Genomic DNA, 57,671 nt, shown 5'->3' on the forward strand with positions numbered 1-57,671 from the left:
TACTTCGATAGCAACTGTATATAATGGTGCAATCACGGCCAAAAAAGAAGGTAAAGCGACGATTACGGCAACTTACCAGGGTCAGAGTCAGACTGTTCAAGTGAAAGTAACGAAGAAGGTCAAAGCTCTTTCGAAAAACGTGCAAAGTCTGGATTTGCGCACGGGAGATACAAAAGAAGTTATTTTGACAGCAACGTATAGTGACAATGAAACAAATAATGAAGCAGCAAGTACTGCAGAATGGTCTACCAGTGATGAGAAGGTTGCTACCGTGGTGAATGGTAAAGTAACTGGACAAAGCGCGGGTACAGCTGTGATCACAGCCAAAGTTGGCAGCCAAAGCGTGACGGTGGATGTTAACGTTGAAGTGGTTAAACGTGTAGATGTAGATAAACAGCAAGTTAACTTGCTGTTGAACAAAAGTGAAAGTGTGAAAGTGACGGCTACGTATCCAGATGGTACAACCAAAGATGTAACCGATCTGGCGGAGTGGACATCCAGCAATGAGAAGGTCGCAGATGTTCTCAAAGGCGAAATTACAGGATACTCGGCAGGTTCTGCCAAGATCACAGCCAAATACGGTACGAAATCTGTATCCGTTGACGTGGATGTGGATCTGACCAGCAAGCTGAGTGTGGAGAAACAAAGTATTTTCTTCCGTTTGGATGGGGACAAGAATACAGCCAATATCGTATTAACGGCTTCTTATCCAACCAGCAGCGATGTGAATGTAACGGATCAGGCGACATGGACATCCAGCAACGAGAAAGTTGCAACGGTATTCAAGGGGCAGATTACAGCCATTAGCGCAGGTTCAACAACGATCAAAGCAACCTATAGTGGAAAAACTGTAGAAATTGCTGTAGATGTAGATACGGCAAGATATCTGGATATCAAAGATGTAAATGACAAGCTCGCCATGAGTGTTACCGGTGATAACAAGTCTAAGACATTGGTAGCCAATGCCGAATATATTGATGCCAGTACAGAAAATGTAACTTCCAAAGCAACATGGACTTCAAGCAATCCAGATGTCGTATATGTATCAAACGGCGATCTGATTGCATACAAATCCGGTACGGCTACGATCACTGTAGCTTATGGCGGTAAAACGGTTAAATTCACAGTGAATGTAGACGTAGCAGACAAGTATGAGATGGACAAGAAGAAAGCATCGGTAGCCGTTGGTGGAACGACTTCTGCCAAAGTACTGGCGTTGTATGGTGAAACATCCAAAGATGTATCTGAAGATGCAACTTGGAGCAGCAGCAGCGACAAAATCGCTGAGGTAGATAGCAAAGGGGTTATCACAGGTGTTGCTACAGGTAAAGTAACCATTACCGCGAAGATTGAAGGAAAAACACTGACTCTGCCTGTTGAAGTAGGTATGGCTAGTGGACTGGAAGCAGATGTGAACTTCGTTGTTCTGTCTGCCAAAGAAACTCAGACGATCCTTCTAACAGGTACGGATGAGGACGGCAACACGTTGGATGTAACATCCGAAGCAACCTGGAAATCCAGCAATGCACGTGTAGCGGATGTGAAAAAAGGCGTGATCACAGGTAACAGCAGTGGTAAAGCCAACATCACAGCAGAATACGGCTCCAAAAAAGTGACGATCCAAGTTGAAGTGGATGTCATCACACGTATTGAAGCTTCCGAGCCGGTTCTTTCCCTGAAATCAGGCGATACAGCTGATCTGACGGTAACTGCCTTCTTGAGCGACGGTAGCGAGCGTGATGTTACGGACAAAGCTGAATGGAAAACGAACAGCTACAAAGTAGCTCAAGTGACCAAAGGTAAAGTCAAAGCTACAGGTTCAGGTAAAGCCAAAATTACTGCAAAATACGGTAGCAAGTCTGTAACGATTGCTCTAGATGTGGATACACTGAAATATTTGCAGACGGATAAAGTAACGTTGACCATGAAACCTGGTGAAAAGGTAACTGTGGCGGCTACTGCAACGTATGCTGATGGCAGTGAAGCTAATGTATCCAAACCGGCTCTCTGGAAATCTTCCCGTATTGCAACAGCATCGGTGAAAGATGGAATCATTCAGGCGAACGGCAAAGGTAAAGCAACAATTACGGTGACATTTGCAGGTGTGAAAACCAAAGTAACGGTAGTGGTTGAAGCGAAGTAATTGCTTTTCCAAATGTGAGTGTGAAACGCGCAAATAAAACGGTGATGCCAGCTAATAGCTGGTATCACCGTTTTTTGTTTATAAACTAGGCATGTCTTCAAGCGCTAACGAATCTGATGGAGCTAGAATAAAAAGTGGACACCCGTTAACGGACGGAAGGATAATAAGACTAACGGAGGTGTCCACATGGGAGAACAGCGGCAACGATATAACGAAGAATTCAAGAAACAAACGGTCAAATTTATTCAAGAGCAGACGAAGACACTTGGAGATTTGGCAGAAGAACTCAACATTCCAAAAAGTACGTTGCACCAATGGATGAGTAAGTACCGCGAACTAAAACATGAGCCTGTTGCAAGCGTAGATCGAGTGAAGGAACTGGAAGCAGAGCTCCAAGAGATGCGCCGGTTGCTTCAAGAGAAAGAGCACACGCTTGCGGATACACAAGAAGAACTGGCGATTGTAAAAAAAGCAGTGCACATCTTCAGCAAACCAAAGAGCTAAGATTTCAGTTTGTGGAAGACCATCGCTCCGAGTTTTCTTTGGAGAAGATGTGCAGAACCTTTCAAGTATCACGGAGCGGATATTACAAATGGCGAATGGACCGAACCAGCAAGCGGCAGGACCGCAAAGGCGAGGTCATGAAGCGTATTCGGTATCATTTTTACGACCACCAGATGCGGTGTGGAAGTCCTAAAATTACGTATCTGCTCCATTTAGAAGGGTTGCGAGTCTCTTCACGTACCGTCAGTATATACATGCGTCAAATGAATCTACGTTCTGTGGTCATGCCCAAATATCGCGTTCAGACGACGGATTCCAAACACAACCATCCCCTTGCACCAAATACGCTGAATCAGCAATTTAAAACGTCCAAACCGAATACGGTATGGGTTACCGACATCACCTACATTCCTTGCCGAGGAGGTCGTCTATACCTCGCCAGCGTTCTGGATTTGTGCACACGTGAAATTGTAGGCTGGCGTCTATATAACCATATGGAAACCAGTTTGGTGATGGGGGCACTGGAGGAAGCTTACAAGGCCAAACGCCCCGCTCCGGGATTACTCCATCACTCGGATCGCGGCTCTCAATACACGTCAAAAGAATACGTGGAGCAACTAAAATCATACGGAATGGAATCAAGCATGAGCCGCCGAGGAAACTGTTATGATAACGCCTGTATTGAGTCATGGCACAGTATTTTAAAGAAGGAACTCATTTACTGCAACCCTCGTTTTAAGACACCGGAAGAGGCTTATACCGCCATCTACCAGTACATTGAGTTCTATTACAACCGCAAGCGAATGCATGGCGCGCTAGGGTATCTTTCCCCTGCTCGTTTTGCAATGAAATTTACGGACAAATCCGCAGCGTAGTGTCTACTTTTTTGACATAGGTCCACTGGAGCGTTTGCAGAAATCTAAGGAATCTGAGACACGTTATATCGGAAAGTACAGTCTTTTATAGCGCTTTTGTCAGGTATTTTTGGTGAATAACGTGTCTGAGATTCCTTACAATTTATAAAGAGGACCTAAAGACCAAATAAGACGTCCTGAGTTCCTTAGAAAATGAAAATAATCTAGCCATTCGCCAACGTCCAGAACCCTCGCATACACCATCCTATTACAGATGTATAACCAAGTGATTCTGTGACGTTCCCTATATGTTCTACTACTACATCGTGTGAGACAGTACCAGCGCACCATAGGCAAAAGCGATCACGATCAGAATGGCCGGATGCAGCTTGGTTTTGGTCATGACCCAGAGCGAGATGCCTGCAATGATCAACGTCTGCCAGATGCCGATGGAATCAGTGGACAGCTGCCCGAATTCCCATGTGAGCAGAATCATGAGTACAGCGATAACAGGCTGTACGAGTAGAGTCATACCTTTGACTTTTGGTGACGTGCGATGTTTGTTCAACAGACGAAGTAATATAATTAGTGCGGTTGCGGAAGGCACGATTGTGGCAAAACTTGCGATAAATGCCCCAAACCAGCCTGCCACGTGATACCCGACAAATGCAGCAATTTTGGTTGCAATCGGGCCGGGAAGGGCGTTACCAATCGCCAGTACATCACCGAATTGCTCGGTGGTCATCCATTGGTAGTGGTTCACAATCTCTTCCTGCATAAGCGGGATGGAAGCTGGACCGCCCCCATATCCCAAGATGTTTGCTACGAAAAATCCCCAAAATAATTCCCACCAGGTCTGGAGCATCCTTAGGACACCCCCTTATCGGACTCGCCTTTGGACTTGAAGCGCTGAACCAGATCCAGATGGAAGACACCATATCCCAGGAAAACTGCGATCACAATCCCTGGATGGATATCCAGTAGCTGCAATAGTACAAAGGCAATTACGCCGAATAGGGCGGCAAAAACTTTACCAAGTCCCTTCCAGGCTTTCATGGCAAATTCATAAGCCATCATGCCCAGCATGACAAAAATGACTGGCCTTACGGCGGCTACCATGCCTGCTACTACTTTCGACTCGCGTAGCGCGTACATGGAACCGAGCAGAGCAATAATGGCAATACTTGTCGGCAAAATATGAGCGAGTACAGACACGATCGCGCCCAGCACACCTTTGGTTTTATAACCGAGATATGCGGCCATTTTGGTCGCGATGGGACCCGGCAAGGCGTTGGCGATAGCCAAAATCTCGCCGAACTCCTCATCACTGACCCATTTGTAACGCGTAACGGCTTCGTATCGGATCAACGGAATAACCGAAGGGCCACCGCCATATCCGAGAATTCCGGTTCGTACCATTCCGATGACGAGACCGTTGTAATCTTTCCAACCCATGCTGATTTCCTCCTAGAGTCTCATGCCCATCCGGCTTTTATAACGTTTCAATAATAGTTGTGATTCCACTTTGACGATACCCGGCATCTTATAGAGCTTCTCCAGCAAGAACTGCTCCATCTCTTCCATATCCGCAAAAATACCGTGCATGTGCAGTGTACTCGGGCCTGTCATATGATAAAGGCTGGTGACGGCTGGCTCTTCATCCAGTTTCTCAGCGACTTCATCCAGGAAGGGCGGTTCAACATCGACATTGAAAAAGGCCGAGACCTGAAGCCCAACTTTGCCAGGGTTGATCACAACGGTGAAGCGTTCGATGATTCCTTTTTCGGATAACGCATTGATGCGCGCCTGAACGGCTACACGTGACAACCCGATCTGTGTACCCAGATCCGTATAGGATATTCGGCTGTTGTGGTGAAGCGCGGCGATGATTTTGCGATCCATCTCGTCCAGATTGTACATTTGTGGAATTTCTCCTCCTTTGGAGGAGCGTTTCTCTGACATGTTGACCATCCTTTTCTCTCGCTATATGAAATAAACAATAAAATTTTACTAAACATACAATGTGTATGTGGCATTCATAGTTTAATGACGAATCGTAACTGGAGTCAATCTATTTATCATGATTATTGAATTTAACCGATTTTGAGCCTTCATTTTGTCATTTCGACCAATCGGAAATAAAAAGACCACTCGCATAGTCCAATAGCGAGCAGCCGTTAAATAATAGATAAGCTGGAGTAAAGCGCAAAGTGTGATACGAAGCATGTACGGTTATCCCTGTGCTGTCTTGGGCAATAAAAGGGTAACGGTAGTCCCTTCGCCAGGCTCGGAAGAAACTCTCAACGTTCCTCCTGCACCACGGGCACGCTCTTCCATACTGAACAATCCAACGCCATTGCCAGCGGTTGCTTCGCTGAATCCAGCACCCTGGTCTTCAATAATAACCATCGTCATGTTCTCAGCGTCTTCTATAGTAACACGTGCCTCGGCAACATCGGCATACTTCGCGACATTGGTTAAGGCTTCCTGAATAATCCGGTAGATTGCTATCTCCCGGTTCATCTCCAGTCGTTTGCGCAAATTACATTCCAGATCAACTTCGATCCCGTAGTGACGGGTGTAATTCTCGATATACGTACGAATCGCCGGAACAACACCCAGGTCATCCAGAACGGATGGTCTCAGTTCCCATGCCATACCGCGTACATCTTCCATGATACCCGTGACCTGCTTACGAAGTGCTTCAACCCCGGGGTGAGGCTGGTCTGCCAGCAGGCGATCCATCTGAATCACCAGAGAGAAGAGACTCTGTCCAATCCCGTCATGCAGTTCACGCGAGATCCGGCGTCGTTCCTCTTCCTGAATGTTCATCACTTGGGACATCATCTTTTGCAATTCGGCTTCGACGGATTTCAGCTTGGTGACCTCGCTGCGTACAGCCAGGTATTGATAGGGCTCCCCGTCGTTATCAAGGAAAGGCACGATGGTGGTGTTGACCCAATAATGACTGCCATCTCTGGCACGATTGAGAATTTCCCCGTTCCATACCTTACCTGAGGATATCGTGTCCCACAGGTTTTTCATAAAGCTTTTGCCATGGTATCCAGAATTAATGATTCGATGATCCTTACCGATCAGTTCCTCGCGCTCATACTGCGAGATTTCACAGAATTTATCATTCACATACTGGATTTTACCCTTGCGGTCTGTCAGGGCTACAATGGAGGATTCATCCAAGGCAAATTTCAGATCACTCAGTTGATGCAGAGAACCCTTCAGCCTGCTGCGAAATTCGTTATCCGTAATGTGATTATCGATTTCGTTCAGCAGGAGGCGTACGGGCTGATCTGCGAGTCCACTTAATCTGTTCTTGCGTGCACTACTCAAAGTTCAGCAACCCCTTTTTCATAGCGAACTTCACCAGTTCCGGTCGTGTACGCAGGCCAAGTTTCTCCATCAGATTGCTTTTGTGGGATTCGACCGTTTTGACACTGATGATCAGATGTTCGGCGATTTCCTTGTTGGCGTAACCCTTGGCAATCCAGGACAAAATCTCTTTCTCCCGCTCGGATAACGTGTCATACGGTCCGGCGTTTTCCTGTTTGGCTTTGTCCAGGTATTCACTCATCAGCCGCTTGGTTGCACTGGGGTACAGATAGGCGCTACCCTCTGCTACGGAACGAATCGCAGCAAGCAATTCTTCATGCGGCGCACTTTTGAGTATATATCCGGATGCTCCCGCGTGGATGGCGCGGAACAGATATTCTTCATCGTCATGCATGGTTAGTATCAAAATGGAGACATCTGGCATCAATTTCTTCAATTCAGCCGTAGCGGTCAGACCGTCTTTTCCTGGTGGCATGCTGAAATCCATCAAGACTACATCTGGCTTCAACTCTTGAGCCTTGGCAATGGCTTCATCGCCATCTGCGGCATCTCCAACGATATGTATATCATTCTTTCCTTCAAGTAAGGCGATCAGCCCGGAACGCACGACAACATGGTCGTCGACAACTAATAGTTGAATCACATGATTTCCCCCTGTCCGCTTCCTTAGTTCTATCTATATCATAACAAAAAAAGAAGCCATTCAGAGCTTTAATCTCCGAATAGCTTCTCTCACTCAACGTGTGGGATAGAAACATTGAACCTTAATGTTCTGTTTGGCCGAAACGTTCCTGAATCATATTGGCAATTTCCTGGACTTGTGCCTCCACGGCAAGAGGATCATATGGCCAGAACCGTTCCCCATCCAGCTTGAACACTCGATTGTTCTTCACGGCGTCCAGGGATGACCAGACGGGTGATGTTTCATCCAGCGAACCACCATTGGATAAATCCAGGAAAATATAATCACCGGCATAATCCGCCAGTTTCTCCTCGGATACAGTTACAGTATCTTTATCCTGATCAATCAGTTCCTTTTGTACAATGTCTGGTGCTTTCAGTCCGAGCTGTTGGTAGATGGCTTGCCCACCGCGGTTGACACCATCTCCGTTGATATACCAATCCTTACCAAAAAGACTGAAGTTGGAGAAAGTCGTACCTTCCTGAACCAACCCTTGAATGGAGTCCTTGGCTGACTTCACTTTTACTTCGAATTGGGACAACCAGTCTGCGGCTTCCTTTTGTTTGTTTAAGATTTCTCCAAAAGCAGTGATTTCCTCATGCACATTGTCGTATGTACCATAAGGGATGATGAGGGTTGGTGCGATTTTGCGATATTGCTCATTCAGCTTCTCATCTCCACCTACAGTGACGATCAGGTCGGGCTCAAGCGAAAGAATTTTTTCGACTGAACCGCCGTCGATACGACCAATGTCTGCTACGCCTTCAACCAGATCAAGCACATAAGGGCTTTCCAGCTCATAATCCGGTGCGCCTACTGGTTTGATACCAAGTGCGAGAAAATCAGCGAGGTAGCCCTGTGTCACAATCCGCTGTGGGTTCGCGGGTATTTCAACGTCTCCATTAACGGTGGATATGACCTGCGTTTTTGCGGCGCTGTCTGCCGGTTGTTCTTCTGTAGCAACAGGTGAGGAAGGTTTATTTTTTTTGGTTTCTTCCACTTGGCTTGAGCAGCCAATAATTCCAATCACCAGTACCAGGAACATAAGCCCAGTCCACCATTTTGATTTAACCCCTGTCATTCTGCTTCTCCCCAATCAATAATGATTATCTTTCTCAATAAAACCTCCTTAGTATCGTAGCTTTTGGATACAAGTGTCGTCCATCTCAAAATGTGACCTCTTGAGCATGGACAATGGTTACCTGTTCTTTTCGCCATTCTCCCGAATCAGGATATCTACCATAAGCTGAAGTTGCTTTTCCAGAGCCAGCGCATCATTACACCAGAATTGTTCCAGCTTGAGAGGATATATCCGGCTCTTTCCGTTATTCATAACCTTGTTCCAGTGTGGTCGTTCCATGAGTTTGACTTGTGCATCATGATAGAGACCGCCTTCATGTGAGGAAAGCACGAGAAACATATGGTTTGCTGCATATTCCGTCAATTGATCTTCCTGGATGAACTGATGATTATTAGGTTCCAGAACGTCACGTAGAATACTGGGAGGAGGTGTAAGATTGAGTCCATAATAGACGTTGTATGCCGCTCTGGCGGTTACATTCCAGATACAGATCGTGCCATCTTCCCAGAGTTCATATAACCCAACGGTTTCATCAGGCTGGATTGCTGCCCCAAGCCGTTCAGCTTCACTGCTGACCAGTGCGGTGTAATGCCTTATCCAGTCTTCGGCAGCCAGCTCTCGACCTATGATTCGTCCGATAAGTTGAACGGTCTCCAATCGATTTAACTTGTCCCATGGCAGGACCATAACCGGAGCAATCTGTTCCAGTTGTTCGAGCTTATGGGGCAAATAGTATAGATAATCTGGCGCGATGATCAGATCAGGTGGTTCAGTTCGGAGGATTTCTTCCACACCATATTGATCCAAATCCAGTACATCATGCAACTCGTCTTGGATCAGCGGTGACATAGCCCAGGGTAGGAATGAGGCGGCAATGGGTTGAACGCCTAAGGCTAACAGATCTCCTGTGTACTGTACGGTAGCAATTCGTCTTGCGCGGGGCTGTAGTCGGTATTCACTTGGACTAATCCCAGTAAACTGCTTAAATTTTCGACTTAAGTATAAACCGTCGGAGTATCCCACAAGCAACGCAATTTCATTTAAGGTGGCATGCGTGGACAACAGGTATTGCTTTGTCTTGTCCATACGAACTCGGGTCAAGTGAGCTTGAAAGCTTCGTCCAACCTGTTTTTGAAAGAACCTGGAGAAGTAGCTCGCATTAAACCCGGTTAATCTGGCGAGTTCTTCACGGGTGAGATGACTGTCATAGTGATGATTCATGTAGCGAAGTGCTTCACGAATTATACTGTCTACCATTTCTGTAGAAGGTTTAATCGCCAGCTTGAATAATTCAAGCAATTCACTCAGCAGATAATGGGACCTGGCTTCTTCGGTCTGGACACTTCCTGTCCTTTTTTCGGAAAGATCCTGGATGATTGCCAGCATTCGCAGAACCTGTGGACTTGCTCCGGTCTTCGAACCATGTGAGGGCAAGTTCACTGTTGTTAGCTCATAAACACGTTTGTCAGGACTCTCTTCCGTTAATGCATAATCCTGAAAACCGATATGATACAGGGTGAAGGCAGAAGGTGGGATATGTATCAGCTCCAGGGAGCATTGGGGATGTAGAAAAAGTAACTGTCCTTTATGTAAAACACCGTGCTCATTACCATATCTATAGTCCACCGTCGCTGTGCAGGTAACCAATGAAGGCGTTTTTATGGAAATGGTACTGTTGTGCTGTGCGGATTCCCATGGAATAACACTGGCAGTTGTCAGTACAAACATATCTGTAGCCTCCTTAGCTGTATATACTATCTATGAATATACGAATGTATGGACTCGATTATATCAATCTGTGTGAGTGACGTCGATGTATACAGATGAGCGAAGACAGGTGAACAGACTAAGGCTTGCTCCGCTGTAAATAACTATAATAAAAAAAGCCTTGATACTCCCCTAAGGAAATAACAAGACTTCTTCCATATTAAAGACAGATGTTGTTATCCAAACACCTTCGGCTGAAGATGTAGAGCGATTTGCTCCGTGTGCCGGATCATGTCCGGTGAGAAGGTGCAAGGCAATCTGCTGCCAACGAGTAGCACGGCGCCAGGCACGCTTCCTTCCTGGAACACAGGTACCGCTATGGCACATACCAGCCGCTCAGCAAGCATTAACGGGCAACGACCGGGTGTATGCTCCCCGGTGGATTGTGCATCAGATCGAGCTGTGCGTCCAGTCCGAAGGGCTGTGCCCACCAGATCTTGTCCGGCGCGCATTTCCATGCGTTTCACCCGTTCATTACTAGCCCCAGAGGTATACTTCCAGCGTAGCATCGTCCCGTTCAGACAGGCAAGTCCACAGAAGTCGCTGGATGTGTTCAGGCGCAGGCCGTCGATCATCTCCTGAATGCCAGATGGCAGTTCATCATGCATGAGAGGACACTTCCTTTTTCGAAATTATAACGTACGTGACGTGTAATTATTATCATTAACCTTTTAGGATCATCTTAAAGTAAGGGTATTACAATGTTAATTCTATTGTAGACCCTTTCTCGTACGTTGTAATTCAGGGAAAACCCCTATTTCCGTTCTGTAATCTACTGAACTTGGGCAGTGGAGGGCTCCTGAGTCAGGTGCACCAAGGGATTGAAGAAATGCGAAGGATGAGGCATATCGGTGAAATGTGACTTTTCTCACAGCAAATTCAGGGAGTTTCTCGTCAAGGATCAGGTAATCCCCCGATAACCCTCGCGCTACTTTCGCGGTATGATGGATACATAAGGAATCACCGAGGGGGACGAAGGTTATGGGTACAGTATTTGTAGAAAGAACAACCCAAAGAGCAGAGCAGAAACAAGCGGAGGCGGGCAAAATGACACGGGAAACAGGCGGAATCCTTTCGTTCGTTACATCTGAGCAATGGGACCTGATTGAAGCAAAAATGCAACCCAAACGGGTGAAGTCGGGATATAGTCTCTTTCTCGAAGGCGATGAAGCCGGATATCTGTACTACATTCGTTCGGGACGAGTGAAAATGACCAAGTCGACGGAGGATGGCAAGGAAATTATTTTATCCATTCAGCAAAGCGGCGATCTCATCGGTGAATTCGGTGGCATCGGCGGATTGAATCATAGCTACAGTGCAGAGATGGCGGAAAAAGGGGAACTGGCCATTATCTCGCTTAGCGATCTGGAAAGTATACTCAGCAAACATGGCGACCTTGCCTTGAAATTCTTGCAATGGATGGCACTGTCGCAGCGGATCACCCAGTCGAGATTCCGTGATTTGCTGCTCTATGGCAAGGCGGGTGCGCTCGCTTCGACACTGATCCGTGCCAGCAATTCGTATGGTAGGGTTACACCGGATGGTATTGTGCTGGACATGAAGCTGAACCATACCGATCTTGCCGAGATGATTGGAGCTACCCGGGAGAGCGTAACGCGGATGCTGGGGGCATGGAAGGAACAAGGTACGCTGGATATGATGGACGGCAAACTGATGATTCGTGACCTGGCAGCCCTGCGTTGTATGTGTGGATGTCCTACATTCCCGAGCTGTCCGGTAGAGCTGTGCCGACTGTAAATTAGTTTGTTCAGAGGCTTCACCTCCATTGGCGATTGGGGTCGTTACGGAGTAAAAGAAAAAAAGCTGGCGTCCCATATATGGGAGTCAGCTTTTTGTGTTTCTTTGAAATTGTTCATGTGCATATTCACTGGAGAGAATCGAATAGATCACAGAGTCATGAAAGGAACCTTTGTAGAACCAGTGCTCGCGTAATAGCCCTTCTCGCTGCATGCCAATCTTCTTCATGACATTCTCCGAAGCTGTGTTGTGCGGACGACATTTGGCGTAAATCCGGTGAATGCCGAGTTCGTTGAAACCGAAACCCAGTAAAGCGTGGGCTGCTTCGGCGGCATAACCTTTCCCTTGATAGGTGGGATTAAGGACGTAACCGATCTCTGCATTGGTTTTCTCCATAACGTGAATACCGACTCCGCCAAGGAGAGTTCCATCACTTTTCAAACATATTGCAAGTTCAAAGCCCTCTCTTGGATGTGCCTGCTGTGTGTCCAACACAAACTGCACGTATGCTCGTGTATCTTCTTCCGTATTCGGTCCCCATGCCGTATGCTGAGTAACTTCTGTCATGGATGTGTAGCTATGTATACTTTTCCAATCGGTCTCCAGAATCTCCCGGATGATCAGTCTGTCAGTCTCCAATTGCATCGTTGTTCACTCCTTCATGTTTGAATAACTTTACTGTCCATTGTACAACAAAAATAGCCCATAACAGATTCAAAGAATGAATCGGTCATGAGCCATAATGTAGATCTATGATGTATGTGGAATGCTATTGTGGTTGTTTACATTGAACTGCGGGATAAGTATAAGCCAACTTGCGGATAATTTCCTTTTGCCATCTCGTATCACCCAGATTGGTTGCCAGGTTAAGAAGATCCAAATAATCGTCAAGCTGCAGATCAGCCTTTTGCAGAGTTGTATTCATTCGATGTTCGTTCCCCTTTATCTATAAAATCGTAAAATCATATGCAGTAGAAAGTTACAAAGAGACTAGTTCAAGAATGATAATCATTATCATGTTTATATATTCATTATGCAATGAACGCTGGCAAAATGCAATCCCAAGTCCGCAACGAATTTAACTTTTTTCTGAAAATAGGCTCATCCACAGCACATAGGGAATGTATACACCGAGATATGCAGACGGATACAGGAACCAGCCATTCAACAGGAAATGGTGAATCTCGGTGGTGAATGTGGTCATATGAGCATTCGTCGCATATACATCACCAGCTATGACGGTTGCCGCACTGTAGAAACAGAGTAGCGCAAGAATATGGAATACTCTGGTAACCATGCGGGAACGAAGAGCAACATAAGCCATAATCAGCGGAACAATCAACAAGAGCAACAAAAATATTAACTTCATCATCGTTTTACTCCTTCGGTAAATGGAATTCTAATGATAATCAGTATGGGCCAATAGACTCAACTTCTAAACTTTTTCATAAACTTTACAAAAAGAAAGAGGAATTCAGCATATGAACAATTAAATTAAAGGAGGATAACCCATTATCAGGTAATTTGGAGGAGGAGAAAGGGAATATGAAGAAGGCGTTATGGCAGCACTGGATCGGGGCATTCCTGGTCTTTATCATGATGGCAACCGCACTGCTGGGGCCGGGTTCGCAAAGTCCGGTACAAGCTGCAGCACCACTTACGGTATCTCAGGCCATCGCTGCCCAGAGCGGTGGAGGCACAGCAACGGTTGAAGGAATCATTGTTGGACATGCTACCGGGTCACTTACAGCCAAGTTTACATCTCCTTATGCCAATGATTTTAATGTTCTGATTGCCGATTCAGCGTCAGAGCGAACTAACGCCAGATTATTGGATGTGCAAATTCCCTCATCTTTCCGATCGCAATATGGATTGGCGTCCAACCCCAGTCTTGTAGGCAAAAAGATCATCGTAACCGGAACCTTAGGTGCCTACAACAGCTATGCAGGAGTCAAAAACCCAACGTCCATCACACTTTCCTCCGGAACAACCAATCCTGATCCAGAACCAAACCCGGGCACAACACTGCCGGACGGTACCGGCAAGAAAGTATTGTTTGATAATACCCACGCCCAGACAGCAGGTGCTGCCGACTGGATTATTGACGGGGCATTTTCGGATTTTGCCAATGGTTTGCGAAACGCAGGCTTTGCCGTGGATCAGCTGGAACGCAGCATCCCGTATACATTCGGTGAGCAAGCTATCACCTATAATAAATTGAAAGATTACGACGTCTTTGTCATTGGCGAAGCCAACGTACCGTTCAAAGCGACAGAACAGGCTGCGCTTGTGCAGTACGTACAGAACGGAGGAAGTGTTTTCTTCATCTCCGACCACTACAATGCAGACCGCAACAAAAACCGCTGGGATTCTTCCGAAGTATTTAACGGCTATCGCCGCGGTGCCTTCCTGAATCCGGCCAAAGGCATGTCTTCGGCTGAAGCCGAATCACCAGCGATGCAGAGTGTGACGAGTTCAGACTGGCTCGCGACGAACTTTGGTGTTCGTTTCCGCTACAATGCCCTTGGAGATGTAAATGCATCGGATATCGTTGCACCTGCACAATCCTTCGGCATTACAGCTGGTGTTAATTCTGTAGCCATGCATGCGGGATCGACCATTGCGATTATAGACCCGAACAAAGCCAAAGGCTTGGTCTATGTACCAAGTGGTGTGTCCAAGTGGGGCAATGCCGTGGATCAGGGCGTATATAATGGTGGTGGACGAGCTGAAGGAGCCTATGCTGCCATTGCAAAGGTTGGTGCAGGCAAAGCCGCATTTATCGGTGACTCTTCACCTGTAGAAGACGTGACTCCGAAATATTTGCGTGAAGAGACCGGTGCTACCAAGAAGACCTATGATGGATTCAAAGAAGTGGATGATGCAACGTTCCTTGTGAATACTGTGAAATGGCTCGCGGTCAAAGAGAGCTACACCAGTCTGGCACAAGTGCCAGGACTGACATTGGATACGGCAACAAGCCTGCTTCCTATCGAAGCTCCGGCCGCATCAACCGAGCCACAACTTGAGCCATGGGCTGCACCTGCGGCGGGATACAAATGGTATGATCCGACTACGTTTAAGGCAGGTTCATACGGAAAAGCACAATAAGTAAAGTAGACAAACACCAAATCATTATGCAAATAGAGTCTGACCGTGGAGTTTTGCGGAGAGGCTCTTTTTTTGCTTGTTATATCAGTTACAATGAAGCTCGTGATTAGCTCCTACAGCCCCGCCATTGCATAAATATGTGCTCCAGAGGGGAAGGTATGGGTACTAATGATGCGGCGTGAAGCCCAACCCAACCAAGGAGGCGGCGAATGATGACCCAGCAAGCAGACTGTGACAGTTCCTCGATGAGGCAGAAGCTTAAGGCAGACCTCCATCGTGTAGCAGAGCGTATGAATCTGACGTTATCCCGATTTGACAATGACAGTGCCTGCCTGCTGGGGCAATTTGCAGAGATTCGAGCGGAAATCAAGCAGATCGAGGTGCTCGCCTCTTCGTTTTATCTGGATTGTTATCTGTCACCCTTTACCGAGAAGTTTGCCGAATTAACATCGAGCGTACAGCATCTATCTGACCGGAGATATGGGGCGTTGATTGTGATTGAACGGGAGATTCCGTTGGAGTCGATCATTCACTCAGGCGTGACTGTGGATGCACGAGTGACGCATGCGTTGCTGGAATCGCTGTTTATTCCCGGTGCACCTCTGCATGATGGGGCTGTGTTGATTCGTGGCAATCAGATTGTATCCGCTGGTAATGTGCTGCCGTTGTCGCAAGCGGAAGTGCATGAACGAAAAATAGGCACTCGTCATCGGGCAGCACTGGGACTCAGTGAATTGACGGATGCGGTTGTATTAGTTGTCTCCGAGGAGACAGGACAGGCTTCATTTGCTGTAGATGGCGATTTGCATCCAATCAATGTGGTTGAGACGCTCCCTTAAATGTGAACGATTAATTGGCCTACTCGGGGCGAATAGGTTGATGTAGTTGAGAGAATTGTACCTTTCTCCTGTAAGGGAGAGAGGTTTTTCTATGGATAGACGATAAAATTATAATCTGAAATTCGACAGCTTTGCTCCCGCCATATGAGAAACATCGATCGATGCTTCTCTGACATTGCGATGTGATTTTGCACAAACTGGGTATTCATGGGTACAATAGAGGATGGTCAATGAATAGAGAACAATGCGATTGGATCGCAAAAATGGTTGGAGGAGACGGTTAGCACATGAGTTGGTTTGAAGCAATGGAGCATCACGATTATGAGGAACTGGTTCTGTGCCAGGATCGAAATTCAGGGTTAAAAGCAATTATCGCCATACACGACACAACACTCGGCCCTGCGCTGGGAGGCACGCGGATGTGGACTTACGCTTCAGAAGAAGCAGCCATTGAAGATGCCCTGCGCCTTGCCCGTGGTATGACATATAAGAATGCGGTATCCGGCCTGAATCTGGGCGGTGGCAAAACCGTTATTATCGGAGATCCGCGGCGCGACAAAAACGAAGCGATGTTTCGGGCGTTTGGACGATATATTCAAGGGTTGAACGGACGTTATATCACGGCCGAAGATGTGGGAACAACGGAAGAGGACATGAACTTGATCTATCAGGAAACCGATTATGTGACAGGCATCTCGGCGAGTTATGGTTCATCCGGTAACCCATCGCCTGCAACGGCTTGGGGTGTATATCGTGGGATCAAGGCAGCGGCCAAAGAAGCATTTGGTACAGATCTGCTGGAGGGTAAAACGATAGCGGTCCAAGGTGTCGGCAATGTGGCGATGCATCTGTGCAAATATCTGTATGAGGAAGGTGCACATCTGATCGTTACGGATATCCATAAGGACTCGGTGAAACAGGCTGTGGACCGCTTTGGCGCAACAGCAGTTGATCCCGCAGACATCACTAGTGTGGAATGTGATATCTATGCACCATGTGCACTGGGCGGCACGATTAATGACGATACGCTCAAAACACTCAAGGCAAAGGTTGTAGCGGGCTGTGCCAATAATCAGCTGCTGGAGACCCGTCATGGGGATCAGCTGTATGATATGGGCATCGTATATGCGCCTGACTATGTTATCAATGCAGGTGGCGTAATTAACATTGCGGATGAGTTGAACGGTTATAATGCGGATCGGGCGTGGAGCAAGATCGGAGAGATCTATTCCACTCTGGAGAAAATATTTGAAAGCTCACGTACCGAGGGCATCGCAACCTATGTTGCCGCAGATCGACTGGCTGAGCGACGGATCGAACAGATGAAGAATACGCGCAGTACATTCCTGCAGAATGGCCACCACGCGCTAAGTTCTCGAAGATTGCGTAAGTAAACGTAATTGAATCATTACCAAATTTAAAACGGTCTGTTAGATAACGGCAACATCCATTTCCAAGATGGATAGTCGATCTGACAGGCCATTTTTTTATGTTGCTATCAGAATTTCAAAAAAAGAAAAACAGTGGCAATATCTCCCTAATTGATCAATTTTATTATGGATTTTTCCGATAATGTATGTACATCGTTCAGATGCAGATGGTTCAGGGAAGTGGGGAGAAGGAAATGGGGAAAAGAAAAGGTGTAGGACATAAGATCAAAAATATGTCGCTTAAAATCAAGCTACCTTTCATGATCAGTGTATTGGTTGTTTTGGTTCTGCTTGGTGCAACGACCACAAGTTATATGATTTCATCTGATGTTGTGGTCAAGAAAAGCAAGGATGAAATGAATGTGATGGCTGACCGCCTTGGGGAAGGGCTTTGGACAGCGATGCAACTTCAACAACAATTGAGTCATTCGATATCCGTACATAGTACTTTTAAAGAACTCTTAAAGTTGCGTGATACAACTGACATGACGGATGAAGAATTTTTATCGGATGAGAACCCGTATTTCAATAAGGCCAATACGATCTTGACCGACAGTATATCGGAAACGGAAGGAAGTAAGCCAGATCTGTTCGTTTTTGATAAGGAAGGAATCATGGTGGCAGGAACCATGCCAGAAGTCATTGGTCAGTCACGGGGAGATCGGGAATATTTTAAGGAATCTATACAGGGGAAATCCTTCATCAGTGACGCGGTCGTCTCTAAGACTGGCAAGAAGCTCATTATTGTATTCTCGGAGCCTATCACCGATGAAGAGGGGAATAACCTGGGTGTGCTTGCTATGTCGGTGGACAGCAACTTCTTCCTGGGGCAACTCGGAGACATTAAAATCAATGGTCAAGGAAGAGTTGAAGTACTGAGTCGGAGCGGCATCATTATGTATGATTCACTGGACCCTTCCGTTGTGGGACAAACGCTGGAAGAAGATAAGGACGCGATGGGAATTATCGAGGCTAGAGCCACCGACAAAGTGAAAATCACTTCGATGGATCGAGAAGATACCTACTATCGTATTAATCAGATTCCGGGTGCAGATCTCTCTGTGCTCATTATTGACGATTATGACGATATCAAGCGTCCGATAGAGGATATGCAGCGCCAGATGGTTATCGTGATATTGATCGGGATTGCTCTGGCTATTGGTGTGGGATTGCTGATTTCTCGCAGTATTACAAGACCTATCATACGTCTGAGCGGTCTGTTCCAACAGCTTGCTCAAGGCAATCTGACCGTTAAGGCCAATGGCAAGTATAACAGCGAATTCAAGGATCTGGCGGAGAGCTTCAATGGTATGGTGGAGCAGAACAGGAACCTTATTACCGATATGAACAGTTCGATTCATGTCCTTCAGGCCAGCACTCAGGAGTTGGAGGAGACATCCAGACAGACGGCAAGATCCATTGATGAGACATCGGCAACGTCCATGGGGATTGCCAAAGCCATGGAGGCTCAATCGGAAGATACCGAGCAGATTGCAGGCAAATTCAACAGCTTTGGCGATAAAGTGGCTGCCATGAACAGCAGTGCACAGGATGTGAAGGCAAGAGCAGATGAGATCGAAACGGTATTCCACAACGGGAATGAAGTCGTGAATGAACTGATGCGTATCAATGAGGTGAACGAACGGGAAGTGGAGAAAATCTCGGAGATTACCGTCAAACTTCAAACCAGTTCGGGCAGTATTAGTCAGATCACGGAAGCCATCAGCCAGATTGCGAAGCAGACCAATCTGCTTGCATTGAATGCTTCCATTGAAGCATCAAGGGCAGGTGAGCATGGCAGAGGATTTGCGGTTGTGGCCGAAGAGATCCGCAACCTGGCAGAGCAGAGCTCCCGCCAATCCAAGGAAATCTCCAGCATTATCGAGCAGAATCTGGCCGATGTAGCCGAGAACAACCAAAGTGTTGCAGAGATTCATACCATCTCCTCCAGACAGGATGAGCTTGTCTTGCAGACTCGTCAAGCGTTCGATGTGATTCTGGAGAAGGTAACGGTTATCAATCGACAAATTGCCACGATGGCAGGACAGATGCAGGAGATGTTACAGAACAAGGATGACGTACTGGAGTCTGCCCATAGTTTGTCGGCTTCAGGAGAGCAGGTATCCGCTTCGGTTGAAGAGGTAACAGCAACCATGATGGAGCAATCTTCAACAGTACAGCAGTTGGCCAACATGGTTGATACGATCGATCAATTGACGCAAAAGCTGGCCGAATCGGCTGCGCGATTCAAGGTGGAGTAAGGGTCTCAGCTTCATTAAAACAAAATAACACGAACAAAGGGATGTCCCCTGTCATATTCATGACTTATAGGACATCCCTTTCTTTTTTAGGGTCTCGATCAATGTGCTTTAGTCCATTTAGTGATCAATAAGATGCAACAGTTGAGGGAGAGGTGTGCGAGGCTTGGGCATAGGCTGATCTTTAGCGTTAAAATACCCCATGTGTAGTGTACCTACTATTTTTTCCTCAGATGTCACACCAATGGCTTCACAGAATAGTGGATTTTCGTTGAAAGGACTTGTCTTCCATACGACGCCAATGTGTTGTTCCCAGGCGAGCAACTGTATGTTCTGGATCAGTGCCGAGGTTGCAGCAAAAGCCTCTTCCCACGCCTTGGAGGGCAGGTTGGCTGTCATAACCACAACCAGATGCACAGGTGTCTGTGCACAATAGGCCGCTCTGATTTGTTGTCCGTACTTTGTTACAAATTCAGGATTGCGTGTACTCAATACAGCGCTTGCGAATGTTTCTCTGCCCTCATTCATAAACAGAATGAAGCGCCAAGGTTCCTTTTTGGAGTGAAAAGGAGCCCATATCGCGTCCTCCAGAATCTCATGAATCGTTTCCAAGGGAATGGGTAGGCCATTAAATTCCTGAATCGTACGTCGTTCGATCACGGTCTGCCTAAGACTTGTTTTGGGTTTCATCATGTCCCTCTATAACTCGAAGGAAGCAGCGATCTCATCAATAATTTTGCTAAGACCGATGGGACCGTATCCTGCAAACCACAGGTTGGCATCACCGATATATACATGATCGTTCTTAACTGCATTCAGATTGGCCCAGATGGATGTATTCATGATGTTATTAAGCACTACCTTGTTTTCTTCCCCAGGACGCAGAATGATAAACAGTCGATCCGGGTTCAGCTCAGGCAGAATTTCCTCGGAAATTGCCACATTCCATGATCCCTCGAAATCTACACTGTCTACTGAAGCAGGGGTTAATCCCAGAGCACCAAACAGAGTGAAGTTATCATCAGGTTTAATCAACTGGAGCTGTTTATCCTGCACGCGCATGTAGGCCACCGTTTCGTCTTTGGCTTTTACGGCAAGCTCATCATGGGTTTGGGTCACTTTGGCATCATAGGCATCTTTGACCGCTTGCGCTTCTTTTTCTTTGCCAAGAACGGTTGCCGTTTCCATGAATCGCTCCCAGTCTCCTTTTTCTTCATTATCAAAAAGGATCGTTGGAGCAATCTTGGAGAGTTGCTCATAGTTTGCTTCATTTAACGTTTTGGAGGCCAGAATGAGATCCGGCTCAACCTGGAGCAATGCTTCAAAATTGGGAGACTCGCCGGAACCTACGGCAGTGGTATCTTTCATCTGATCTGCCAGATATTCAGGGAATCCGAGATCGTTATACGTTACCATGGCTGTTGGTTCAATGCCGAGAGCGAGTAACTGGTCAGCAAAGACGTAGAGCATACCCGCAATTTTTTGGGGTTCGGCAGGAATTTCGATATCCCCTTTAATCGTAGAAATGGTGCGTGTATTCTCACTTCCCTGTTCAGCGGTTGATGGTTCTGCCCCACTGGATTCGGGTGAAGGGGAGTTCCCACTGTTCTGGGAAGTCCCACAGCCCGCAAGCATGCTGCATAGAACAAGAACGGTTATAAGGAATCGTCCTGATTTGAAAAAGGTAGAGAAGCGTTGGTTATTAGGTAAAGACACGTTGTACACACCCTTTAATTGATTTTGATTATCATTATCAAAATAATTATAGGTCCATTCCAAATTGTAATCCATGGATATTCCTGTTTAATGCATGGACGTTTGGCTCAGGAACAATTGACTAACCCGATTCAGAAACAGATCATGGGCCAAGGAAGTATAACAGGAGTAGGGGGAGGAATCGCCCAATTCATAGACTTGATTCATACGAACCGCCTCCCATTGCTGCCAAATTGAATTTTGCATAAGCGATGCTACAGTGTGCGCACGCTCGTCTGCTTGGCCACTTGTAAACAGAATGAAGTGTTCAATATCCGACTGAACCAGCTGTTCCAGTGACATTATACGGGAATGGGATACGTGGTGTAGGGCTTGGGGTACGGATAACTGCAAATCATCATAGAGTACCGTACCCAGATTACGGTTGCCGTAGACCCGGAACTGTCCATCTTCGTATTGCGCCACAGCGACAGGGCGGTCATCGATGGCATGCTGTATACTGGAGATTTTTTGTTTGACCGATAGATCATAACGTTCCAGCCATTCTTCACCAGCTGTTATTTTGCCAACGGATTGTGCAATGGAGTACAACTGTTTACGCCAATCTCCAGCAAAAGATATGGTGCAAGTGGAGGCAATATGCCGAAATAATTCGGCTTTTTTGGGCTCTTCATAATCGGTTCCTTCATACCCAATGATCAGTTCCGGGTGTGCGTTCATTAATAGTTCCAGATCAGGCTGATCTCTGCCCACTTGAATCACATTTTTGAATTCATATGATGTCCTATGGACCGGATTAATCAGTGCCGCATAAGGCTCAATACCAAGGGCAAGCAGATGCCCCGTATAGGGATGGGCAAGTGAAGCGATACGTGTTACGGAGCGATGCTTTTTAATATAAACCATGGGAGACAATCCGGTGGTTGCTTTGAATTTTCGGCTAAAATAGAATTCATCTTCATACCCGACCTGGCGGGCTGTTTGTTTGATCGTGTTGTCCGAGGCCAGTAGCAGATCACCGGCTTCCCGGATGCGTACGGCGTTCAAATATTCGATGGGGCCTTGTCCAATCATTTTTTTGAACAATCTGGAATAACGGTTGACACTCAGTCCAGCCATTTCAGCCAGTTTTTCGCGTGTGAAGTTATCCTGATAATGTGTATTGATATATTTTTGGCTCTGCCTTACCGCTTCCATGGCGGTACCTTCCTGGGATTTTTGCTTCTTTTGCTTCAATAGGACAAGACAAAGTTCCTGAAAGAGGATCTGACGTGCCATTCCAGCCCATGGATCTTCCTTCTGCCCACCTTCATGGATTTGAATGGCGAGAACGGGAGCTGAGGGAACAACAGCGGCAATGAATTCAAGATGTGGATCAATAACTCGTTGCATGTTGCCATCTAGTTCTTCGTTGTAGACATTGTAGGTTAAGGTGACACATTCAAAATCATGCTGTACCTCGGTGGTTGCGATACAGGTGTGAGAAGGCGGGACGGAAAGGACTTGAGGAGCGCATAGGGAGATGACTTTGTCTTCGACTTTGACGGTTAAGATCCCTTTGATCACAATAAGCAGCGTATGATGTGGACGGGATGGAAAGGACACTTGTTCAGCATTGTTGTCGACACGCCGGGCATCAATGAGCCTATATAAAAGATTCATGAGTTTCATCTGATCTTCTCCTGACTGCTGTGAATGTACATACTATACTGCTGCTTATAAAAGTTATCTATATCAAAATGTAATGCACTTCTGGTTCAGCAGCTTCATGAATTGATCCAGCGCACTGCTGACATACCGATCCTCACCGCGGACAAAGGTTGTCGTGGTATGGGTAAAACGATCTGCCAGATCAAATACGGAGAATTCATCCGGTTTCTTGTGAATAACATTGCACGGCATAATGGTAAAAGCAATTCCAGACTCCACACAGCTGAGCAGGTTTTCCATCGTACTCACTTCGATGATATTACGTGCGGACAACCCTTCTTCCTGCAAAAATTCTTCGGTCATTTCACGATACGGACAGCCCTCGGGGAAAACAACCCACGATACTTGGCACAGACTTTCGGGTGGTGTATCCATCTGCTTGGAGATGATATGAACCGTGTCCTGCATCTCGTATTCCACCTTCAAACCTTCTTTCACACAAGCCCCGCTAATAAAAGCACCATCAATCTCATCGTCCTGTATTTTCTTGCGCAGTACTTTGGGTGAAGTGGCGTTGACGAGTGAGATGGACACCTTCGGGTAGGTTATCTGATATTCATTCAGGATCTCCATAAAACGGCTGGATGCCGCCGTTTCTACAATGCCGATTTTTAGCGTGCCGGAAGGCTCCCCGGGATCGGTCATATCCTGCTTCAGATCGTGCAAAAGATTGTGAATTCGTGTGGCGTACTCAATAAACTGTTCTCCTTTGGAGGTCAGTACAACACCTTTGGGAAATCGGTTGAACAACTGGATTTGATATTCCTGCTCCAGTTTTTTGATGCGCGTAGTGACATTGGATTGCGCGTAATTCAGTTCTTTGGCGGCCTGTGAGATTTTGCCTGAACGCGCCACCGCGAGAACAATATCGATATCGGAAAGTTCCATGCTGTATCCTCCTGAACGTGGATTACCTTCAATTACTTCTGCAGATGCTGATGTTAGGTATCTCTCTGAGAGATACCACTATATATTTCAATCATTTTACGATATATCGGAGCCGCCGTACAATATCCTTAATGACAAAGAGAGTAGGGATATGACATGGATAACATGAATACACGTTCAACATTATTAAGCCCGGTAACGATTCATCAGTGGCAATTAAGGAACCGAATTGTGATGGCGCCGTTGACCCGGGGATTTGCTGATGATCGGAAGGGGACCGTAACGGATAAGATAGTCGCATATTATGAGCAGCGTGCGCGAGATGGCGTGGGACTGATCATTACCGAGGGCATTAACCCGAATCTGGCAGGCAAAGGCACTTACGGCATCCCCGGTTTATATACAGATGAACAGACGACTTCTTGGAAAAGGGTAACGGATGCTGTCCACAGACATGGCGGCACCATTATTGCTCAACTATGGCATGTCGGCAGGTTGTCCCACTCCGATCTGATCGGAACCTCTCCAGTGGCACCTTCCAGCCTTGCGGCAGAGGGAAGAGTGCATAAGCTACATAAGCCGTATCAGGTTCCCCAAGCGATGAGTACACAGGATATAGCGGATACGATTCAGCATTTTCAGACGGCTACCCGCAATGCGGTTCTGGCAGGGTTCGACGGGATCGAGCTGCATGCTGCGCATGGGTATCTGATCGACCAGTTTATTAATGAGAAGACTAACCAAAGAACAGATGAATATGGAGGCGACACTGCGGGCAGATTGCGGTTCCTGCGGGATATTATTGTGGCTTTGAAAAAAGAGATCCCTGTGGATCGCATATCGGTACGATTTTCAGAGAAAAAGGATGATGATGCATCCTATGCTTGGGTAGACAAAGCTGGAATGATCGATGCATATCTGAACTTGTTCCGTGAGACGGGAATTACGATCTTGCATCCCTCAACAGATCAATATACAAAAGCGTGGGAAGGGGAGCAGTCTTTTCACGAACGGATTCGAAGTCAGTGGGATGGAATCATCATTGGTGTGGGGGATTTGGATGTTCAGACCGCAGAGCACGCGATTGGTAAGGGAAGCATAGATCTGGCTGCGTTCGGCAGACCGTTTATCGCCAATCCAGATCTGGTACAGAGATTGCATACGGGTCAGCAATTGGTCGAGTATAATGCGAATGCACATTTGCCTGTTTTGGTGTGAAAATAAAGTGGAAAAAAGGGCAGAACAGGCTGCCCTGAGGTTCAGATACTTTTTGAGTGATCCAGCGGTTTCATTTCGTTTCTTCTTGTTGAGCTTTTTTCGATATGCCAGAGAATAATCATAGACAACGCATAGAACAGACTGACAGCCAGAATAATGATCCATACACTTTCCATGTCCATGCTTTTGATGAAAATGCCTGTCAAATATGGACTAAGTGTATAACCCAGGCAACCTACGAATAACAGCAAGCCATTAAACCGCCCCTGATGTGTATCGGGTACACGCGAAGCAATATACAGGTTGATATTGGTCTGCACGAGAATCTCTCCAATGGTCCACAGCACCGTGGATAAGGCGACGATGGAAAAATGGGGGAAGTAACCCAGCAGGTTCAAGGCTCCAAATCCGATTCCATAGAAGAGTGCGCCTGTAGCTATCGAGTTTAGGGCAGTTAATTTGCGTGTAGCAGACAGGATCACGGTGGTAAGAATAATGACGCTAATGGCATTGATGGTCATGACAGAGCCGTAATATGCTGCTCCGTTCTCGCCAAATGAATGATTCATCTGGAGTGGGAGGCTGAATGAGTATTGCATATAGATAAAATAGTTAAGAAATGACACAACGATGAAGAAGGCAACAAGTGGATTTTTCAGCAGTAGTCTGAATAACGGCGAAGGCGGTTGGCTCAATCGTTGTTGTTCTTGTTGTCCAGCATGTTCGCTGTTTGTTGATGCCAATTCCTTGCGTGTGCCGATCTTAACCTGGTTGATGATGATAAAGGTAGATATCAGAAACACGGTACCGATACTTATAAAGACAATGTTGACATGATCCTTGATGAAAAAACCAGCGATCAGTGGTCCGATGGCTATACCCAGATTGGCCCCCAGATACATGAGGGAAAAGGCGGACTTTCGCTCTTTCTCCTCCGTACACAGTTGAATAATCAGTGCATTATAAGCAGGTCGGGTGATACTGATGAAAAACATGACTGCAATCAGAAGATAACCAACGGTAATGGTGCCTGACCAAAAAGAGCAGCTTATAATCATGATGGCAGACAACAGTTGCCCGATGACAATAATTGTTTTTTTGCCCATAAGATCGCTTAAATAGCCGCCGAGAAGTACACCGGGTCCGCTAATCAGGGCTGCCATGGACACAAAGATCCCTGCACTGACCACATTCATACCCATCTGCAACGTAAGCACCAAGGTAATCAGGGAGAATACAAAATCTCCCGTACTGTTAATCGTTCTTGCTAAACAGAGATAATAGATATCGCGGCTCAGACCCGCGTAGGTTTTGAATAAAGACAATAATTCCAGCCCTCCCCAAGATAACCGTCACTCCAGACCAAAAACAGTGAGGATGATCCGTACATCTTATACGGTTTCAGCAACCGTCACTTCAATCTTGAAGCGATCGTACATATCCAGCAGGGTTTGACGCAATTCCTCGAACGAATCACCCTCCACAATAGCATAGCCTGATCGGGTCATGGTATCGTTGACGTCCCCGGCGCGCTGCCCCACTTGATAGGATACATTGAACTCAATGATGCCAGGGATATCGGCATAATCCTCTATCCCGGATATGTGTTGAATTACCCCTGCGCGTGAAGGGAAGCAGATCATGCCTGTGAATTTATGGCTCGTCTCCTGTTGCTTAAATTCATATATTCCAACTTCCAGATCAGTGACGGCTTCGAAGAAATCAACGCCATGGGTGTTCTTGATACAAGGAGGCATAACATGTGATCCCCCGATTCTTGCACCAATTTCTCCAAACACCACTTCTCCTTCCGGAGTCAGAAAAAGTTCGGCATGTGTTACGGAATGATTGATACCCAAGGCAGCAATGACCTGTTCATTGAGTTCTTTGATGTGATGGATAAAATCAGCTTCCGTGCCTTCAGGGAACGTAATACTGGCTGGAGGTTTCTGCTTCGTCGCAATATCCAGGCAGTTATAGAGGTATTGGGAAACAGATGCAAATACAACCTTGCCCTTGGACACAATGGAATCACAATGAAACTCCGTACCGTGGATGAATTCCTCCAGCAAATCCCTTTGCTGTGCTTGTCTTGTATGGTGTAGATAATGTACCAGTTCATCCATGCTGGATAATTTGAACGTATTGATACTTCCATATCCGCTGAGTGGCTTCACAATAATCGGGAAGCCGTGTACAGCAGTGAAACGAATATAGTCCTGTTCATGTAGAGCAATTGCAATTTCGGATGTCCGAATTCCACGTTGATGCAGCATTTGTTTCATGATCCATTTGTTGCGAACAGCCTCAGCCTGATTGCGCTGCATACCGGGGATCCCGAACTCAGAACGGAGCTGACCACCGATCTCAATCGCATTCTCACCCGGCGTTAACAGAGCAGAGATGCAATGGGATTCTCGAATCTGCATTATATGCTCCCGGATGGCATCTACGGACTCCAGATGATCGACATATCTAATTTCATCAAAGAAGTCCCTGAGGACCTCATCATGATGCAAATTATGCCGTTCAATAATCAGAATTTTCTTGTGATCCGTCAATTTTTGCAAAGGTTTAACGAAGTTTAATCCAGTTGGAAGCCTAAAATCAGATATGTATACAATGGTTTTCATACGTTCTCGTATATCCCCTTTCAACAAAATACTAAAAATAGTAAAAATTCATTTCATAACATTATAGCTCAATATTTTCCATTTTGAATACACCTTTTGGTTAAAAATATGAACCAAAATACATATTTATGTTGCGTTAAAGTGTTAATTGACAATAGGAAATTTTTGGTATACTATCTTTAGCGGATTAGAAATAAAAAGGAGGAAATAGAAATAAATGGAGATCGTTAAAGAGAAATATGCCATACTGGGAACGCTGGGAGACGATGAAGGATTCCTGACTTGTAGCATGCATATCGCGAAAAAGCTAGGCAACTCGGAACGTATCAAGCCATACCCTGAATTTGAAGCGGCTGCGGAAGACTTGAGATCAGGGATCATATCCTGCTTACTGGTCCCCGGGGCGTATCCCAAGCTCAACAGCTTTATCATGGATTCTGAACTAGCGGTGTCTGAGAGCTTTGTGGAGAAAATTCCTGCGCTGGTTCTATCCGGCTTCCATGCGGTATGTCCCGATCAGATCGATATTATCTATCATCATCCAGCAACCACATACTTGTTATCTGAACTTGATACAACCTATAGAGAGAACAGCACCGTATCGTCCAACCCTGAAGCTTGCAGGAAGGTCATGCACAACACGGAGAAGTCCATTGCGCTCACGAATCAGCTATGCGCTGATCATTACGGGCTTGTGACCTACAAAGTATTGCGTGAGGGAATCAATATGCCATGGGTATGTTTTACTCAAAATACACAGAGGGTGAATACAGTCATATGAAAAGAATTGCTATTATACTGGATAAAAATTTGGAACCTGGCGCCGCCGCCAATGTGGCTGCCCTGTTAATGGGACAAGCAGCCCTGAATGAGCCGGGGTTATATTCTGATCAACCTGTGCTGGATCATAGCGGCGTTCAGCATGCGGGCATCCGATATAGCACTGTCATTCTGAAGGCCGGGGAGAATCAACTGATCAATCTGGCCAAACTCTGCTCTGACGACAGCGGGGGACTGAGCCATGTTGTTTTTTCACAGACAGGCCAGTCGCTCGACAATGCCTTTGAACAATATGCAGTTGAGATTGCTTCGATGGAATTGGAAGCTACCAAAGTGGTAGGTGTCATTGTATGGGGCGAGGATGATCAAGTTAGGGCAGCGACCAAAAAATTCAGTGTCATGAAATAAGGGAAAAGGGCAGAAGCGGATCTTAGAGATCACTCTGCCCTTCTTTATATATGAAAGAATTGTTATAGAGGTGGTTCTCGGTACTGAAAACCGCCCTTTTTGAACACGCACTTATAGATGTTTGCTGACAACGGCTGCTTTCTTTTCCGTAAAGTAATACACCAAAGCGAGCAGCGGCATGATTAGACCAATCAGCGTTGTGAGACTCCAGCCCCCGTTAGCATAAGACCAGCTTCCAAGAGATGAACCAATCGCACCGCCGACAAAAAAGATCGACATGAATATGCCATTCACACGTCCTCTCGCTTCACTTCCTAAGGAGTAGATAATGCGTTGACCCAGCACCAGATTTCCTGAGACAGCCATATCTAGTGTGATCGCGACGATCACAAGCAGTATCAGTGCTAACGTGGAGTGACTCTGGAACGCATAAGCAAGACCAAACGAAGCAGCAGCGATCACCATGGCAGCACCCGTCAGAATACGTGTTAATCCGCGATCAGCCAGTCTCCCGGCAATAGGAGCGGCAATAGCACCTCCGACACCAGCCAGTGCGAACCAGGCAATGCCTTGCTGTGACATGTCAAAATCGTTAGCGAGCCTGAGCGGAACCGTAGTCCAGAACAAGCTGAAAGCACCAAACAGACTGGCCTGATAGAACGCCCGGCGGCGCAGCAGCGGCATCGTTCTGAACAGTGTGCCCAAGGACACGATTAATTGCCCGTATTTCAAGGTGGGTTCAGGCTGGCGAGCAGGAAGAGCACGTGATAGGAGCAGCATTAGAAGTGTTATGACAATGGCGGAGAATACAAAGACCGTCTGCCATCCGAAGAGGCTGGTGATAAAGCTTGCGACAGGACGAGCCAGCATGATGCCCAGCAACAGACCACTCATTACATTGCCAACAACCCGTCCGCGCTGTTCCTCGGAAGTAAGATATGTCGCATAGGGCACCAGAATTTGAGCGACAACAGAACCTATACCAATGAACAGAGAGGCAGTCAGAAATACAACAGCTGTAGTTGAGAAAGCCGCAGCAATCAGGGCAACAACCAGTACGATGAGGAAAAGAACGACCAGGCGTCGATTCTCGGTAATGTCACTGAGCGGCACGATAAACAGCAGACCAATGACATAACCAATCTGAGTCAACGTTACGATCAATCCGGCAGCGGCAGAAGACAGACCCGTTGTCATACTGATCGGACCGATAACGGTCTGAGCGTAATACAGGTTTGCCACGATCAATCCACAGGCTGATGCCAGCAAAAAAATAATCCAGGTGGGCACAGGTGCCTTCTTCACTTGTTGTCTCATATCCATCATAATCATCCTCCACAGTTCTAAATTGGTATTCCCAATAAATAGGTGATATTTAAAAACGTTAATTACTAAACGGTGTGTTCACTAATTACAAATATATAATAAACTAAACGTACAGTATTGTAAATAGGCTCTACATATTTTAATGAGAATATAAATGAGGATGAAAAGGTGAGCGGAGGAAGGAATTGTGTGTACTCATGACAGTTTAGTATAATGAACGTATCGTTTTTATGAATAATACTGCTGATTAAATATATTTTATACATCCAGGAGGGCTCAAGATGACTGCCAAAAGAGGACGTCCGCGTAACATGGAAACCCAGAATGCCATTCTTACAGCATCGTATGAGTTGTTGTTGGAGCACGGATTCGGGGTGGTTACAATCGAGAAGATTGCTGAACGTGCACAGGTGAGCAAAGCCACTATCTACAAATGGTGGCCGAATAAAGGCGCTGTCATCATGGACGGATATATGTCTGCTGCAACGGCAAGATTGCCAGTGCCGGATACAGGCTCGATATTGGAGGATATACGCATACATGCGAGTAATCTGGTTCGTTTTTTGACCAGTCGGGAAGGAAAAGTGATTACACAGATTATTGGGGAAGGGCAGTCGGATGCAGGGCTCGCCGAAGAATACCGTACAAGGTACATCCAACCACGTCGGCGTGAAGCTCGGGGAATTCTGGAGAAGGGTGTAGAGCGCGGTGAATTAAAGGCAGGGGTGGACATTGGATTATACATTGATCTGATCTATGGGCCAGTGTTCTATCGTATGTTAGTGACGGGGGAAGCGATGGATGATGCGTTTGTAGATGTGATGCTTCGTTCATTGTTGGAAGGCATTCAGTCCAAGTAGATATAGGGATAGTCGCGATACAAGTGGGAGGAAGAGGGAAGAGGGCGATTCTTAGGAATCACCCTGGAAGGAGCACATGTATATTGTACGTGGGAGATTGTTAGACCTGGAATATAGGTGAGATGGCTGTGGGCCACGAATCTGTAGCATTAGAGGAAAGGAAGGATGAGTGCTGGGTTAACACCGGGGGTTCATTCCATACCGAACTGGGCAGTTCGCGGCGTAATACAGGGGCAACTTCCTTGGCAAAACGCTCCACTTGCTCCAGTTGCTCGCTATGCGTCAGTCCATCTACGCTGATACTCAGCACCTGATGTCCGTAAGCGGCATGATAGTCCAGAATTTTCTCAATGACCTGCTCCGGACTGCCGATTAACGCAGGACCTCGTGCAATGTTATCCTCCAGATCGGTAAAGGGCGACTGATTATGCTGTGCGGCGGCGGTGGCATGGAACGCTTCATAATATGGCTTATAGCGGCGAATGGCTTCTTCACCCGTATCCGCCAGATAGAGACTGCCGGCACCAGAGCCAATCACTGCTTGCTGCGGATCATGACCATAATAATCGAGGCGCTCCCGATAATGATCAATTAACGCTTTATATTTGGCTTGCGGGTGAAAAGAATTCGACGTGAAGAGCGGCTCGCCATATTTAGCAGCCAGTTCGGTCGAGACCGTGCTGGACGCGCTACCATGCCAGATTGGGATGGACTGCTGAAGCGGCCTGGGCCACGTGGTCACTCCCTCAAGCGGAGGGCGATACGTTCCCTTCCAGGTTACATTCTCTTCAGACCACAGCCGTCTTAGCAGATGATAGCGTTCATCGAGTGAATCCCATTGTTCCTCTTCGCTTATGCCAAACAGCGGATAGTGCCGAGGGTCATTGCCTTTCCCGATAATCATCTCCAGCCGTCCGCCCGATAATTGATCCAACGTGGCATAATCCTCGGCAACCCGGACCGGATCAAGTATACTAAGCACAGTGACGGTGGTTAGTAACCGAATGCGTGTGGTTGCTGCGGCTATTGCGGTTAATACGACAGGTGGCGAGGAAGATAGAAAAGGCGCACCGTGTCGTTCACCGATCCCATAGGCATCGAAACCCAGTCGTTCAGCCAGCTTTGCTTGCTCTAATATATTATGGAATTTCTGCTGAGTTGTCAGAGCTTCCCCGGTTACGGCATTAGGCAGATTCATCATGAGACTAAACAAGGCAAATTTCATCTGACCTTCTCCTCGAACTGAATTGATAGTATTTGTGTCGTATAATCCTATTGAAATAGTAGGATATGTAAGTTGGATTAAATGTATCACGTTCTCACGGATTCTTCTAATGGATTTTTTCTATAAGCAGGAACAGCGAGGCCTCCTTGCATAAATGTGAAGGGAATTGCCACGATTTTTATTGACCGCTGTAAAATTTAGGATTAAAATTGTGCTTATCATATAAATTCAAAATTATGGATTTTCATTGTGGAGGTGGGATACATGGAACCTACAACTACGATACGCTCATATATTGAGGACTACATCAGGAAACAGGGGTACACCCTGCAGTATTTTGCCGATATATCGGGAGTTAACGCTGGAACGCTTAGCGCAATTATTAAGGGGACTCGGCCCATCGCTATGGCGCAACTGGATCTGATTACCCAAGGCATGAAGCTGGAAGAGGGGTATTTCTACGAGATTTATGGGGCTGAATGTTTCGTGGAATCGGCACCTCATTGGAGGAGACTGGAACCTTTCCTGCAACGCTGTGCTGAATTGGACAAGCTGGAATGTATTCATAAAGTTATCCAGGAAGTGACGGATGATCGCTCGTATATCTCCGAGTTGTTTGAGATGGCCGAAGGCATGCTTGAACGTGGACAGACGAAGGCTGCACGGATGTTGTACGAATGTGTGGCGGAGTGTGAGAAATATCAACATTCGGAACGTCTGGCTCTGTGCCAGTATCGCATCTTCACCCTCTCGCTTGGTCAGAATCAACATGATAACCTGCGGGCCGCTGTGCACTTTGAACCGTATATTAATCGGTTGGATGAGGAACGACAACTGGATGCGATTAAGGATTTGGCGAATACGTATCTGGCTTTAAGGTATTGGGACAAGGTATTTGATTTGGCAGAAGAATTGGGACAAAAGACTAGTTTCCTGACTTCTTATAAAAAAAGAAAATTAGAAACACCTAGAATTACCTCATATCCTCATTTTGTATACTCGGCATATTCAAATCTATTAAAGGCTGCTGCCTGTGATGGAAAAGAAGAGTACCTTGATGCTCTCCGCTATACAGAGGCGTACTCCAATTTGATTAGAATTGAACAGCCAGATGATGAGGATCTTAAATACATTAATAAATTTAGTGGATGGGCTGAAGTAAATCGGTACTTATACAGACTTATGATGGGAGATTCCGAGGTTATAAGTCCTTATATTGCAATAGTTACAAAGAACGAGGCAGAGGTTTTGCCTGCAATGTTGAAAATAATGGAGGCAGCTAACCACCATAATATAGATGTTGATTCAGTTCTTGAAAAAATGGATTCATATGTTTCAATGTATAGCAAAACCTATGGAGATATTGGAAGTTATACTGAACAGATTACGAATGAACGTTACGTTCAATTCCTCAAAGAGGTATCAATATATCAATTTAATAGAGAAAGATACACAATGGGATTTCAACATTTGTTTGAATGTTTAGAAGTAGCACAGAGTATGAAGAGTGAATCCGTAATTATACAGTGTGTAGGACTGTTTGAAAGACATAGATTCAAAGTTTCATTAGAGTTAGAAAATAGATATAAAACTATAATCGAGGAGGTCTATCGTAACTATGAGAAAAAAGGTAGCTTTGATCGTAGTTTTGTTTAGTGTTGTTTTGTTGATCAATGTCTTTTCTCAGGGCAATATCGAAAATGTTATAATGTATAGCCCAAGCACTCATGGTGGAGCAGGATTATAGGAGATTTACACTGTTTTGAAAAGTAAGTAAGCAATATCAGATCCTGATTTAAGGATGATAATGCTTACTTACTTTTTTTTGTTGATTGACCGATGTAAAATACAGGATTAAAATAACATTTATTATATGTAATTGAATTATAAGTGATTTGGATGACGGAGGTGAGATCGTGGAATCGGTACCTACGATAAAAATACATATTGAGAAATACATGAGAGAGAACGATCTCAAGTTGCAGCATTTTTCCGATATTACTGGGATTAATGTTGGGACATTAAGTGCCATTCTTAAAGGTAGCAGACCAATGTCTATGAACCAACTGAATCAGATTACTTTTGTAGTGGGATTAGAAAAAGGTTATTTTTATAAAAGTTACGGGGTAGAATCCTTCATTGAATCTGCGCCCCACTGGAGACGTTTGGAACCATACCTATACGAGTGTGCTGAACTTAGTAAGCTGGATTGCATACAACAAGTTATTACTCATGTGACGGACGATCGATCTTATATAGAAGAGTTATTTGAAGTAGCTGAAGGCTTCTTTGCTAGAGGATTAAATGAAGCAGCTCTTATTTTATATGAGTGTGTTGCAGACAGTGAGAAATATCAACACTCAGAGCGGTTGGCCTTATGCCAGTACCGCATTTTCCTGCTTAATAAAACGCTGAATAAATTTGATAATCTCAATGCAGCCGTAAAGTTTGAACCGTATATCGATAAATTGAATGAGGAAGTACAATTAGATGCCATTAAAGATTTAGCTAATATATATGCTTCAATTAGCTTATGGGATAAGGTTCTGGAATTGGCTCAAGAACTGGAACGGAGAGTTAACTTTCAGATTAAATTTCAAAATAAAAAGCATAAAACTAAAGGTAGTAAATCCTTTTATCCTCTATTTGTTTATAATGCTTATGCTAATCTGCTACAGGCTAATGTCTCTGAAGAGCGAAAACAATATGTACAGGCATTAAGGTACATAGATATATATGAAAATATTCTGGATGAAATTAAAAGTCCAACTAAAGAAGAACAAGATTTAATAAAGCTATTAATGGGGTGGGCTAAGGGTAATCGATATTTATATACATTATTTTTAGGTGGTTTCGAAATTCTAGATGTATATTTAGATTATCTTGATGCCAATCCTAAAGAAATCCTAACAGCTTTCGTATATATCGTGAAGTGTGCTAATCAGTATTCGTACAATATTAATTACGCATTGGATAGATTCCATAATTATCTTGATAAGAACAGGCTAGTTAACTACGTACTAGGGACGAATAATTTGCATGATTTGAATTTTAGCTATACTCACTTATTCTACGAACTAGCAAAATACAATTTAAATCAAAACCAGATTCAGCAGGGGATCGAACATTTAATTACTAGTTTCGAACGTTCTGTCTCAAGTAATGATGACATGATGTGTATCAAATGTATTGACTTATATGGAAAGTATAGAAATCACGCTAGTAAGACCCAGGAAGAGCAGTATACAAAACTAATAGATAAGTTAAGTGTACCAACTTTTCGATAGTAAAACATCTGGGGAAGGACGATGAAGACAATGTCCAATATACGTTACTATATTGAAAGTCACTTGAAGAATAAGGGATATAATCTACAGCAATTTTCAGAAATCGCTGACATTAATGTGGGCACATTAAGTGCTATCATTAAGGGAACCAGACTTATTTCAATGAACCAACTAGGCCAAATCACATCAGCAATGGATTTAGAACAGGGGTACTTTTATGATATGTATGGTGTGGAGTGTTTTATTGAATCTGCACCCCATTGGAGACGCTTAGAACCGTTTATATATCGTTGTGCTGAGATTGGCAAGCTGGATATTATTCAACAAGTCATTACTCATGTGACAGATGATCAATCCTATATTGATAAGTTATTTGATGTGGCAGAGAGTCTCTATAGTAAAAGCATGAATGAAGCGGCACTAATTTTATATGAATGTGTAGCCGACAGTGAGAAATATCAACACTCGGAGCGGTTGGCCCTTTGCCAGTACCGTATTTTCCTACTTCATAAAACACTGAGTAAATTTGATAATCTCAATGCGGCGGTTAAGTTCGAACCGTATATTGATAAATTAAATGAAGAAGTGCAATTGGATGCAATTAAAGACTTGGCCAACGTGTATAATACGATACATTTGTGGGACAAGGTCGAAGCATGGGCACGGGAACTGGAACGGATTGCAGAATTTCAATTAAAAATTCAATCCCGTAGGCGAAAAAATAAAAAAAGGCTAACAGCCTATCCTCTTTTTACATATGTAGCCTATGCAAACTTATTAATATCAAGCGTTTATGATGCCCGCAAGAAGTACGATAAGGCCATAAATTATCTGAAAAAATACATGGAGATAATTGAGATAGAGAACCCTACAGAAGAGGATCAAGAAATAATAGATTTATTCAAAAAATGGGGGGAGGGTAATCGACTGTTGTACCAATTAATGCTTGGTCAAGAAAGTGTAATCGATTCTTATTTGGATTATATCGAAAACAACCCGTCAGAAATGTTAGCTGGATTGGTTAATATTTTGCAATCGGCTAATCAGTATTCCTTTAACATTGACTATGCCTTGATTCGATTCGAAAATCAGATCAAATTAATTAATACGGATATGCAAAATAAAAGTGGATATAACGATCAAATGTTTAACCGCGTGAATCAAGACTTTTATTATGAATTGGCAAGGTATCAAATGAAAAAACGTAATTATTCAATTGGAATGGATGCCTTACTTATATGTTTAGAGCTCTCATCTTCAAGTAAAGATGATCTGATGTGCATTAAATGTTTGGATCTGTATGGGGAGTATCGGAGTGAAGCCGATGAATCACAAATGAAAAAGTACAAAAATGTAATAGAAAAGTTAAGCACACCAACTTTTTGATAATGAAATATCTAAGAAGGGACGGTGAAGAAAATGTCCAATATACGTTCCTATATTGAAAATCACTTGAAAAATAAGAGATTCAAGACGATCACATGCTAGTAAAGTGTGTAGATCTATACGGAACTTATAGACAGCAAGCTAGTTTGTCTCAGCAAGAGACGTATTCACAATTATTTAAGACGATAAATATTAAATAAAACAAACAGCCTATCTGCTTTTGAGGTAGGCTGTTTTGTGTTTTGAAAAGGGATTAGACAGAGCGCAATGCCTTTTCTAAAGATTTGTTTTTACAATATTATGCAAAACATATTATGTTCTAAAAAGCACTTGTAGTCATGAGCGAAACTAATAGCAAACTCATATTAAATGTTTTTCTAGAATGTCCTAGAGGGGTACATGCCATGAGGGAACTAAGTATCTTGAAAGACCAGATCGAGCAGGGTCGGCAAGAGTTGAGTCGCTTGGTAGATCAATATGAAATCTCAAATATAAAAGTGATTGAACAGTCTATGGCACTGGATGAGCTAATTAATGAATATAATCGAGTTACTTTAGGAGTGAACGTAAAGAGGTGTAAAGTATTGTGAAGCTAACTTGAAATCATAGTCATACTAAAAATAGTGTTTGTATGGTGATCATCAATGTTTAATAACAATAGGGCTATATTATGGATTATTATTCATAAAAAGTTTATTTAAGTTTCTTTTGAAAATGATTATATGATTAATCTGAGCACGTTCTCAATTACAAAGAAAGAAAAGAGGTGATTGCAACGTTAGGATATGGATAAAATTTGATTTAAGTCGATGAAGAGAGAATTCTAGATTCAAAGATAACACAGTCATATGATCTTAGTTTCTTTATTAAGTTAGTTAGGTTATTAACGTGACTATTTTAAAACTTATGAGGAGGTTCTATCTATGAAAAAATTTGGGAAAATTCTATTAACAGCAATTATGATTTCTTCTGTATTTTCAACGGTGGCATCTGCTTCATCTGAGGGACCAGTTATAAGTATGAATACGCCTGAAATAGTGAGTAATAATGATATTTCTCAGACAAGTGCAATAGGTATTTTTGATCCTAATTTTAAAGAAAAAGCTAGTTCACAAGGACTTGATCCTGAAACAATTATTGCAGGGTATTATGTTCCTTTTGATAAGACCCGTTCCAATCTATCAAACGATCAGGTGCTTCCTTCTGCGATAGGAGATTACTATCTGAAAAACATTGACATGACCCAAATTACTGGAAATGTTATTGAGCGTGCGATTGGAAAAGGTCCAGCGCCCTTGTCCTTGTCTGTTATTGATGGTGTAGCTACTACGTTCTCTGCTGAGGTTTCTTCGAAAGCTGGATGGGGAGGCGCAGAGATTGCTGCAAAGCTAGGCACGACCTATCAGGCAACTCGTAACTTTAACAAAACATACGGACCAATCCAAATTCCTGCAAATAAAACATATACCATTTACTGCGCACCAACATACAACTACTATTCGTTTCAGATATGGAAACAAGGTTTCTTTTCTGATTCTTATATTGGTACTTATGAGTATAAAGAACCGACGGGTTTATACTTTTACTGGCAAGATACTACTGGTTGGTAACTAGACATAATTTCACAATTTTGGTAATATGGTAGCGCATACAACAGCAATACTATATTATCAAAGGAGAATTTAAATTTGAAAAGTAAAATGATTTCCTTAGTAGCCCTTATCTGTTCACTTGTATTATTTGTTATTGGATTTCAGTTTATTGCTCAAAGTACTGATTGGGGTATGGACAAAGCTATGTTGGTTCTTGCAGAATACCAAAATGTTAAGTCTGATACCTCTGATATCTTTGGTAGTTTCATAAACTCAGAGATTTGGTCGTATAAAATTGAAGGAATATTATTGATATTTTTAGGGATGTTAATGTTATATTTAGCAAATTCATTACGAAGTAAATAAGTAAAAAGTATTCGGGTCCCGAATACTTTTTTTCTTATTTACTGTACTTGCCAATAATCGCTTCAAATATTAGTAAGTTAAAAAGCCTGACAGTAGCCCTATGCCACTTTGAGCTGCGTTTTAATTTGGTCTAATGTAGCTCCGCCTTGGGTTTGGTTGTAAATATACTCAATCATGTCATGCTTTTTCTGATCCATAGCCAGCCTAACCTTCGCCGTCCGAAAATACGTTTCAATGGCCCAACGTTTGCTGTAATAGCTCAGAATTTCTTCATTACTTAGGGAAACATCCGTACTTAGAAAAGCTCTCATTTGCTTGGGATTAAACCCTTCTCCATCTTTCCAACATAGGAGCAAAGCGGCGTTCTCCACTACATTGAGCTTGCCTTCATAGCGATGGTAATCGGAGGAGCCGATGGTCACCAGATCGGTATCCGTTTTCGAGATGTAGGAAGAAAAGCTTTTGTGTGATTGCCGGATGTCTTGCGGATAGAAAATACGGTTCGTTTTAAATCACTAATGAAGTGAAATCCACGCTCCGAACTCGTTTGAAGCACTGAAGCCGATGGATACCAAGAATCCATAGGACGTAGGTTCGGCAGGAAGACATAGGGAAGGCTGAATCAGATCATAAACTAGATCGATTTTGCTTTTCCCTTGCAGATCGTAACGTTCTGTAGCAAAAGGAAACATCTGCTCACCCGAGCGGAGTAGCGTTTTGAGCAAGTACAGTTAGGTAATTACGCTTCTAATGAGAGATAAAGAAGGAAATCAATTGGAGGTTTTTTTTGAAAATAACTCGTGAATACTTCCGTCTGTTTACTAAAATGAGGATTCAATAAAGAGGAACTTATTTTATTTGAATGTGTGGCAGACAGGATGTGCTTAAAGATTAAGCGAACCTTTATGCAACAACCATCTTTATACCCCTTCCCTTCTACTCAAAAATGAGCGACAATAATTACCAGTAAAGAGTTAACTTCTGCAACAAACTGTGCTAAACTGGAGATAATAAAAAAAGAGCAAGGATGCGCGAACATCCCTACTCTTTACAACAGCCGCTTCTAAGGGCGGTGGCTGTGCATAGGTAGCTGAAATAGACCATTACCTTAGCTGGGGCGGTCTATTTCTTTTTGTTTTGATTATTTAAGGCAATGACAATAGTTACAATCAGTCCAATCAAGGTTACAATGAACCCCGCAAAACTGATCATTAATGTCAATACCGTTTCAATCGCCACAGGCATCACCTCCTTTGCAGGAGACTAGCCGACCACCCATATTAGCCATTCTGTTGATAGGAATATTATACCATACATACTATTATAGTGGATACCGTTGCAGCGATCAGAACACATCTGATTTATATGTCTAGTGATTGCAATCGACAACAGTGGGTTTACACCATCAGTATAAGTATAATTTCAGAATTAGTGGGCCTGATAGACCATACTTTTCTTGATTCAATGTACCAACTGCGGGGGTTATTAGTTCCTTTAACCGTGAAGGCCAAGGATCTGTTTCGTTTTTTTCTCTACTCTGACCACTCAAACCAGATTGTGGTGAACAATGAACCCTATGTAGATGAAGAGATGAGTCCGGCTGAGATCAGTAATCTTTAAGCGGATCATATGAGGCGTTTATTTCAAACGGGAGATGGCATCAATCCTGACTTAGCTTTTTTGAGGCAGGTAAAGTAGGGAGATATAAATTAATTTTTGTTTTATGAAAACCACCTTTGCAAACAATCAATTAGTTCTGCAAAGGAATAAAATATGAATTTTTTGGCAATGTATCCTAAAATGTTATACAAAGAGGGGGTGCATGCTATGAGTGAACCGAAGCAGATCAAAGATAAAATCGAACGAAATAGGCATGAGTTAAGTCGTTTGGCGGAGAATCATGGCATGCAGGACAACAAAGTCCTCCGACAGTCCATGGTACTGGACGAGCTTATTAATGAATATAATCGATTCAAATATAAAAGCCATCTCAGGAACAGACAACCGATTGCATAATGCAGTCGGTTTTTTGGTCTAATTAGTGTTCTATAGAAATAGCGTAGTCGACTGTAGCGATACAGTCGGCTTTTTGGCGTTCACCCTGAAACCTATGCGGATAACTTGAAATTCCGTACCAATTCCAGGATTGGCAGGATAGCGAATGATCATTAAAACTGGATATGATGACCCCAGTTATATCCAGATTGATCTGTGAAGGGGGCTCATACAATGATCGGGAGAGGGAGGGATGAACGGAAATGATGGACAAGGTACGCATTTTTTTCGGAAAAAATGTAAACCTGCGCACCAAGTTGCTCCTGTTGTTCCTGGCGCTGACGTTGCTGCCGCTAAGTTTGCAGGGATTGATGAACTACAAGCATTTCTCGCAGACGATGGATCGCAAGACCGAGCAATTCACCATTGATATGGTTCGCCAGATTAACGCCAATCTGAATCGGCTGCTGAAGGACTTTGAGCGGTTGTCGCTCTTGCCGCTTTACGATCAGATGGTGCTTGGCATTCTGGGCAAATACAACGCTTCAATGGGGTCGGGAACATGGGCGAGGTCTGAGGATTATTTGAAAATGAAGCTTTACACATCGGGTCAAGCTTATGACCGGCCCGAGATTCGGGGAATTCATCTGATCAGCAACAGCGGTATTTTGTTCTCCAATCTCGATTCACTGGCGGTCAAGCCGGTATGGGACAGTAGGCAGGATGATTGGTTTGCAGAGCTTGAAGACTCGGAAGGGACATGGCGTCTGCTTCCTCCGCATCAACCCGGCTATTACACGGGCGGTCAGCAAGAATCGTATATATCGGTGGGCAGAGTGCTTCGAGATCCGGGCACGCTCCAGCGATTGGGTTACATTCTGATTGATATCCGTCTGGAGGCCTTCGGTCAACTGTTATCCAATCTGAATTATGAGCAAGATGCAAGCCTGATGATTGTAGACAGCAAGCAGCGTCTGCTGTTCGAACGGACCTCAATCGGAGGGATGTCTGCGTACGACCAGTTGCTAATGCAGGGACAGCTTCAAAGCTATGCAGGAAACCAAAAAGTTATTCTGGATGGGCAGCCCTATCTCTATGTACAACACCATTCCAGCTATTCCGGGCTTTCGGTGATCAGTCTTACACCTATTGCTGTGATTCAAAAGGAGTCGGGTGAGATGCTCACCTTCACAATATGGTTCGCTGTGTTATGTATGGTGGGTATAGCGATTCTGGCGGTTCTGTTATCTTATCGTATCACCCGGCCGCTGATTCGACTGAAGCACCACATGATTCGGGTGGAGCAGGGAGATTTTAGCCAGCGTGTATCACACTTCAGCAGTGATGAATTCGGACAGATTAGCCGGGGCTTTAACCGAATGATGGAAGAGATTCATCGACTGTTCAATGAGGTGTTTCTGTTGGGCATTCAAGAGCGGGAGGCAGAGTTGTCAGCGTTGCAAAGCCAGATGAATCCCCATTTTATATACAACACGCTGGAGTCCATTAACATGATGGCCATTCGCCAGAAGCATGCTGAGGTATCGGACATGGTGACGGCGCTTGGCAAGCTGTTGCGTTATACGATTGATAAGGTGGACCGGATGGTTCCACTTGGAGAAGAACTTGCTTTTGTAGAATCCTATGTACGCATTCAGCAGGTACGTTACGACGGCAAGTTAGAGATTATCTATGACATCGAAGAAGCAATAACGGAGTATTTGATTCCCAAGCTGGTACTGCAACCGCTGGTGGAGAATGCAGTCTACCATGGCATTGAAGGACAGGAAAATGGAAGAGTAATCTGGGTATCTGCCTTGAAATTCGACCATGAGCTGCTGATTAGTGTACGAGACAACGGTAAGGGTATGGCTCAGACAAAGATTGACGAGTTAAATGAGTCTATATCAAAACAGCCTTCCAATGAGGCATTACGTTGCCATGCCGGGGACAGTCTGGGGCTTAACAATATCGCTCAGAGGCTTCGCCTCATGTATGGAGAAGGCGGCAGCCTAAGCATTGATGGAAGTCCCGGGCAGGGACTGGTGGTCACGATATCCATTCAACTTCTACCGAAAGGGGATTGAAGCGCATGTATAAAGTATTGCTTGTAGAGGATGAGACGGTCATCCGTCAGGGACTGAGGGAGCTGATCGTACAAGTGTCTTCTCAGTTTCAGGTAACGGGCGAAGCGTCGAACGGTACCGAGGCACTGGATTTTCTGAGATGTGAGGTGCCGGACGTGTTAATCACGGATATCCGCATGCGTGAAATGGACGGATTAACTTTGGTAAGCAAAGCAAGAGACATGTACCCTGAATTGCTAATGCTCATCATTAGCGGCTACGGCGAGTTTGAATATGCACGCAGAGCGATGGAGTTTGGAGTGTTGAACTACCTGTTGAAGCCCATCGATCGTTATGAACTGGCATTATGCATACAAAAGATTCAATTGCTGCTGGATCGCAGATACGGTATTACAACTCTTTCTATCCCTGAGCCATCTGGCAAAACAGAACACGCTGGTGGAGATACACGGAAGATTATCCGAGATGTGAAGGAGCACATCAAGCAACATCCCGATGGAGATCTGCGACTTCAGACGATAGCAGATCTTGTTAACTTGAACCCTACTTATTTAAGCCAGTTGTTCAAGAATGAAATAGGCATCAATTATTCCGAATACATCACTGAGGCACGTATGGAGCGGGCCAAGTGGTTGCTGATCAACACGGGTCTCAAAATCTATGATGTGGCACGGTTATCCGGGCATCAGAGCCCCAAACACTTCATGTTGGTGTTCAAGCAGCAGGTGGGATGGACCGCAGGAGAATATCGAGACCGATTCAGTATCTCTTGAAAAACCATACCATTTCTGTAGTTGACGTGATTTAAGGGGGAACGATGCTTTCGTTATACTTTGGTTGCACATGTATACCACGACGTCCATAAGGGGGATTTACATGAAAAAAGCAGGACTGATACTGGTGTTTGTACTCATGATGATGGCTTCAATCGCGTGCGCAAGCTCCAATTCTAACAGTGAATCTGGCAGTGCAAGCGGAGAGAATGGAGAGGTCGAGCTGAAGTTCATGATGTGGGGCAATCAGGCGCATATGGATGTGTACAACAAGTTGATTGATGACTTCACAAAGGAAAATCCAGGCATCAAAGTAACGATGGAATCCGTACCTTTCGCAGAATACCAGCAAAAAATTTCGGTGCTTGCCGCCGGAGGCTCTCTTCCCGATCTCGCCTGGGTATCGGAGCGAATGGTGCCACAATTCAAGTCCAACCACATTCTGGCCGATGTATCCGAGTTCAAGGAAGATGCACAGTTTAAGCTGGATGATTATATTCCAAGTACATTGGATTTGTTCCGTGATGGCGATCAACTGCTAGGGCTACCTTTCTCTACACCTCCGGTGGTCATGTTTTACAATAAAACGCTGTTTGACCAAGCCGGTCTGACTGATCCAAACAGACTTGCCACCCAAGGAAAATGGACATGGGAACAGTTCGAAGAGTCCGCCAAAGCCATTACCAGTAAGGATGCGACCAACCGAATCTATGGTGCCAACTTTTTTCGCGACTGGAAGACCTGGGCGGTGCTTTCCTCCTACTCCTGGTCCAATGGAAGCGGTCCATTCGACGAAGGCATGACAACGTTCACCTGGAACGATGCCTATGGCGTACAGACCTTTGAATTGCTGGAACGCATGATGTTCACCGATGAATCACACCCGAAGGCGGGCGAACAGGTCAGCTTTGATGCGGGCAATGTGGGCATGTTCTTTGATAATTACAGCTATGTTTCCAAAGCAAGAGAAATTACGGATTTTGAATGGAGCATCGCTCCTATGCCTTCCGGTTCTCAAGGCAGTGTGCCGATGCTGGGGCAGGCCGGATATGCCATGTTCAACGACAGTAAACATCCAGAGGAAACGAAGAAACTGTTGAAGTATTTTGCCAGTGAGCAGGGGATTCAGGCGACAGCCACCTACTTTGTGCCTCCGCGTACCTCTGTTCTGAACTCAGATGCATTCATTCTTCAGCCGAATAACCCGAGCAAAGAGCATATCGTGCAGGCGGTCATTGATGAAATGCCCAAAGCGCGCTTAATCCCCGGTCATATCCGTTGGCAGGATATCGACAATGCGGTATTGCAGGGATTTGACCGACTATTTGCAAAGACAGTGACAGCTGAGGATAACCTGAAACAAATGCAGGAAGAGATCCAAAGCGTGTTGCAACCCTAAGTCATTTGATCGAAACCGGAGGTGAGAACAATGGGCAATTTCAAAGAATTACTTGAACGGAAACCGCTGTCGCTGGTGGTCAGCCTGCCTGAGAATGATATTGCTTTGGCACGGGCAGCTATGGAAGAGGGCGCTGATGCACTGAAGGTACATTATAATGTCGGTCATCGCGCCAGCGGGAATCATTTTGGTCCATTGGACATGTACGCCGAGGTGTTTCGGGCGATCCGCAGTGAGTTTGGTGGTCCGGTAGGGGTCGTACCTTCTGGCAGTATTGATGGAGCAAGGCGAGAGGATGTGGAGAGGCTTTCCGGGCTGGGTTTTGACTTCTATTCCATCTATGCACATCACTTGCCTTCCTTCATGTTGAATGACTTGGGGCTGGACCCAACGTTTGCGATCAATGAGGAATATGATGCTTCCCTCGTAACATCGGCAGCTCACTTCGGCTTCACCGCTCTGGAGGCATCCATTGTACCTGGAAAAGAATATGGTACACCGCTAAGCTTCGCGGATGTACTCAAGTATCGCCGTCTGGTCTTGCAAGCCCAGGTACCGGTATTGGTTCCTTCCCAACGAAAGCTGGTATCGGAGGATGTTCGGGTGCTGCGCGATACCGGGGTAAAGGCGATTATGCTTGGAGCGGTCGTGACTGGCAACACGGAGGAACAGCTGCGAAGGGCTGTGAACGGGTTCCGCAATGCGGTGGACAGTCTGAACCGTTCGGACTATATAAGTTGAACTAAAGAATATTTACACTTGCCACTCCGATGCCAGAACAACCTTCCGATCGCTGTTATCCCCAGATTTTTTTTGAATCCCATATATAAAGGGGAAATCCGAGGATAAAGGCGACCACTTCGCTTCTTCAGGTTTTTTCTGTCCTCTACGTTCTTGTGTAAATGTATAGTTCACCTTATATAGAATCGTCGCAGAGTTCTGCTTCGGAGGAAATTGGATTAAAAGGGGGAGGCCTGATTTGTGAACCATTCACACAAGCGCAAAAGAGGGGGACCGCTCGCCAGAGAGGCCCAGATCGCGGGTTGGCTGTTTGTATCGCCGATGGTGCTTGGGTTTACCCTGCTGCTGTTGTTTCCCATGGGTCTCGCGTTATACATGAGCCTGACCGATTGGCCGCTGCTGGGGGATCATCATTTTATTGGATTGGATAATTACCGGAATATTATTACAGACGCCATGTTCTGGAAAGTGCTTGCCAATACGGTTTATTTCACAGCGGGGCTGGTGCCGCTTAATATTGTGCTCGCCCTACTGCTCGCGTTGCTGCTATCCAGAAATCTGCGGGGCATCGGAATTTTCCGAACCGCCATCTTTGTTCCGGTCATGACCTCATTGATCGTATGGGCCATCGTGTGGAAGCTGATGTATGCGACAGAGTCGGGACTGATTAATCAGCTTCTGTTGATGGCCGGCATCAAGGGTCCGGCCTGGCTTTACAATCCGGATTTGGCAATGCCAGCGGTTATCGTGACAAGTGTGCTGAAAAATGTAGGTCTGAATATGGTGCTGTTCATTGCAGCTATTCAGCAGGTACCGCGTTCACTGTACGAAGCAGCAACATTAGACGGGGCGGGCAAGAGGGGAACCTTCTTTCACGTCACGCTGCCCATGATCACGCCAACCGTGTTTTTGACCGTAGTCATGACTGTGATTGGTTCACTCAAAGTATTCGGGCAGATCTATGTGATGACACAGGGCGGGCCGAGCAACAGCACCAAGGTATTGGTTTATTATATCTGGGAAAAAGCATTCAAATTATTTCAGTTTGGTTATGCTTCTGCTCTCGCATATGTACTGTTCATTATCGTGCTAATTCTGACGCTGCTGCAATGGCAGCTCCGAAAGAGGTGGGTATTCAATGAAGGCGATGCCTAGTCCTTCGGGGCGGAAGATAGGAAGTACTCTGGGGACGTATTTGTTGCTGACTCTGATTTCCCTCATTATGATTGTGCCATTTATCTGGATGATATCGACATCATTCAAGGAACCCCAGAGCATATTCACCTATCCACCGCAGTGGATACCGGAACCATTCCGATTTCAGAACTATATCGATGTCTTTCGATTGATTCCGTTTCACCGTTTTTATTGGAACAGTATCTACATTTCTGCGTTGGTTGTGCTAGGAACAGTATTTTTTGCTTCCCTCGCCGGTTACGCATTCGCCAAAATTCCGTTTAAAGGACGTAATGTGGTATTTCTCATCCTGCTGAGTGCGATGATGATTCCCCATGAGGTGACGGCGATTCCGATGTTTCTGTTCATGCGGCAGCTGGGGTGGATTGATACCCATCTTCCGCTGATATTATTGCCGATCTTTGGCGCGGGTGGTGTGTTTGGCATCTTTGTGATGCGGCAGTTCTTCATTACGGTGCCAACGGAGCTGGAGGAAGCGGCGATGATTGATGGTTGCAACCGATTCCGGATATATGCGCGAATTATGCTGCCCATTGCCAAGCCGGGTATGGCTACGCTGACGATCTTTACGTTTGTGACGATCTGGAATGAGTTTTTTGATCCGTTGATCTTTATTAACTCGCGTGATCTAATGACGCTGCCGCTTGGATTATCCCTGTTTACAGATGAAGTGGGTACAGCCTGGCAATATCTGATGAGCGCCACCGTCATGGCAACCTTGCCACTGTTAATTGTTTTTTTCCTGGCACAGCGGCGCTTCATTGAGGGGGTTGCCATGACGGGACTGAAAGAGTAAGCCGTGTAATACGTGCAATAGAACGGAAGGAGGGACAACATTTGCGTGAACGGATGAGCATGAAAAAGGAAGAAGCAGATGTCGTTATTGTGGGAGGGGGCCCTGCGGGTGTAGCGGCAGCCATTGCGGCTGGGCGACGGGGTATACGAACAGTGCTGGTGGAGCGATATGGATTCGTGGGCGGGATGTCAACCGCCGCTATGGTCTATCCCTGGATGACTTTCCATACGGAGCGTGGTGAGCAGGTTATTAAAGGTATTGCGCAGGAGATTGTGGATCGTTTGCAGGCACGTGGCGGCTCTCCGGGGCATCTGCGCGATACGGTTGGATTTGTTCATACCGTCACGCCGTACCATCCAGCCATCTTTCAGGTGGTTGCGGCAGAGATGTTGCAGGAGGCTGGTGTTCGGCTGTTATTGCACAGCTTTGTGGACGAGGTGGTCGTTGTAGAGGATCGGGTGGAAGCGGTGAGAGTGACCAACAAATCTGGAAGAATGGAATTCCAGGCGAATGTATTTGTGGATGCAAGCGGTGATGCGGATCTGGCTTATCTTGCGGGTGCTTCTGTGGCAAAGGGAAGAGACGGAGACCACCAGTCACAGCCGATGACCATGAAATTCCGCATGCGTGGTGTGGATCTTGGACGAGTGAAACAATACATGCTGGAGCACCCGGAGGATTTCTATGTGAAAACTCCTTTTGCTGAACTGGACAGCATTCCGTTAACCGGGGTGAGTGGTTTCTATTCCCAGTGGAAAAAAGCAGGTGTGCCGATTAATCGCGACCAGGTGTTGTTTTTTACCGGACCGGCAGAGGATGAAGTGCTGATTAATTGTACCCGGGTGCAGGGACTTGATGCGACAGATGCCGAGGATCTGACCTCTGCGGAACAGGAAGGCCGGAAGCAGGTGCTGATGATTGCTGAGTTTTTGCAACGTGATGTGCCTGGATTCGAACGGGCTTCGATCTCGGCAGTAGCGCCGCAGATTGGTATTCGTGAATCGAGACGGATCATTGGACATTACGCGTTGGCCAAGGCTGATGTGGTTGCAGGACGAAAGTTCGACGATGTGATCGCTAGAAGCGGTTACCCGATTGATATTCATGACCCTTCGGGTCAAGGCGTTGTGGCTGCCTTTATAGAAGGAGATGGGGCGTACGATATTCCGTATCGCTGTCTGATCTCTCGCAATATCCGCAATCTGCTGGCGGCAGGACGCTGCATCTCCACCACACATGAGGCGCATGCAACGACAAGGTTGACTCCAAGCTGTATGGCTACCGGGGAGGCCGCGGGAACAGCGGCTGCACTAACAGTGAAGATGAAGCTTGATCCGGTTGATCTGCCGATCGAGCTGTTACAGGCGGAATTACGTCGCAACGGAGCAGCGATCTAGCGGATGAGCTGATTGTGGACGAATTGGGCGAATCGGGTGAATCATTAATAGTGGGAGTGGGTGTTTATTTAATTCGCGGTGGGTGGCGTAAGTTTTAACGAACCTGAGGCGTCTAATTCGGGAATATAAGCTGAAATGAAAAATGTAACGAATCTCAGTGAAGCTATTTTACTCAAAACTCTGCAATAGGGGGTAAAAGTGGGGTGAATCGGAAGAATAGAGCGTCTACGATTCGTTAGATTAGAAACTATCCCCAAAATAGCTAAATAAGCTTCCCTCAGTTCGTTAGAAATTGGTGGGAAGCTTGTGAATTGATGAGCATAACTGTAGCCCCAAAGACTCCAAATCCACTGCATAGATGGGTTTAGAGTCTTTGGCGCGCTTTCATTCTTTTCATCTATTAGGTTCTTTCCTTCATGCCTAATCATATCTAATCAATCACGGGGTCTCGGTTCCTTGATGTTCCTAGTTGTTCCTTCATTTTTCGTATCCTTTCATGCCTTATTCTCTCTGATTATCAATTCATCCGTGCCTCAAGTCGTCTTGCGACAATGGACAGCGCGTAGTTGATGGCAAAATACAATACGGCTGCGAGCAGCAGGGCCGGGATAATGTAATCAAAACTTTGACCGCCAAGGATCTGCACGTTGTGCATCAGTTCCGGCAGAGAGATGATGATCGCCAGTGAAGTATCCTTCAGGAGTGAGATGAACTGGCTGACCATCGGCGGGGACATGCGGCGTAGCGCCTGTGGCATGATGATGCCACCGAGAGTCTGCATGTAACTCAGGCCCGAGGAGCGGGCAGCTTCCACCTGACCGCGCTCAACAGACTTCAGACCGCTACGGACGATCTCGGCGATCATCGCGCCTTCAAACAGACTCAGTCCAACAACTGTGGACCAGAAGACGGACATTTTAATCCCGAGCTGTGGAAGCACCATGTGGATGAAGAAAATGATGAGCAACAGCGGCAGATTTCGGATCGTGTCCACGATCACTGCCACGATCTGTGACAGAACAGGGATACGGGTAAACCGGATCGTACCCAGCACAGTGCCGAGCACAAAGCTGAATATAATGGATAGCCCTGCTACCTGCAGGGTAATCAGGAATCCTTGAAGCAGGAAACGAAGGTTGGGCCACGCATAGGCCCCGCTAAAGTCCATATTTTATTAGCCTCCTTCTGTATGCAGGAATGGAATATCGAAGATCAATAGATGGGGCATGGACTGTATATAAAGCAACTCAAGCACCGTAGCAGTGAATTACAATATGCACTGTGACATGATCACCAATGCCAGCAAAACACAGACGATCCAGTACTCATTTAAACCACATGGACAAGCCAATATATTTCCCTAAAAATCTGCGCAGGTACAAGTCAATCTGTTACATGGTGACCTGACCTGCCGGTTTGTTCTTTTTCGGTTTGCCCTTGGTGCTGCGCGCCTCTGCATCACTCTGTCCAAACCTGCGCTCCATATAATGCACCAGGAAGCTGAGTGGTAGCGTCAGCACCAGATAGAACAGCGCAACAATGGTGTACACACTTAGCGGCTGGAACGTATCCGAGTTAACCAGGTCGGCAAAATACATAAGATCCATACCAGCGACAACGGCAAGAATGGATGAGTTTTTGACCAAATTGATGAACTGATTGCCGATGGACGGCAGTACAATCTTGATGGCCTGGGGCAGAATGATCAGGTTCATGGCCTGTACATAGGACAAACCTGAAGACCTTGCTGCTTCCAGTTGTCCACGCGGCACGGTCTGAATGCCCGCTCGGATTGCTTCGGCAATGAAAGCGGCGGTGTAGATGGTCAAACCCAGAGTACCGGAGACAAATCCATCCAGCGAGATGCCTAGTGCAGGCAGTCCAAGATAGAAGAAAAACACAACCAGCAACAATGGGATGTTTCGGATAAATTCCACAAAAGCCGTGCCGATCCAGTTCAGCGGTTTCACAGGGGATATCCGAAAGATAGCCAGGATCGCGCCAAGGATAAAGCTGCCAATGAGAGCCATAATGCTCACTTGAATCGTATTCAGGAACCCTTCCAGAAAACGATCCGAGTGTCGCATCAGTACGCTGAAATCCAATGTGCCCATATAGGCGAAGCCTCCGTTCTCCAGATGTAGAAACGGCGATTACGTCTGCTCATGCTTCGCATCCAGCAGACGAATTCGCCGCTTAACTATCTTAATTCGGGTTACTCGGGCTTGGAGCCGAGCCATTTCTCATGTAATGTGTCATATTCCCCGCTGTCTTTCATGCTTTTGAGCAGCGTGTTGACTTCCTCCACGAAGGCAGTGTCACCTTTGCGAATGGCCATACCATAAGGTTCGCTTGTGAAATTGCCACCAACCAATTGGAAGCTGTTATCCGTCTGTTGCATACCGATGAGGATGATGTTATCTGTGGTCAGCGCTTCGCCTTTACCTGCTTTGAGAGCAGTGAATGCATCCTGATAGTTATCGAATTCAAGCACCTCAGCATCCGGGGCTTTCTCGCGAATGTTCTGAGCGGATGTGGAGCCTTTCACCGCGAGTACTTTCACCCCGCTGAGGCTTTCCAGGCCGGTAATCGCACTGTCGTTTTTCACCAGCAGGGATTGGCCTGCCTCGAAATAAACATCACTGAAATCTACCTGTTCCTTACGCTCATCCGTAATTGTCATCGTGGCGATGATGATGTCGATGTCTCCATTTTGCAGCATGGGAATACGTGTCTTGGAAGTGACCTCTTTCAGTTCGACCTTGGTCTCATCTCCAAGGATTTGTTTGGCGAGTGCTTTGGCGATATCAATATCGAATCCTTCAACGTTGCCACTTGCGGGATCTTTCAAGCCAAACAGCTTCGTATCGTATTTCACACCGGCGATGAGCTTGCCGCGTTCCTTAATCCGCTCAATCGTGCCTTTCGCCTCGGCATCGCCACCACCGCTCGCTGAAGGTGTATCTGTACCTGTACTACAACCTGACAATACAAGGGAGAGAATGAGGACAAGCATAAATGATGGCCATTTCAATAATTTCTTCATGAATAAAGACCCCTTTCAAAATGGAATAGTGGATTATTCTCAATGATGAATCAGACGGCTCAGGAATTGCTGTGCTCGTTCTTCTCTGGGGTTGTCAAAAAATTCAGCAGCGTTGGCCTCTTCTACAATTCGGCCTTCGTCCATGAAGATGACCCGGTCCGCAACTTCACGGGCGAATCCCATCTCATGGGTAACGACGACCATGGTCATGCCATTATGGGCAAGGGAACGCATAACATCGAGGACTTCCCCGATCATCTCGGGATCGAGAGCAGAGGTAGGTTCGTCAAAAAGCATGATTTTGGGCTCCATGGCGAGTCCTCTGGCGATGGCTACCCGTTGCTGCTGTCCACCGGACAACTGGGAGGGATAACTGTCTGCTTTGTCGGCAATGCCCACCCGGGTCAGATACTTCATTGCTGTTGCGGCTGCCTGTTCTTTGGGTTGTTTGCGCACCTTCATGGGTGCAAGGGTAATGTTATCGATGACTTTTTTGTGAGGATAAAGATTGAAGTGTTGAAATACCATGCCGATGTCACGGCGGAAGAGGTTAATGTCCACCTTTTTCTGATGTAGAGGAATCCCACTGACGACAAGTTCACCTTCGGTTATGGTCTCCAGGCGGTTAATACAGCGGAGTAACGTGCTTTTGCCGGAGCCGGAAGGTCCGATAATGACGACGACTTCTCCTTCTTCAATGTGAAGATGGATATCCTTGAGGACATGAAAATGACCGAAATGTTTCTGGACACCCCTAAATTCAATCAAGAGTACACCCCATCCTTTCTGCAACGTCTGTGTGTAAAAGGAATAATAAGGAATAAATTGAAACTAGTTATTTAATCATACATAGTCATCCTGCTTGTGGCAATTGGTTTGTGATAAAACATGACATAAGTAATGGGTTCCCTAGGGCTATAGCCAGAAAATATGTTATATATCTGTCATGTTATTAAACTCCTTGTGACGAATCCTGACAGAAAAATGAATCTATTCTCCTAGTTGCTTTCCAACCTTTGGAATAGTTGTATAGAGTATACTGAAAGTGATGTTTGATTTATGACTCTGATTAACAAAACAAATAGCATCAAGTTCCACGTGTACATGGCAAAAAAGCTCAACCCTACACGTCATGCCATTGATATGATGGAGCGAGAGAGCGTCCGTTTGAACGTAAGTAAGGAAAGTAAAAGCGATGTATTGATCCCATAACAATTCCATTACATGTAGAGAGGATGATTCTGCACGATGAATACATATCACTCCCCAATGTCGACAGGAGCAAGTGCCCAGTCCGATGTTCGAGCTTATGAAGCTAATTTGCCCGTCATTCCTGCTCAGGATTTTCAGCTTACAGACTATGGAGCTGTTGGAGACGGCGTAACAGATAATACGGAGATGTTCCGACTTGCCATCGCTTCATGTGCTGAAGCAGGAGGTGGGAGAATCGTAATTCCTGCCGGGGTATGGCTCACAGGCCCGATTGTAATGCGTAGCCGGATCGAACTACATGTGGAAGCAGGGGCACTGGTTACGTTTAGCCGAGATTTTGATCAATACCCATTAATTGCATCAAGCTTCGAAGGATGGCAGGTGGTCCGTTGCCAATCCCCGATCGATGGTGATCAACTGGAGGATATTGCGATTACTGGTGAGGGGATATGGGATGGGGGCGGGGAGGCATGGCGTCCGGTGAAACGCTCCAAAATGACCACTTCACAATGGAACCAATTGGTCGCTTCCGGTGGTGTTGTAGAGCAATCCGGCGGAGATGAAGAAATCTGGTGGCCTACCACAGCTGCACTTGAAGGCGGCACCATCGCGAATCGATTGCATCAGGAGCAGGTGCGTGATGTCGCTGCCTATGAAGAAGTCAGAGACTTTTTACGTCCCAACATGGTCAGTTTACGGAGATGCAAACGGGTACTGCTGGACGGTCCAACGTTTCAGAACTCGCCTGCATGGAATCTGCACCCCTGGGCATCTGAGCATGTCACCATTCGTAACGTGAGAGTGCGGAATCCGTGGTTTTCTCAGAATGGAGATGGGCTGGACGTTGAATCCTGCTGTCATGTGGTAGTGGAGAATAGTGTATTCGATGTCGGTGATGATGCGATCTGTCTGAAATCAGGCAAGGATGCCGAAGGCCGTGAACTGGGTCTTCCATCGGAGTTCATCACCATTCGGGATTGCACGGTGTATCACGGTCATGGCGGGTTTGTAATTGGCAGTGAAATGTCCGGTGGTGTGCGGCATGTGCGTGTGTCGGATTGTACGTTTATCGGAACGGACATTGGACTTCGCTTCAAAAGCGCACGTGGGCGCGGCGGAGTGGTTGAGGACATTCAGATTGAGCGCATATATATGAAAGATATCATTATGGAAGCGATCTCGTTTTCCTTTTTCTATGCAAATCAGGAAGGGTCTGCCCGGGGCAGTGATCTATCTCAGGAGATTAGCGAAGAGACGCCGGTGTTCCGGGATATTCGAATATCGGATGTGGTCTGTGCGGGTGCCGACACTGCGTTGCTTGTGAGTGGATTGCCGGAACAGCCTTTGGATGGGGTGATCATCCAGCGTTACAACGTGCAAGCTCGCAGTGGTATCCAATGTGCTCATGCGAAACATCTGCATATCGCTGAATTGCAAGCGCAGATCACCGAAGGTCCGTTGGTTCATTTGCACCAGTGCAAAGGGGCGGAGCTAGAGAGCATTCAGGGAAAAGGTGCGGATGGCCGACTTCTGATGGTGACCGGACACGAGTCCGCAGGCATTGTATGTCGTGAAGGCGATGCAGACACAGACGGTCGTCAGATCTCTGTGGGTCCCGAGGTACGAAGTGGTGTGATCATTCGCAGATAAAAAGTATGTAGTAGGGTTATACAATTTGGTCCAATTCAGCCGTAGTGGTGCAGCCATGATCCAGTAATCGTGATGCCTTTTGATATAAGGAGTACGTAATCTCTGGAGCGAGGCTACCCACTCGGCTTTTATATCCAGTACCTCTGGTTCTACATATCGCCCAATGGGCTTGATCATTCGTGGTTTCACCCGTACCCATTCTACGTTATAAAATGCCGGCTGAAGACTCAGCCAGTCCCCGAGATAGGTGACCTCCTCCTCGAATGTTTCTGGATAGGGTCCTTGTTCTAATACAGTTTTAATTTGATAAGGCGGACAGAAGGGCAGCTCATCATAGATGGCATCCAGTAATGCGATCCATTTGGTATTGTTCATGCTGGAGACCATGTGTCTGAGCTGAACTTCTTTCATTACTTTTTGCTTGTGCAGATTGGCATTCATGGACATGGAGATCGCTTCTTTCTCTGCTATGGATATCTGATGATCTACCGGTGTTCCTTGCGATAGCGCAGCGGTGTTGTACCGGTAACCTGTTTGAATGTTTTGTTAAAATGAGCCGTATGCTCAAATCCTACCTTCTCAGCGATCATCTGGACACGCTCTTGTGTGGACAGCAATCTTCGTTGTGCCTCCCGGACACGAACAACACGCAAATATTCGCTAAACCGAAACCCCGTAAATCGGCTGAACATTCGGCTCAGATAGGATGGACTGATATAAAAACGATTGGCTGCACCCTCCAGCGTAAGTGGTTCGGTATAGTTTTTATTCACATAAGTGACGATTTCACTGATTTTGTCCTGCATCGGATGCAAGGGACTGGGGCATGACTGCCGGATGTCCTCCTCTACCCGATGAATACGGATCAAAAGTTGGGCAAGCAGACTTCTTACGGCGATCTCATAGTGAGGGCGTCGCTCTTTGCATTCTTGCAGCATCTGCCACAATATACGTTCCATCTCGGGCTGTTCCGCTTCAGGCAGGCGAAGGAGTCTTGAACAATTAAAAGGCAGCAGACCACATATGCCAAGTTCCATCCCCGTTGCAAAAGCAGGAGAAAAACCGATTAATATCCGTTCGAAGCCGGGAATATTTCCTTTGGAGGTGGTATGTACATCGTGTGGATTAATCAGAATAAAATCACCCTTGCGGGCGGACAGAATCTGACCATTCATGGAATACACTCGTTCACCTTCAAGTAAGTAATACAGTTCGTAGAATGGATGAGCGTGAGGTTGTGGCATACCATTCCCATCATGTCTGCGCATATGTTCAATGGTAAATGAATGTTCACCGATTCGGTATTTGGGTCCAATCCGGTCCTCTATGAGACTCATGGTACAGCTCCCCTCTGCTTCACGGATTAACAACGATATCCATATCATAACGGAACATCCATCTTTTTGTAAACGCTATCATTGGAAATGAAATATTTCTTTAATCCTATCGTTAAATACCGAGAGAATGAATTCGGCATGGCACTTATGTGCTGTCAAGGTGACAAAACTTGAATGATGTTTTAGAGTAGGGGGAGAGAGGCGAAACTCTGGTTAAGGAGTGTCTCCAATATGATTTGGAAGGAAGGAAACAGGTTATGACGACACATGAATTATCGCCATTGGTTGCTGCGCTCAATATGCAACCTCACGTTGAAGGCGGTTGGTATAAGGAAGAATGGAAGGCATCTTATCAGATTCCTCAGTCCGTTCTGCCGGATACATACTCCGGCCCACGATTCTCGGCAAGTTCCACGTATTTCCTGCTACATGCACATGAAATCTCCGAGTGGCATACGGTTCTGTCCGATGAACTTTGGCTGTGGCACAGCGGCAGTCCAGTTGAACTGAAGCTGGGTGGCAATGGGGAGAACCCGGAGAATGAGGAAGTTCTTGTTCTGGGGATGGATATTGCTGCGGGGCAATCACCACAGGTGCTCGTTCCTGCCGGCGTATGGCAGACAGCGCGTCCGCTGGGCGATGAGCCTGTACTGGTAACTTGCGTAGTAGCGCCAGGTTTCCACTTTGATGATTTCAAGCTGGTATCCAAAAGCGAATAGGTTTTGATATGTGAAAATCCCGATCCGAGATGCTCAGTGCATCCGAATCGGGATTTTTTTGGATTGAGCGTATTAAGTATGCTGAGGTCTAACCCAGTTCGGGGATGTAGGATTCCCTTTTGGATCAGCATCACTTTTGGCAATAACTAATC

General features: G+C 45.7%; 56 protein-coding genes (2 of these 56 running past the window's edge). 28 read left to right on the forward strand and 28 right to left on the reverse strand.

Annotated features, from left to right (window positions below; genetic code table 11):
• The 3 genes from MKY01_RS01925 to MKY01_RS01935 all read left to right on the forward strand — a co-directional run.
• Nucleotides 1–2,143: the 3' portion of an Ig-like domain-containing protein gene (locus MKY01_RS01925; protein ID WP_339285148.1), read on the forward strand. The gene continues 233 nt to the left of window position 1, outside the view; the window shows 2,143 of its 2,376 coding nt (coding positions 234–2,376); the start codon falls outside the window, past its left edge; its stop codon occupies nt 2,141–2,143.
• A gap of 186 nt (nt 2,144–2,329) precedes the next feature.
• The gene (locus MKY01_RS01930; RefSeq protein WP_036673079.1) at nt 2,330–2,647 is read left to right on the forward strand and encodes a transposase; all 318 of its coding nucleotides are present in this window, start codon (nt 2,330–2,332) and stop codon (nt 2,645–2,647) included.
• 11 nt (nt 2,648–2,658) lie between these two features.
• Nucleotides 2,659–3,522: an IS3 family transposase gene (locus MKY01_RS01935; RefSeq protein ID WP_339285150.1), complete on the forward strand. Its 864-nt coding sequence runs from the start codon at nt 2,659–2,661 to the stop codon at nt 3,520–3,522.
• Between the two features lie 298 nt (nt 3,523–3,820).
• Here MKY01_RS01935 and MKY01_RS01940 read toward each other — a convergent pair whose 3' ends face one another.
• From MKY01_RS01940 to MKY01_RS01975, 8 genes are all read right to left on the reverse strand, one after another.
• Nucleotides 3,821–4,366 (reverse strand): chromate transporter, encoded by a 546-nt coding sequence (locus tag MKY01_RS01940; protein ID WP_017691072.1) that lies wholly within the window; start codon nt 4,364–4,366, stop codon nt 3,821–3,823.
• 2 nt (nt 4,367–4,368) lie between these two features.
• Nucleotides 4,369–4,956, reverse strand: a complete 588-nt coding sequence (locus MKY01_RS01945) for a chromate transporter (RefSeq protein ID WP_017691071.1) — start codon at nt 4,954–4,956, stop codon at nt 4,369–4,371.
• A 12-nt stretch (nt 4,957–4,968) separates the two neighbouring features.
• Entirely contained in the window at nt 4,969–5,463 is a 495-nt protein-coding gene (locus MKY01_RS01950) for an Lrp/AsnC family transcriptional regulator (protein ID WP_036616550.1), read from the reverse strand.
• A gap of 270 nt (nt 5,464–5,733) precedes the next feature.
• Entirely contained in the window at nt 5,734–6,849 is a 1,116-nt protein-coding gene (locus tag MKY01_RS01955; RefSeq protein WP_036616552.1) for a PAS domain-containing protein, read from the reverse strand.
• Nucleotides 6,842–7,492: a response regulator transcription factor gene (locus tag MKY01_RS01960; protein WP_017691068.1), complete on the reverse strand. Its 651-nt coding sequence runs from the start codon at nt 7,490–7,492 to the stop codon at nt 6,842–6,844. The genes MKY01_RS01955 and MKY01_RS01960 overlap by 8 nt, the downstream gene beginning before the upstream one ends.
• Nucleotides 7,493–7,613: 121 nt before the next feature.
• Entirely contained in the window at nt 7,614–8,612 is a 999-nt protein-coding gene (locus MKY01_RS01965; protein ID WP_339285151.1) for an ABC transporter substrate-binding protein, read from the reverse strand.
• Nucleotides 8,613–8,729: 117 nt separating this feature from the next.
• Nucleotides 8,730–10,340 carry an AraC family transcriptional regulator gene (locus MKY01_RS01970; protein ID WP_315371579.1) on the reverse strand — a complete coding sequence of 537 codons (1,611 nt, stop codon included), beginning with the start codon at nt 10,338–10,340 and terminating at the stop codon, nt 8,730–8,732.
• A 215-nt stretch (nt 10,341–10,555) separates the two neighbouring features.
• On the reverse strand, nt 10,556–10,987 hold the full coding sequence (locus tag MKY01_RS01975) for a GAF domain-containing protein (protein ID WP_339285153.1): 432 nt from the start codon (nt 10,985–10,987) through the stop codon (nt 10,556–10,558).
• Nucleotides 10,988–11,360: 373 nt separating this feature from the next.
• Here MKY01_RS01975 and MKY01_RS01980 point away from each other — a divergent pair, with 373 nt between their 5' ends.
• The gene (locus tag MKY01_RS01980) at nt 11,361–12,137 is read left to right on the forward strand and encodes a Crp/Fnr family transcriptional regulator (RefSeq protein WP_240768291.1); all 777 of its coding nucleotides are present in this window, start codon (nt 11,361–11,363) and stop codon (nt 12,135–12,137) included.
• 87 nt (nt 12,138–12,224) lie between these two features.
• Here the strand turns inward: MKY01_RS01980 and MKY01_RS01985 are convergent, their stop codons facing one another.
• The 3 genes from MKY01_RS01985 to MKY01_RS01995 form a co-directional block, all read right to left on the reverse strand.
• Complete coding sequence (locus MKY01_RS01985; RefSeq protein ID WP_282319628.1) at nt 12,225–12,782, reverse strand: GNAT family protein; 558 nt, start codon at nt 12,780–12,782, stop codon at nt 12,225–12,227.
• A gap of 124 nt (nt 12,783–12,906) precedes the next feature.
• Complete coding sequence (locus MKY01_RS01990; protein ID WP_017691064.1) at nt 12,907–13,062, reverse strand: hypothetical protein; 156 nt, start codon at nt 13,060–13,062, stop codon at nt 12,907–12,909.
• A 153-nt stretch (nt 13,063–13,215) separates the two neighbouring features.
• Complete coding sequence (locus MKY01_RS01995) at nt 13,216–13,509, reverse strand: hypothetical protein (RefSeq protein ID WP_076329895.1); 294 nt, start codon at nt 13,507–13,509, stop codon at nt 13,216–13,218.
• A 224-nt stretch (nt 13,510–13,733) separates the two neighbouring features.
• Here MKY01_RS01995 and MKY01_RS02000 point away from each other — a divergent pair, with 224 nt between their 5' ends.
• The 4 genes from MKY01_RS02000 (at nt 13,734) to MKY01_RS02015 (ending at nt 19,778) form a co-directional block, all read left to right on the forward strand.
• Nucleotides 13,734–15,248, forward strand: a complete 1,515-nt coding sequence (locus tag MKY01_RS02000; RefSeq protein ID WP_339287064.1) for a DUF6359 domain-containing protein — start codon at nt 13,734–13,736, stop codon at nt 15,246–15,248.
• 209 nt (nt 15,249–15,457) lie between these two features.
• Nucleotides 15,458–16,087, forward strand: coding sequence for a sporulation-specific diadenylate cyclase CdaS (gene cdaS / locus MKY01_RS02005; protein WP_047840418.1), 630 nt, complete (start codon nt 15,458–15,460; stop codon nt 16,085–16,087).
• Between the two features lie 287 nt (nt 16,088–16,374).
• Nucleotides 16,375–17,481 carry a Glu/Leu/Phe/Val dehydrogenase gene (locus MKY01_RS02010; RefSeq protein WP_076319578.1) on the forward strand — a complete coding sequence of 369 codons (1,107 nt, stop codon included), beginning with the start codon at nt 16,375–16,377 and terminating at the stop codon, nt 17,479–17,481.
• A 230-nt stretch (nt 17,482–17,711) separates the two neighbouring features.
• Entirely contained in the window at nt 17,712–19,778 is a 2,067-nt protein-coding gene (locus MKY01_RS02015) for a methyl-accepting chemotaxis protein (protein ID WP_339285155.1), read from the forward strand.
• Between the two features lie 117 nt (nt 19,779–19,895).
• On the opposite strand, the gene MKY01_RS02020 is transcribed toward MKY01_RS02015, so the two are convergent.
• The 4 genes from MKY01_RS02020 to MKY01_RS02035 form a co-directional block, all read right to left on the reverse strand.
• A complete protein-coding gene (locus MKY01_RS02020) occupies nt 19,896–20,468 on the reverse strand; it encodes a nitroreductase (protein ID WP_339285156.1) in 573 nt (190 codons plus the stop codon).
• A gap of 6 nt (nt 20,469–20,474) precedes the next feature.
• Entirely contained in the window at nt 20,475–21,566 is a 1,092-nt protein-coding gene (locus MKY01_RS02025) for an iron-siderophore ABC transporter substrate-binding protein (protein WP_339285157.1), read from the reverse strand.
• A 12-nt stretch (nt 21,567–21,578) separates the two neighbouring features.
• Entirely contained in the window at nt 21,579–23,162 is a 1,584-nt protein-coding gene (locus MKY01_RS02030) for an AraC family transcriptional regulator (protein WP_339285159.1), read from the reverse strand.
• A 63-nt stretch (nt 23,163–23,225) separates the two neighbouring features.
• Nucleotides 23,226–24,089, reverse strand: a complete 864-nt coding sequence (locus MKY01_RS02035; protein ID WP_339285161.1) for a LysR family transcriptional regulator — start codon at nt 24,087–24,089, stop codon at nt 23,226–23,228.
• A 156-nt stretch (nt 24,090–24,245) separates the two neighbouring features.
• Between MKY01_RS02035 and MKY01_RS02040 the strand changes: the two genes are divergently transcribed.
• The gene (locus MKY01_RS02040) at nt 24,246–25,307 is read left to right on the forward strand and encodes an alkene reductase (RefSeq protein WP_339285163.1); all 1,062 of its coding nucleotides are present in this window, start codon (nt 24,246–24,248) and stop codon (nt 25,305–25,307) included.
• Between the two features lie 41 nt (nt 25,308–25,348).
• Here the strand turns inward: MKY01_RS02040 and MKY01_RS02045 are convergent, their stop codons facing one another.
• Both MKY01_RS02045 and MKY01_RS02050 read right to left on the reverse strand, forming a co-directional pair.
• Complete coding sequence (locus MKY01_RS02045) at nt 25,349–26,632, reverse strand: MFS transporter (RefSeq protein WP_339285165.1); 1,284 nt, start codon at nt 26,630–26,632, stop codon at nt 25,349–25,351.
• Between the two features lie 66 nt (nt 26,633–26,698).
• Nucleotides 26,699–27,940, reverse strand: a complete 1,242-nt coding sequence (locus tag MKY01_RS02050) for an ATP-grasp domain-containing protein (protein ID WP_339285167.1) — start codon at nt 27,938–27,940, stop codon at nt 26,699–26,701.
• A 217-nt stretch (nt 27,941–28,157) separates the two neighbouring features.
• Between MKY01_RS02050 and MKY01_RS02055 the strand changes: the two genes are divergently transcribed.
• Both MKY01_RS02055 and MKY01_RS02060 read left to right on the forward strand, forming a co-directional pair.
• Complete coding sequence (locus MKY01_RS02055) at nt 28,158–28,721, forward strand: hypothetical protein (RefSeq protein WP_036673091.1); 564 nt, start codon at nt 28,158–28,160, stop codon at nt 28,719–28,721.
• A complete protein-coding gene (locus MKY01_RS02060) occupies nt 28,718–29,128 on the forward strand; it encodes a DUF2000 family protein (protein ID WP_339285169.1) in 411 nt (136 codons plus the stop codon). The genes MKY01_RS02055 and MKY01_RS02060 overlap by 4 nt, the downstream gene beginning before the upstream one ends.
• A 111-nt stretch (nt 29,129–29,239) precedes the next feature.
• Here MKY01_RS02060 and MKY01_RS02065 read toward each other — a convergent pair whose 3' ends face one another.
• Nucleotides 29,240–30,454 (reverse strand): MFS transporter, encoded by a 1,215-nt coding sequence (locus MKY01_RS02065; protein ID WP_339285171.1) that lies wholly within the window; start codon nt 30,452–30,454, stop codon nt 29,240–29,242.
• Between the two features lie 281 nt (nt 30,455–30,735).
• Between MKY01_RS02065 and MKY01_RS02070 the strand changes: the two genes are divergently transcribed.
• Nucleotides 30,736–31,314: a TetR/AcrR family transcriptional regulator gene (locus MKY01_RS02070; protein ID WP_339285173.1), complete on the forward strand. Its 579-nt coding sequence runs from the start codon at nt 30,736–30,738 to the stop codon at nt 31,312–31,314.
• Nucleotides 31,315–31,414: 100 nt separating this feature from the next.
• Here MKY01_RS02070 and MKY01_RS02075 read toward each other — a convergent pair whose 3' ends face one another.
• On the reverse strand, nt 31,415–32,539 hold the full coding sequence (locus MKY01_RS02075; protein ID WP_339285175.1) for an LLM class flavin-dependent oxidoreductase: 1,125 nt from the start codon (nt 32,537–32,539) through the stop codon (nt 31,415–31,417).
• Between the two features lie 264 nt (nt 32,540–32,803).
• Here MKY01_RS02075 and MKY01_RS02080 point away from each other — a divergent pair, with 264 nt between their 5' ends.
• The 6 genes from MKY01_RS02080 to MKY01_RS02105 all read left to right on the forward strand — a co-directional run bounded on the left by MKY01_RS02080 (nt 32,804) and on the right by MKY01_RS02105 (nt 39,170).
• Complete coding sequence (locus tag MKY01_RS02080) at nt 32,804–34,195, forward strand: helix-turn-helix transcriptional regulator (protein WP_036616604.1); 1,392 nt, start codon at nt 32,804–32,806, stop codon at nt 34,193–34,195.
• A 260-nt stretch (nt 34,196–34,455) separates the two neighbouring features.
• Nucleotides 34,456–35,826: a hypothetical protein gene (locus MKY01_RS02085; protein ID WP_282319615.1), complete on the forward strand. Its 1,371-nt coding sequence runs from the start codon at nt 34,456–34,458 to the stop codon at nt 35,824–35,826.
• A gap of 30 nt (nt 35,827–35,856) precedes the next feature.
• A complete protein-coding gene (locus tag MKY01_RS02090) occupies nt 35,857–37,212 on the forward strand; it encodes a transcriptional regulator (protein ID WP_152682945.1) in 1,356 nt (451 codons plus the stop codon).
• A gap of 404 nt (nt 37,213–37,616) precedes the next feature.
• Entirely contained in the window at nt 37,617–37,802 is a 186-nt protein-coding gene (locus MKY01_RS02095; protein WP_282319613.1) for an aspartyl-phosphate phosphatase Spo0E family protein, read from the forward strand.
• A gap of 333 nt (nt 37,803–38,135) precedes the next feature.
• Nucleotides 38,136–38,822 (forward strand): hypothetical protein, encoded by a 687-nt coding sequence (locus MKY01_RS02100; RefSeq protein ID WP_339285177.1) that lies wholly within the window; start codon nt 38,136–38,138, stop codon nt 38,820–38,822.
• Between the two features lie 78 nt (nt 38,823–38,900).
• The gene (locus MKY01_RS02105; protein ID WP_100527819.1) at nt 38,901–39,170 is read left to right on the forward strand and encodes a hypothetical protein; all 270 of its coding nucleotides are present in this window, start codon (nt 38,901–38,903) and stop codon (nt 39,168–39,170) included.
• A 98-nt stretch (nt 39,171–39,268) separates the two neighbouring features.
• Here MKY01_RS02105 and MKY01_RS02110 read toward each other — a convergent pair whose 3' ends face one another.
• The 3 genes from MKY01_RS02110 to MKY01_RS02120 all read right to left on the reverse strand — a co-directional run bounded on the left by MKY01_RS02110 (nt 39,269) and on the right by MKY01_RS02120 (nt 40,409).
• Complete coding sequence (locus MKY01_RS02110) at nt 39,269–39,592, reverse strand: hypothetical protein (RefSeq protein WP_282319610.1); 324 nt, start codon at nt 39,590–39,592, stop codon at nt 39,269–39,271.
• A gap of 93 nt (nt 39,593–39,685) precedes the next feature.
• Entirely contained in the window at nt 39,686–39,862 is a 177-nt protein-coding gene (locus MKY01_RS02115; protein ID WP_339285178.1) for a hypothetical protein, read from the reverse strand.
• Nucleotides 39,863–40,292: 430 nt separating this feature from the next.
• Nucleotides 40,293–40,409, reverse strand: a complete 117-nt coding sequence (locus MKY01_RS02120) for a putative holin-like toxin (RefSeq protein ID WP_222592206.1) — start codon at nt 40,407–40,409, stop codon at nt 40,293–40,295.
• Between the two features lie 588 nt (nt 40,410–40,997).
• On the opposite strand from MKY01_RS02120, the gene MKY01_RS02125 reads away from it, so the two are divergent.
• The 8 genes from MKY01_RS02125 to MKY01_RS02160 all read left to right on the forward strand — a co-directional run bounded on the left by MKY01_RS02125 (nt 40,998) and on the right by MKY01_RS02160 (nt 49,555).
• The gene (locus MKY01_RS02125; RefSeq protein ID WP_282319606.1) at nt 40,998–41,186 is read left to right on the forward strand and encodes an aspartyl-phosphate phosphatase Spo0E family protein; all 189 of its coding nucleotides are present in this window, start codon (nt 40,998–41,000) and stop codon (nt 41,184–41,186) included.
• A gap of 242 nt (nt 41,187–41,428) precedes the next feature.
• On the forward strand, nt 41,429–43,252 hold the full coding sequence (locus tag MKY01_RS02130; protein WP_339285181.1) for a sensor histidine kinase: 1,824 nt from the start codon (nt 41,429–41,431) through the stop codon (nt 43,250–43,252).
• Nucleotides 43,253–43,257: 5 nt separating this feature from the next.
• A complete protein-coding gene (locus tag MKY01_RS02135; protein WP_339285183.1) occupies nt 43,258–44,025 on the forward strand; it encodes a response regulator in 768 nt (255 codons plus the stop codon).
• A gap of 103 nt (nt 44,026–44,128) precedes the next feature.
• Nucleotides 44,129–45,424 carry a sugar ABC transporter substrate-binding protein gene (locus tag MKY01_RS02140; RefSeq protein ID WP_339285184.1) on the forward strand — a complete coding sequence of 432 codons (1,296 nt, stop codon included), beginning with the start codon at nt 44,129–44,131 and terminating at the stop codon, nt 45,422–45,424.
• Between the two features lie 30 nt (nt 45,425–45,454).
• Entirely contained in the window at nt 45,455–46,165 is a 711-nt protein-coding gene (locus MKY01_RS02145; protein ID WP_339285186.1) for a hypothetical protein, read from the forward strand.
• Between the two features lie 240 nt (nt 46,166–46,405).
• Nucleotides 46,406–47,320 carry a sugar ABC transporter permease gene (locus tag MKY01_RS02150; RefSeq protein ID WP_339285188.1) on the forward strand — a complete coding sequence of 305 codons (915 nt, stop codon included), beginning with the start codon at nt 46,406–46,408 and terminating at the stop codon, nt 47,318–47,320.
• Nucleotides 47,304–48,158, forward strand: coding sequence for a carbohydrate ABC transporter permease (locus tag MKY01_RS02155; protein ID WP_017691040.1), 855 nt, complete (start codon nt 47,304–47,306; stop codon nt 48,156–48,158). Before MKY01_RS02150 ends, MKY01_RS02155 begins: the two co-directional genes overlap by 17 nt.
• A 59-nt stretch (nt 48,159–48,217) precedes the next feature.
• Entirely contained in the window at nt 48,218–49,555 is a 1,338-nt protein-coding gene (locus MKY01_RS02160) for an FAD-dependent oxidoreductase (RefSeq protein WP_339287065.1), read from the forward strand.
• 517 nt (nt 49,556–50,072) lie between these two features.
• On the opposite strand, the gene MKY01_RS02165 is transcribed toward MKY01_RS02160, so the two are convergent.
• The 4 genes from MKY01_RS02165 to MKY01_RS02180 form a co-directional block, all read right to left on the reverse strand.
• On the reverse strand, nt 50,073–50,723 hold the full coding sequence (locus MKY01_RS02165; protein ID WP_339190173.1) for an amino acid ABC transporter permease: 651 nt from the start codon (nt 50,721–50,723) through the stop codon (nt 50,073–50,075).
• 223 nt (nt 50,724–50,946) lie between these two features.
• Nucleotides 50,947–51,669, reverse strand: a complete 723-nt coding sequence (locus tag MKY01_RS02170) for an amino acid ABC transporter permease (protein ID WP_036616642.1) — start codon at nt 51,667–51,669, stop codon at nt 50,947–50,949.
• A gap of 101 nt (nt 51,670–51,770) precedes the next feature.
• A complete protein-coding gene (locus MKY01_RS02175) occupies nt 51,771–52,601 on the reverse strand; it encodes a transporter substrate-binding domain-containing protein (RefSeq protein WP_017691036.1) in 831 nt (276 codons plus the stop codon).
• A 39-nt stretch (nt 52,602–52,640) separates the two neighbouring features.
• A complete protein-coding gene (locus MKY01_RS02180; protein WP_051449904.1) occupies nt 52,641–53,369 on the reverse strand; it encodes an amino acid ABC transporter ATP-binding protein in 729 nt (242 codons plus the stop codon).
• Between the two features lie 480 nt (nt 53,370–53,849).
• Between MKY01_RS02180 and MKY01_RS02185 the strand changes: the two genes are divergently transcribed.
• Nucleotides 53,850–55,463: a glycoside hydrolase family 28 protein gene (locus tag MKY01_RS02185; protein ID WP_339285190.1), complete on the forward strand. Its 1,614-nt coding sequence runs from the start codon at nt 53,850–53,852 to the stop codon at nt 55,461–55,463.
• 485 nt (nt 55,464–55,948) lie between these two features.
• Here MKY01_RS02185 and MKY01_RS02190 read toward each other — a convergent pair whose 3' ends face one another.
• Nucleotides 55,949–56,800: an AraC family transcriptional regulator gene (locus MKY01_RS02190; RefSeq protein ID WP_339285192.1), complete on the reverse strand. Its 852-nt coding sequence runs from the start codon at nt 56,798–56,800 to the stop codon at nt 55,949–55,951.
• A 257-nt stretch (nt 56,801–57,057) separates the two neighbouring features.
• Here MKY01_RS02190 and MKY01_RS02195 point away from each other — a divergent pair, with 257 nt between their 5' ends.
• On the forward strand, nt 57,058–57,519 hold the full coding sequence (locus MKY01_RS02195; protein WP_017691032.1) for a cupin domain-containing protein: 462 nt from the start codon (nt 57,058–57,060) through the stop codon (nt 57,517–57,519).
• 150 nt (nt 57,520–57,669) lie between these two features.
• Here MKY01_RS02195 and MKY01_RS02200 read toward each other — a convergent pair whose 3' ends face one another.
• Nucleotides 57,670–57,671, reverse strand: a 2-nt sliver of a protein-coding gene (locus MKY01_RS02200; RefSeq protein ID WP_339285194.1) for a hypothetical protein. The gene runs 850 nt beyond the window's last position; a 2-nt sliver of its 852-nt coding sequence is all that appears in the window; its start codon lies off the right edge, out of view; the stop codon is cut by the window's right edge — 2 of its three bases fall inside, at nt 57,670–57,671.

The organism is Paenibacillus sp. FSL R5-0486 (genome assembly GCF_037975155.1).
GTDB classification, from domain to species: domain Bacteria; phylum Bacillota; class Bacilli; order Paenibacillales; family Paenibacillaceae; genus Paenibacillus; species Paenibacillus amylolyticus.

Excerpts from the sequence above, each read along its gene's own strand:
- MKY01_RS02175 (WP_017691036.1), bottom strand. The coding sequence starts at position 52,601 with ATGAAGAAATTATTGAAATGGCCATCATTTATGCTTGTCCTCATTCTC.
- MKY01_RS02075 (WP_339285175.1), bottom strand. The coding sequence starts at position 32,539 with ATGAAATTTGCCTTGTTTAGTCTCATGATGAATCTGCCTAATGCCGTA.
- MKY01_RS01995 (WP_076329895.1), bottom strand. The coding sequence starts at position 13,509 with ATGATGAAGTTAATATTTTTGTTGCTCTTGTTGATTGTTCCGCTGATT.
- MKY01_RS02030 (WP_339285159.1), bottom strand. The coding sequence starts at position 23,162 with ATGAAACTCATGAATCTTTTATATAGGCTCATTGATGCCCGGCGTGTC.
- MKY01_RS01965 (WP_339285151.1), bottom strand. The coding sequence starts at position 8,612 with ATGACAGGGGTTAAATCAAAATGGTGGACTGGGCTTATGTTCCTGGTA.
- MKY01_RS01945 (WP_017691071.1), bottom strand. The coding sequence starts at position 4,956 with ATGGGTTGGAAAGATTACAACGGTCTCGTCATCGGAATGGTACGAACC.
- MKY01_RS01980 (WP_240768291.1), top strand. The coding sequence starts at position 11,361 with ATGGGTACAGTATTTGTAGAAAGAACAACCCAAAGAGCAGAGCAGAAA.
- MKY01_RS01970 (WP_315371579.1), bottom strand. The coding sequence starts at position 10,340 with ATGTTTGTACTGACAACTGCCAGTGTTATTCCATGGGAATCCGCACAG.
- MKY01_RS02055 (WP_036673091.1), top strand. The coding sequence starts at position 28,158 with ATGGAGATCGTTAAAGAGAAATATGCCATACTGGGAACGCTGGGAGAC.
- MKY01_RS02070 (WP_339285173.1), top strand. The coding sequence starts at position 30,736 with ATGACTGCCAAAAGAGGACGTCCGCGTAACATGGAAACCCAGAATGCC.
- MKY01_RS02115 (WP_339285178.1), bottom strand. The coding sequence starts at position 39,862 with ATGTTTCCTTTTGCTACAGAACGTTACGATCTGCAAGGGAAAAGCAAA.
- MKY01_RS02050 (WP_339285167.1), bottom strand. The coding sequence starts at position 27,940 with ATGAAAACCATTGTATACATATCTGATTTTAGGCTTCCAACTGGATTA.
- MKY01_RS02020 (WP_339285156.1), bottom strand. The coding sequence starts at position 20,468 with ATGATGAAACCCAAAACAAGTCTTAGGCAGACCGTGATCGAACGACGT.
- MKY01_RS02060 (WP_339285169.1), top strand. The coding sequence starts at position 28,718 with ATGAAAAGAATTGCTATTATACTGGATAAAAATTTGGAACCTGGCGCC.
- MKY01_RS02190 (WP_339285192.1), bottom strand. The coding sequence starts at position 56,800 with ATGAGTCTCATAGAGGACCGGATTGGACCCAAATACCGAATCGGTGAA.
- MKY01_RS01990 (WP_017691064.1), bottom strand. The coding sequence starts at position 13,062 with ATGAATACAACTCTGCAAAAGGCTGATCTGCAGCTTGACGATTATTTG.
- MKY01_RS02140 (WP_339285184.1), top strand. The coding sequence starts at position 44,129 with ATGAAAAAAGCAGGACTGATACTGGTGTTTGTACTCATGATGATGGCT.
- MKY01_RS01950 (WP_036616550.1), bottom strand. The coding sequence starts at position 5,463 with ATGTCAGAGAAACGCTCCTCCAAAGGAGGAGAAATTCCACAAATGTAC.
- MKY01_RS02130 (WP_339285181.1), top strand. The coding sequence starts at position 41,429 with ATGATGGACAAGGTACGCATTTTTTTCGGAAAAAATGTAAACCTGCGC.
- MKY01_RS02165 (WP_339190173.1), bottom strand. The coding sequence starts at position 50,723 with ATGGACTTTAGCGGGGCCTATGCGTGGCCCAACCTTCGTTTCCTGCTT.
- MKY01_RS02025 (WP_339285157.1), bottom strand. The coding sequence starts at position 21,566 with ATGGATTACAATTTGGAATGGACCTATAATTATTTTGATAATGATAAT.
- MKY01_RS02145 (WP_339285186.1), top strand. The coding sequence starts at position 45,455 with ATGGGCAATTTCAAAGAATTACTTGAACGGAAACCGCTGTCGCTGGTG.
- MKY01_RS01930 (WP_036673079.1), top strand. The coding sequence starts at position 2,330 with ATGGGAGAACAGCGGCAACGATATAACGAAGAATTCAAGAAACAAACG.
- MKY01_RS02065 (WP_339285171.1), bottom strand. The coding sequence starts at position 30,454 with ATGATGGATATGAGACAACAAGTGAAGAAGGCACCTGTGCCCACCTGG.
- MKY01_RS02195 (WP_017691032.1), top strand. The coding sequence starts at position 57,058 with ATGACGACACATGAATTATCGCCATTGGTTGCTGCGCTCAATATGCAA.
- MKY01_RS02135 (WP_339285183.1), top strand. The coding sequence starts at position 43,258 with ATGTATAAAGTATTGCTTGTAGAGGATGAGACGGTCATCCGTCAGGGA.
- MKY01_RS02015 (WP_339285155.1), top strand. The coding sequence starts at position 17,712 with ATGGGGAAAAGAAAAGGTGTAGGACATAAGATCAAAAATATGTCGCTT.
- cdaS (WP_047840418.1), top strand. The coding sequence starts at position 15,458 with ATGATGACCCAGCAAGCAGACTGTGACAGTTCCTCGATGAGGCAGAAG.
- MKY01_RS01975 (WP_339285153.1), bottom strand. The coding sequence starts at position 10,987 with ATGCATGATGAACTGCCATCTGGCATTCAGGAGATGATCGACGGCCTG.
- MKY01_RS02010 (WP_076319578.1), top strand. The coding sequence starts at position 16,375 with ATGAGTTGGTTTGAAGCAATGGAGCATCACGATTATGAGGAACTGGTT.
- MKY01_RS02040 (WP_339285163.1), top strand. The coding sequence starts at position 24,246 with ATGGATAACATGAATACACGTTCAACATTATTAAGCCCGGTAACGATT.
- MKY01_RS02125 (WP_282319606.1), top strand. The coding sequence starts at position 40,998 with ATGAGTGAACCGAAGCAGATCAAAGATAAAATCGAACGAAATAGGCAT.
- MKY01_RS01940 (WP_017691072.1), bottom strand. The coding sequence starts at position 4,366 with ATGCTCCAGACCTGGTGGGAATTATTTTGGGGATTTTTCGTAGCAAAC.
- MKY01_RS02185 (WP_339285190.1), top strand. The coding sequence starts at position 53,850 with ATGAATACATATCACTCCCCAATGTCGACAGGAGCAAGTGCCCAGTCC.
- MKY01_RS02160 (WP_339287065.1), top strand. The coding sequence starts at position 48,218 with ATGAAAAAGGAAGAAGCAGATGTCGTTATTGTGGGAGGGGGCCCTGCG.
- MKY01_RS02155 (WP_017691040.1), top strand. The coding sequence starts at position 47,304 with ATGAAGGCGATGCCTAGTCCTTCGGGGCGGAAGATAGGAAGTACTCTG.
- MKY01_RS02100 (WP_339285177.1), top strand. The coding sequence starts at position 38,136 with ATGAAAAAATTTGGGAAAATTCTATTAACAGCAATTATGATTTCTTCT.
- MKY01_RS02095 (WP_282319613.1), top strand. The coding sequence starts at position 37,617 with ATGAGGGAACTAAGTATCTTGAAAGACCAGATCGAGCAGGGTCGGCAA.
- MKY01_RS02170 (WP_036616642.1), bottom strand. The coding sequence starts at position 51,669 with ATGGGCACATTGGATTTCAGCGTACTGATGCGACACTCGGATCGTTTT.
- MKY01_RS02035 (WP_339285161.1), bottom strand. The coding sequence starts at position 24,089 with ATGGAACTTTCCGATATCGATATTGTTCTCGCGGTGGCGCGTTCAGGC.
- MKY01_RS01985 (WP_282319628.1), bottom strand. The coding sequence starts at position 12,782 with ATGCAATTGGAGACTGACAGACTGATCATCCGGGAGATTCTGGAGACC.
- MKY01_RS02000 (WP_339287064.1), top strand. The coding sequence starts at position 13,734 with ATGATGGCAACCGCACTGCTGGGGCCGGGTTCGCAAAGTCCGGTACAA.
- MKY01_RS02090 (WP_152682945.1), top strand. The coding sequence starts at position 35,857 with ATGTCCAATATACGTTACTATATTGAAAGTCACTTGAAGAATAAGGGA.
- MKY01_RS02080 (WP_036616604.1), top strand. The coding sequence starts at position 32,804 with ATGGAACCTACAACTACGATACGCTCATATATTGAGGACTACATCAGG.